Annotated in this window: 74 protein-coding genes and 1 pseudogene (2 of these 75 running past the window's edge); 37 read left to right on the plus strand and 38 right to left on the minus strand. The window is 55.6% G+C overall.

The features are described 5' to 3' along the window. The 29 genes from D9K61_RS25585 to D9K61_RS25715 all read right to left on the minus strand — a co-directional run. A protein-coding gene (locus D9K61_RS25585) for a hypothetical protein (RefSeq protein ID WP_120636021.1) crosses the window boundary here: on the minus strand, positions 1-1257 show its 5' portion. Its footprint begins 1833 nt before the window's first position; the window shows 1257 of its 3090 coding nt (coding positions 1-1257); the start codon lies at positions 1255-1257; the stop codon falls past the left edge of the window. After that, entirely contained in the window at positions 1257-4043 is a 2787-nt protein-coding gene (locus D9K61_RS25590; protein ID WP_120636022.1) for a hypothetical protein, read from the minus strand. Before D9K61_RS25590 ends, D9K61_RS25585 begins: the two co-directional genes overlap by 1 nt. Beyond that, positions 4027-4479 carry a hypothetical protein gene (locus D9K61_RS27120; protein ID WP_162947027.1) on the minus strand — a complete coding sequence of 151 codons (453 nt, stop codon included), beginning with the start codon at positions 4477-4479 and terminating at the stop codon, positions 4027-4029. Before D9K61_RS27120 ends, D9K61_RS25590 begins: the two co-directional genes overlap by 17 nt. 136 nt (positions 4480-4615) lie before the next feature. Beyond that, positions 4616-6688: a hypothetical protein gene (locus D9K61_RS25595; RefSeq protein ID WP_120636023.1), complete on the minus strand. Its 2073-nt coding sequence runs from the start codon at positions 6686-6688 to the stop codon at positions 4616-4618. Beyond that, positions 6688-7320 (minus strand): hypothetical protein, encoded by a 633-nt coding sequence (locus tag D9K61_RS25600; protein ID WP_162947028.1) that lies wholly within the window; start codon positions 7318-7320, stop codon positions 6688-6690. The genes D9K61_RS25595 and D9K61_RS25600 overlap by 1 nt, the downstream gene beginning before the upstream one ends. Before the next feature lie 93 nt (positions 7321-7413). Further along, entirely contained in the window at positions 7414-7776 is a 363-nt protein-coding gene (locus D9K61_RS25605; protein ID WP_162947029.1) for a hypothetical protein, read from the minus strand. Positions 7777-7782: 6 nt separating this feature from the next. After that, positions 7783-8205, minus strand: coding sequence for a hypothetical protein (locus D9K61_RS25610; RefSeq protein WP_120636026.1), 423 nt, complete (start codon positions 8203-8205; stop codon positions 7783-7785). Between the two features lie 12 nt (positions 8206-8217). Then, entirely contained in the window at positions 8218-9192 is a 975-nt protein-coding gene (locus tag D9K61_RS25615; protein WP_120636027.1) for a major capsid protein, read from the minus strand. A gap of 14 nt (positions 9193-9206) precedes the next feature. After that, complete coding sequence (locus tag D9K61_RS25620) at positions 9207-10016, minus strand: hypothetical protein (RefSeq protein WP_120636028.1); 810 nt, start codon at positions 10014-10016, stop codon at positions 9207-9209. 196 nt (positions 10017-10212) lie between these two features. After that, positions 10213-10512 (minus strand): hypothetical protein, encoded by a 300-nt coding sequence (locus D9K61_RS25625; protein ID WP_120636029.1) that lies wholly within the window; start codon positions 10510-10512, stop codon positions 10213-10215. Next, positions 10502-12013, minus strand: a complete 1512-nt coding sequence (locus tag D9K61_RS25630; protein WP_120636030.1) for a portal protein — start codon at positions 12011-12013, stop codon at positions 10502-10504. The genes D9K61_RS25625 and D9K61_RS25630 overlap by 11 nt, the downstream gene beginning before the upstream one ends. Before the next feature lie 132 nt (positions 12014-12145). Continuing rightward, positions 12146-12583 (minus strand): hypothetical protein, encoded by a 438-nt coding sequence (locus D9K61_RS25635; RefSeq protein WP_120636031.1) that lies wholly within the window; start codon positions 12581-12583, stop codon positions 12146-12148. Beyond that, positions 12570-14168 (minus strand): hypothetical protein, encoded by a 1599-nt coding sequence (locus tag D9K61_RS25640; RefSeq protein ID WP_120636032.1) that lies wholly within the window; start codon positions 14166-14168, stop codon positions 12570-12572. Before D9K61_RS25640 ends, D9K61_RS25635 begins: the two co-directional genes overlap by 14 nt. Further along, a complete protein-coding gene (locus tag D9K61_RS25645; RefSeq protein ID WP_120636033.1) occupies positions 14165-14539 on the minus strand; it encodes a hypothetical protein in 375 nt (124 codons plus the stop codon). The genes D9K61_RS25640 and D9K61_RS25645 overlap by 4 nt, the downstream gene beginning before the upstream one ends. Then, positions 14539-14841, minus strand: a complete 303-nt coding sequence (locus tag D9K61_RS25650; protein ID WP_120636034.1) for a hypothetical protein — start codon at positions 14839-14841, stop codon at positions 14539-14541. Before D9K61_RS25650 ends, D9K61_RS25645 begins: the two co-directional genes overlap by 1 nt. Next, complete coding sequence (locus tag D9K61_RS25655) at positions 14841-15401, minus strand: hypothetical protein (RefSeq protein ID WP_162947030.1); 561 nt, start codon at positions 15399-15401, stop codon at positions 14841-14843. The genes D9K61_RS25650 and D9K61_RS25655 overlap by 1 nt, the downstream gene beginning before the upstream one ends. A gap of 104 nt (positions 15402-15505) precedes the next feature. Then, positions 15506-16036, minus strand: coding sequence for a hypothetical protein (locus tag D9K61_RS25660; protein WP_120636036.1), 531 nt, complete (start codon positions 16034-16036; stop codon positions 15506-15508). Beyond that, a complete protein-coding gene (locus tag D9K61_RS25665) occupies positions 16026-16508 on the minus strand; it encodes a helix-turn-helix domain-containing protein (protein ID WP_120636037.1) in 483 nt (160 codons plus the stop codon). The genes D9K61_RS25660 and D9K61_RS25665 overlap by 11 nt, the downstream gene beginning before the upstream one ends. Positions 16509-16586: 78 nt before the next feature. Continuing rightward, positions 16587-16784 (minus strand): hypothetical protein, encoded by a 198-nt coding sequence (locus D9K61_RS25670; protein WP_120636038.1) that lies wholly within the window; start codon positions 16782-16784, stop codon positions 16587-16589. Next, positions 16784-18187, minus strand: a complete 1404-nt coding sequence (locus D9K61_RS25675; RefSeq protein ID WP_120636039.1) for a DnaB-like helicase C-terminal domain-containing protein — start codon at positions 18185-18187, stop codon at positions 16784-16786. The genes D9K61_RS25670 and D9K61_RS25675 overlap by 1 nt, the downstream gene beginning before the upstream one ends. After that, on the minus strand, positions 18184-18540 hold the full coding sequence (locus tag D9K61_RS25680; RefSeq protein ID WP_120636040.1) for a hypothetical protein: 357 nt from the start codon (positions 18538-18540) through the stop codon (positions 18184-18186). The genes D9K61_RS25675 and D9K61_RS25680 overlap by 4 nt, the downstream gene beginning before the upstream one ends. After that, complete coding sequence (locus tag D9K61_RS25685) at positions 18537-19391, minus strand: helix-turn-helix domain-containing protein (RefSeq protein WP_120636041.1); 855 nt, start codon at positions 19389-19391, stop codon at positions 18537-18539. Before D9K61_RS25685 ends, D9K61_RS25680 begins: the two co-directional genes overlap by 4 nt. After that, positions 19388-19597 (minus strand): hypothetical protein, encoded by a 210-nt coding sequence (locus D9K61_RS25690; RefSeq protein ID WP_162947032.1) that lies wholly within the window; start codon positions 19595-19597, stop codon positions 19388-19390. Before D9K61_RS25690 ends, D9K61_RS25685 begins: the two co-directional genes overlap by 4 nt. Beyond that, complete coding sequence (locus D9K61_RS25695) at positions 19563-19904, minus strand: hypothetical protein (protein ID WP_120636043.1); 342 nt, start codon at positions 19902-19904, stop codon at positions 19563-19565. Before D9K61_RS25695 ends, D9K61_RS25690 begins: the two co-directional genes overlap by 35 nt. Next, positions 19904-20464 carry a hypothetical protein gene (locus D9K61_RS25700; protein WP_120636044.1) on the minus strand — a complete coding sequence of 187 codons (561 nt, stop codon included), beginning with the start codon at positions 20462-20464 and terminating at the stop codon, positions 19904-19906. Before D9K61_RS25700 ends, D9K61_RS25695 begins: the two co-directional genes overlap by 1 nt. Next, a complete protein-coding gene (locus D9K61_RS27940; protein ID WP_120636202.1) occupies positions 20464-20775 on the minus strand; it encodes an AP2 domain-containing protein in 312 nt (103 codons plus the stop codon). The genes D9K61_RS25700 and D9K61_RS27940 overlap by 1 nt, the downstream gene beginning before the upstream one ends. Positions 20776-20966: 191 nt before the next feature. Then, complete coding sequence (locus D9K61_RS27125; RefSeq protein ID WP_162947033.1) at positions 20967-21116, minus strand: hypothetical protein; 150 nt, start codon at positions 21114-21116, stop codon at positions 20967-20969. Further along, on the minus strand, positions 21113-21436 hold the full coding sequence (locus tag D9K61_RS25710; RefSeq protein ID WP_120636045.1) for a hypothetical protein: 324 nt from the start codon (positions 21434-21436) through the stop codon (positions 21113-21115). Before D9K61_RS25710 ends, D9K61_RS27125 begins: the two co-directional genes overlap by 4 nt. Further along, complete coding sequence (locus D9K61_RS25715; RefSeq protein WP_120636046.1) at positions 21433-21921, minus strand: hypothetical protein; 489 nt, start codon at positions 21919-21921, stop codon at positions 21433-21435. The genes D9K61_RS25710 and D9K61_RS25715 overlap by 4 nt, the downstream gene beginning before the upstream one ends. 162 nt (positions 21922-22083) lie before the next feature. On the opposite strand from D9K61_RS25715, the gene D9K61_RS25720 reads away from it, so the two are divergent. After that, positions 22084-22647: a hypothetical protein gene (locus D9K61_RS25720; protein WP_120636047.1), complete on the plus strand. Its 564-nt coding sequence runs from the start codon at positions 22084-22086 to the stop codon at positions 22645-22647. Positions 22648-22677: 30 nt separating this feature from the next. On the opposite strand, the gene D9K61_RS25725 is transcribed toward D9K61_RS25720, so the two are convergent. Beyond that, positions 22678-22947: a hypothetical protein gene (locus D9K61_RS25725; protein WP_120636048.1), complete on the minus strand. Its 270-nt coding sequence runs from the start codon at positions 22945-22947 to the stop codon at positions 22678-22680. Positions 22948-23091: 144 nt separating this feature from the next. Between D9K61_RS25725 and D9K61_RS25730 the strand changes: the two genes are divergently transcribed. From D9K61_RS25730 to D9K61_RS25865, 29 genes are all read left to right on the plus strand, one after another. Continuing rightward, positions 23092-23424: a hypothetical protein gene (locus D9K61_RS25730; protein ID WP_120636049.1), complete on the plus strand. Its 333-nt coding sequence runs from the start codon at positions 23092-23094 to the stop codon at positions 23422-23424. 166 nt (positions 23425-23590) lie between these two features. Continuing rightward, a complete protein-coding gene (locus D9K61_RS25735; protein ID WP_162947034.1) occupies positions 23591-24175 on the plus strand; it encodes an autoinducer binding domain-containing protein in 585 nt (194 codons plus the stop codon). Between the two features lie 88 nt (positions 24176-24263). Next, the gene (locus D9K61_RS25740; protein ID WP_120636051.1) at positions 24264-24839 is read left to right on the plus strand and encodes an acyl-homoserine-lactone synthase; all 576 of its coding nucleotides are present in this window, start codon (positions 24264-24266) and stop codon (positions 24837-24839) included. Positions 24840-24966: 127 nt separating this feature from the next. Beyond that, on the plus strand, positions 24967-25275 hold the full coding sequence (locus D9K61_RS25745) for a hypothetical protein (RefSeq protein ID WP_120636052.1): 309 nt from the start codon (positions 24967-24969) through the stop codon (positions 25273-25275). 5 nt (positions 25276-25280) lie between these two features. Next, positions 25281-25634 carry a hypothetical protein gene (locus D9K61_RS27130; RefSeq protein WP_162947035.1) on the plus strand — a complete coding sequence of 118 codons (354 nt, stop codon included), beginning with the start codon at positions 25281-25283 and terminating at the stop codon, positions 25632-25634. Further along, positions 25631-25777, plus strand: coding sequence for a hypothetical protein (locus D9K61_RS27135; RefSeq protein ID WP_162947036.1), 147 nt, complete (start codon positions 25631-25633; stop codon positions 25775-25777). Before D9K61_RS27130 ends, D9K61_RS27135 begins: the two co-directional genes overlap by 4 nt. A gap of 106 nt (positions 25778-25883) precedes the next feature. Beyond that, a complete protein-coding gene (locus D9K61_RS25750; protein ID WP_120636053.1) occupies positions 25884-26438 on the plus strand; it encodes a helix-turn-helix domain-containing protein in 555 nt (184 codons plus the stop codon). Further along, positions 26435-27421: a PD-(D/E)XK nuclease-like domain-containing protein gene (locus D9K61_RS25755; protein WP_120636054.1), complete on the plus strand. Its 987-nt coding sequence runs from the start codon at positions 26435-26437 to the stop codon at positions 27419-27421. The genes D9K61_RS25750 and D9K61_RS25755 overlap by 4 nt, the downstream gene beginning before the upstream one ends. A gap of 17 nt (positions 27422-27438) precedes the next feature. Beyond that, positions 27439-27855: a hypothetical protein gene (locus D9K61_RS25760; RefSeq protein ID WP_120636055.1), complete on the plus strand. Its 417-nt coding sequence runs from the start codon at positions 27439-27441 to the stop codon at positions 27853-27855. Between the two features lie 333 nt (positions 27856-28188). Next, positions 28189-28464 (plus strand): hypothetical protein, encoded by a 276-nt coding sequence (locus tag D9K61_RS25765; protein ID WP_162947037.1) that lies wholly within the window; start codon positions 28189-28191, stop codon positions 28462-28464. Then, a complete protein-coding gene (locus D9K61_RS25770) occupies positions 28457-29299 on the plus strand; it encodes a hypothetical protein (protein ID WP_120636057.1) in 843 nt (280 codons plus the stop codon). The genes D9K61_RS25765 and D9K61_RS25770 overlap by 8 nt, the downstream gene beginning before the upstream one ends. Before the next feature lie 2 nt (positions 29300-29301). Then, entirely contained in the window at positions 29302-29649 is a 348-nt protein-coding gene (locus tag D9K61_RS25775; RefSeq protein ID WP_120636058.1) for a hypothetical protein, read from the plus strand. A 47-nt stretch (positions 29650-29696) separates the two neighbouring features. Continuing rightward, positions 29697-30020, plus strand: coding sequence for a nuclease domain-containing protein (locus D9K61_RS27945; protein WP_371688498.1), 324 nt, complete (start codon positions 29697-29699; stop codon positions 30018-30020). Between the two features lie 22 nt (positions 30021-30042). Further along, positions 30043-30471 carry a hypothetical protein gene (locus D9K61_RS25785; protein WP_120636060.1) on the plus strand — a complete coding sequence of 143 codons (429 nt, stop codon included), beginning with the start codon at positions 30043-30045 and terminating at the stop codon, positions 30469-30471. A gap of 83 nt (positions 30472-30554) precedes the next feature. After that, the gene (locus D9K61_RS25790; protein ID WP_120636061.1) at positions 30555-30824 is read left to right on the plus strand and encodes a hypothetical protein; all 270 of its coding nucleotides are present in this window, start codon (positions 30555-30557) and stop codon (positions 30822-30824) included. 64 nt (positions 30825-30888) lie between these two features. Beyond that, positions 30889-31743, plus strand: coding sequence for a DNA adenine methylase (locus D9K61_RS25795; RefSeq protein WP_120636062.1), 855 nt, complete (start codon positions 30889-30891; stop codon positions 31741-31743). Then, positions 31740-31964 carry a hypothetical protein gene (locus tag D9K61_RS27140; protein WP_162947039.1) on the plus strand — a complete coding sequence of 75 codons (225 nt, stop codon included), beginning with the start codon at positions 31740-31742 and terminating at the stop codon, positions 31962-31964. Before D9K61_RS25795 ends, D9K61_RS27140 begins: the two co-directional genes overlap by 4 nt. After that, positions 31964-33505 (plus strand): DNA cytosine methyltransferase, encoded by a 1542-nt coding sequence (locus D9K61_RS25805; protein WP_216825849.1) that lies wholly within the window; start codon positions 31964-31966, stop codon positions 33503-33505. The genes D9K61_RS27140 and D9K61_RS25805 overlap by 1 nt, the downstream gene beginning before the upstream one ends. Continuing rightward, a complete protein-coding gene (locus tag D9K61_RS25810) occupies positions 33502-33711 on the plus strand; it encodes a hypothetical protein (protein WP_120636063.1) in 210 nt (69 codons plus the stop codon). Before D9K61_RS25805 ends, D9K61_RS25810 begins: the two co-directional genes overlap by 4 nt. Positions 33712-33964: 253 nt before the next feature. After that, the gene (locus tag D9K61_RS27145) at positions 33965-34792 is read left to right on the plus strand and encodes a DUF6745 domain-containing protein (protein ID WP_162947040.1); all 828 of its coding nucleotides are present in this window, start codon (positions 33965-33967) and stop codon (positions 34790-34792) included. 11 nt (positions 34793-34803) lie between these two features. After that, the gene (locus tag D9K61_RS25825) at positions 34804-35151 is read left to right on the plus strand and encodes a hypothetical protein (protein ID WP_120636065.1); all 348 of its coding nucleotides are present in this window, start codon (positions 34804-34806) and stop codon (positions 35149-35151) included. Positions 35152-35262: 111 nt separating this feature from the next. Then, positions 35263-35481, plus strand: a complete 219-nt coding sequence (locus D9K61_RS25830; RefSeq protein WP_120636066.1) for a hypothetical protein — start codon at positions 35263-35265, stop codon at positions 35479-35481. Beyond that, positions 35478-36137 (plus strand): hypothetical protein, encoded by a 660-nt coding sequence (locus D9K61_RS25835; protein WP_120636067.1) that lies wholly within the window; start codon positions 35478-35480, stop codon positions 36135-36137. Before D9K61_RS25830 ends, D9K61_RS25835 begins: the two co-directional genes overlap by 4 nt. Beyond that, positions 36137-36439, plus strand: coding sequence for a hypothetical protein (locus D9K61_RS25840; protein ID WP_120636068.1), 303 nt, complete (start codon positions 36137-36139; stop codon positions 36437-36439). The genes D9K61_RS25835 and D9K61_RS25840 overlap by 1 nt, the downstream gene beginning before the upstream one ends. After that, on the plus strand, positions 36436-36918 hold the full coding sequence (locus D9K61_RS25845) for a hypothetical protein (RefSeq protein WP_120636069.1): 483 nt from the start codon (positions 36436-36438) through the stop codon (positions 36916-36918). The genes D9K61_RS25840 and D9K61_RS25845 overlap by 4 nt, the downstream gene beginning before the upstream one ends. A 172-nt stretch (positions 36919-37090) precedes the next feature. Further along, complete coding sequence (locus D9K61_RS25850) at positions 37091-37402, plus strand: hypothetical protein (RefSeq protein WP_120636070.1); 312 nt, start codon at positions 37091-37093, stop codon at positions 37400-37402. Further along, entirely contained in the window at positions 37399-37584 is a 186-nt protein-coding gene (locus D9K61_RS25855; RefSeq protein WP_120636071.1) for a hypothetical protein, read from the plus strand. Before D9K61_RS25850 ends, D9K61_RS25855 begins: the two co-directional genes overlap by 4 nt. Before the next feature lie 17 nt (positions 37585-37601). Continuing rightward, entirely contained in the window at positions 37602-37841 is a 240-nt protein-coding gene (locus D9K61_RS25860; RefSeq protein ID WP_120636072.1) for a hypothetical protein, read from the plus strand. After that, complete coding sequence (locus tag D9K61_RS25865) at positions 37831-39063, plus strand: hypothetical protein (RefSeq protein ID WP_120636073.1); 1233 nt, start codon at positions 37831-37833, stop codon at positions 39061-39063. Before D9K61_RS25860 ends, D9K61_RS25865 begins: the two co-directional genes overlap by 11 nt. 135 nt (positions 39064-39198) lie before the next feature. Here the strand turns inward: D9K61_RS25865 and D9K61_RS25870 are convergent, their stop codons facing one another. The 3 genes from D9K61_RS25870 to D9K61_RS25880 all read right to left on the minus strand — a co-directional run bounded on the left by D9K61_RS25870 (position 39199) and on the right by D9K61_RS25880 (position 42174). Further along, entirely contained in the window at positions 39199-40320 is a 1122-nt protein-coding gene (locus D9K61_RS25870; RefSeq protein ID WP_120636074.1) for an alanine racemase, read from the minus strand. Next, entirely contained in the window at positions 40317-41564 is a 1248-nt protein-coding gene (locus D9K61_RS25875; protein ID WP_120636075.1) for a D-arabinono-1,4-lactone oxidase, read from the minus strand. The genes D9K61_RS25870 and D9K61_RS25875 overlap by 4 nt, the downstream gene beginning before the upstream one ends. An 88-nt stretch (positions 41565-41652) precedes the next feature. Next, positions 41653-42174 (minus strand): DUF2478 domain-containing protein, encoded by a 522-nt coding sequence (locus D9K61_RS25880; protein WP_120636076.1) that lies wholly within the window; start codon positions 42172-42174, stop codon positions 41653-41655. A gap of 104 nt (positions 42175-42278) precedes the next feature. On the opposite strand from D9K61_RS25880, the gene D9K61_RS25885 reads away from it, so the two are divergent. Continuing rightward, a complete protein-coding gene (locus D9K61_RS25885) occupies positions 42279-42989 on the plus strand; it encodes a hypothetical protein (RefSeq protein WP_371688497.1) in 711 nt (236 codons plus the stop codon). A 21-nt stretch (positions 42990-43010) separates the two neighbouring features. Here D9K61_RS25885 and D9K61_RS25890 read toward each other — a convergent pair. Then, a pseudogene (locus D9K61_RS25890) lies at positions 43011-43355 on the minus strand (c-type cytochrome); the annotation flags it as partial. Between the two features lie 142 nt (positions 43356-43497). Between D9K61_RS25890 and D9K61_RS25895 the strand changes: the two are divergent. Continuing rightward, positions 43498-43935 (plus strand): DMT family transporter, encoded by a 438-nt coding sequence (locus D9K61_RS25895; protein WP_120636077.1) that lies wholly within the window; start codon positions 43498-43500, stop codon positions 43933-43935. Here the strand turns inward: D9K61_RS25895 and D9K61_RS25900 are convergent. The 3 genes from D9K61_RS25900 to D9K61_RS25910 form a co-directional block, all read right to left on the minus strand. Further along, the gene (locus D9K61_RS25900; RefSeq protein ID WP_120636078.1) at positions 43919-44605 is read right to left on the minus strand and encodes an ABC transporter ATP-binding protein; all 687 of its coding nucleotides are present in this window, start codon (positions 44603-44605) and stop codon (positions 43919-43921) included. The two genes, D9K61_RS25895 and D9K61_RS25900, sit on opposite strands and share 17 nt — an antisense overlap. Then, on the minus strand, positions 44598-45893 hold the full coding sequence (locus D9K61_RS25905) for a lipoprotein-releasing ABC transporter permease subunit (RefSeq protein ID WP_120636206.1): 1296 nt from the start codon (positions 45891-45893) through the stop codon (positions 44598-44600). Before D9K61_RS25905 ends, D9K61_RS25900 begins: the two co-directional genes overlap by 8 nt. Positions 45894-45975: 82 nt before the next feature. Beyond that, positions 45976-46413, minus strand: a complete 438-nt coding sequence (locus D9K61_RS25910; protein ID WP_162947042.1) for a hypothetical protein — start codon at positions 46411-46413, stop codon at positions 45976-45978. A gap of 169 nt (positions 46414-46582) precedes the next feature. Between D9K61_RS25910 and D9K61_RS25915 the strand changes: the two genes are divergently transcribed. Beyond that, positions 46583-46942 carry a hypothetical protein gene (locus D9K61_RS25915; RefSeq protein ID WP_120636080.1) on the plus strand — a complete coding sequence of 120 codons (360 nt, stop codon included), beginning with the start codon at positions 46583-46585 and terminating at the stop codon, positions 46940-46942. Between the two features lie 99 nt (positions 46943-47041). On the opposite strand, the gene proS is transcribed toward D9K61_RS25915, so the two are convergent. Next, the gene (gene proS, locus D9K61_RS25920; protein ID WP_120636207.1) at positions 47042-48382 is read right to left on the minus strand and encodes a proline--tRNA ligase; all 1341 of its coding nucleotides are present in this window, start codon (positions 48380-48382) and stop codon (positions 47042-47044) included. 166 nt (positions 48383-48548) lie between these two features. Here proS and D9K61_RS25925 point away from each other — a divergent pair, with 166 nt between their 5' ends. The 4 genes from D9K61_RS25925 to D9K61_RS25940 all read left to right on the plus strand — a co-directional run. Continuing rightward, positions 48549-49913 (plus strand): FAD-dependent oxidoreductase, encoded by a 1365-nt coding sequence (locus tag D9K61_RS25925; RefSeq protein ID WP_120636081.1) that lies wholly within the window; start codon positions 48549-48551, stop codon positions 49911-49913. Continuing rightward, positions 49913-50887 (plus strand): isopenicillin N synthase family oxygenase, encoded by a 975-nt coding sequence (locus D9K61_RS25930; protein WP_120636082.1) that lies wholly within the window; start codon positions 49913-49915, stop codon positions 50885-50887. The genes D9K61_RS25925 and D9K61_RS25930 overlap by 1 nt, the downstream gene beginning before the upstream one ends. 89 nt (positions 50888-50976) lie before the next feature. Next, positions 50977-52050, plus strand: coding sequence for an AI-2E family transporter (locus tag D9K61_RS25935; protein ID WP_120636208.1), 1074 nt, complete (start codon positions 50977-50979; stop codon positions 52048-52050). Further along, positions 52051-52236 carry the 5' portion of a DnaA ATPase domain-containing protein gene (locus D9K61_RS25940; protein WP_120636083.1) on the plus strand. It continues 504 nt past the right edge of the window, so 186 of the gene's 690 nt are visible here — the first part of the coding sequence; it begins with the start codon at positions 52051-52053; its stop codon lies beyond the right edge, outside the window.

Raw genomic sequence — 52236 nt, forward strand, 5'->3', positions numbered from 1 at the left:
GGCGTTTTTGACTTGTAGATCAGCATCGAAGATCCCGACCTTGGTAGCCTCATCCTTGATCTTGTCGAAGATCTCACGACGCAAAGCATCGGCGGCACTTTGGATCTGCGGGATCGGATGTTTATCACCGCGCCGCATCGCCTTGCCGACTTCATCCATAAACTCAGGCGCCGTCAGCTTCCGATCTTTCCCCATCAGGTTGTTGAACCGGGTGGTGACGGGTGCGGTCAATGTTCCAATTGTTCCGGCAGGGCCATCCTTGGCGTACTCCGAGAATGAACGAGACAGCACCGAAAGGGCGGATGCCAGTTCGTTGCGTTCACGATCAAGGATTCGGGCTTCAACCGATGGCCCTCCGATCCTGACGCTTTGTCCGGTATCATTGGCTGCGTATTGCAGCGGGGTCTCAACCAGATCCACCAGCGCCGACCGGACCTCTCGTAACGGGGATAACTGGGCGCGCAGAACCGGATCGCTGCGGACGACACCACGCAGGACGGGAACCCGGTTCACCATCTGGAAAATCTCTTCCCGGCGCAGTGTGAGATCGGCCCGGTTTTCAGCGGCACCAACAGAACGCAGCGCTTCATCGTATTCATGGGTCAGCGTGATCGCATCTTCGACGCGCTTGGAAGCCGCCTTGAATTGGTTGGCAGTCAGCTTCCCGGCCGCTGCCCCAAGCACACCACCGAGGACAAACGACCCACCAATGGCAAAAGCGCTTTCTGTGGCCGTGCGCGTCTCCTGTGTGCCTTGTAGGACGGTCTCATCCAGTGCCGCAGCAAATGCAGCTGATCCCGCCACTGTCAGCCCGGTGCGCGCGATAGAGACACCCTTCGCACCCTTGACCACTGCACCACCTGGGATAAGCGAGGATGGCGATAGTACAGCGGCCCCCATCTGTGAGAGGACACCAAGACCACCCGCCGCATCCAGCACCGCGCGATCATCCCGTTCCCGGTCGATCTGGGCTTTCATCGCGACAACATCTTCCTGATCACGGGCACCAGCAAATCGGCCGGCGTAATCCTCGTATTCGGTGCCCTGGACATCATCCCAGGGCCGATAGTCAGGATCAAAGGGTTTCAGGGGATCGTAGTTGAAACTGGTAGCAGCGGAGACAACAGGGTTTTCCGTCCGAAAGGCTGCCCCAAGAACATCCCCGATCCCGGTTGGTGCTTCCTCAGTTGGGGTAACGCTCATCCCGTCGGGTAGCGCCAAGGGGCCGTAGAACTGCTCGGTATCTTTGAAGGGCATCAGTTGGTCTCCGGTGGTGCACCGCGGTACTTGTCTTTGTTGTTGACGACCTCATCCAGCGCCTGGCCCTCTGTCATACCCTGCGCTCTGAGGTGTTCACGCCACAGACGCAGATTGACGACTTCCGCCTCTTTGTCGCGCGGTTCTGCTTCGAACTCTGCCCGCGCTGTCTCGGGTTCACCTGTCGGCGGATCAAAGAAGAACCGGCCGGGCACCGCTTGCAACTCGTCGTTATCGTCACGAAACATCACGGTGTAAGATGGCTGCTGTTTCGCGGCCACCTCTTCGCGTGTGGTATGATCCGACATCAGCATGATCCGACTGCTGTCCACCCATTTGCGCCCGCTGATCGCATCCGTGATCCGAGAGAAACCCCAGGCATCATTGGCGTCATCATCAAAGGCGAATTCGCTGACCGCTTGTTCAAGCTGTTGGGACATGTAGTCCGGGTTGCGTGCCGAAGATGGATAGAAGTTCTGTGGTGGATACTTCATCAAGCGGCTGCTGCCGCTGATCATGTTGGGGCCATAGACGCGAGACATCTCGGACAACGCCCGGTTCTTGGCGAGACCGGGATCACCTGTGCCAACATAAGCGTCCCGGAACAAACGGTCATATTCCGTCATCATTTCGGCCTGCTGGGCCTCATTACCGAGTTCAGCATCGATGCCTTTGTCCGAGAGATGATCAACCAGATCACCATGATCCAGTTCCTTGGCCGCTGTTTTCGCGGCGTCCGACAGGTTCTTGCGCTTCGCAACCATCTCAGGAGCATTGTTGTCGATGACCCGTTGCGCCGCTTCCTCAGCCCCCATGAACTTGGAATAGAACGAATAGTCGCTCAGTGCGTTGTTGACAGCACCCTTGCCGTCGAACATGTCGATGGCGCCGGACTGACGCTGAATCACCTGGCTAAGGAATTCCATGGAACTAGCGAGCTGCTTTGGATCACCAGATACGGTTGCCCCTCGGATCGCGTCAAACATCGTGCGCGGCAAGAACCCGGTACGTACAGCGATTTCACCCGCCATCGTTTGACCCGCTGGTGAAAGGGGCTGCTCATCCTCAAGCATGGATTTGAACGCGTCGTCCACTCTGTTGCGCTGTTTGCTGTCAAACGGGTTCCATTGGGTGGCACCATCGGCGAGATTGTGAACGGTTTGTTGAACTTCGATCTGGGTTTTCCGCTGCTTCTGCAACTCAGACACCAGCGCGTCCTGGGCGGCGTCTGAGATGTTATGATCCTGCCGAATCTCCTGTTCGGTCAGCGTGTCATCCTGCGCGGCCAAGCGTTCCCGGTATTCAACGGCCGACGCATCTTCGAGACGCTTCTTGATACCATAGGCGTCTCTGAGGCTGGTGGATGCCATAGCCCGAACTTCGGTGTCTTCGATCTGATCGATCTGTACCTGTTGTGCTGCGATATCCGAGGCTTTGACGGTCATCTTCCGCGCCGCCCAATTCTTTGCGTCGGTCGCTGTCATGTTGGCGAGAAACGGGTTCGCCTGGATCACCTTGGCGGGCAGAAACTCAGACAGCTTTGCCGTGGGATCAGCGGTCAACACCTGAACGGCACCGCCTGCCCCAAAGAAATGCGCCATGTATTCGGTAGCTTCATTGACCGGAACCCCGGCGTTATTCAGAACCGCCGCGTTGTTGGCGCGGAAATGCTGGAACACTTCCGACGATGCGCCGGAATCCTTCCGCATCTCAAGAAGTTCGGCCTCGCTGAGACCTGCCGCCCATTGCGCGCCCCCTTGCTTGCGCAGGGTTTTCACGCTCTGCAGCCAGGTCCCTTTGGTGAATTGGTGATGGCCCGTTGCCGACGAGTTCGGGTTTTGCGCCGAGGCCTTCCCCCCGCTTTCAACCTTGACGACCTTGGCTTCGTATCCGTCCGCTGTCAGGGTATCGACAAAGGCGTTGGCATCGATACCCTTCAAACGGCCCTGGGTCGCATTGTACAGTTTCTGGCGTACATCTGGCGAAAGATCGGGGTCTTCCAGCGTGTCTTCCAACTCCTGCCGCAACTCATCAGGGATTTCTGTGTCACCTTTGATTTCGCCGAGAACGCGCATCTGGCGGGAAGCTTTGGCGGCAGCACGTGTGCCCCGCAAAAACGCCTCGGTTTCTTTCGGGGTCTCTGAGATGTACGGGGCGTTGCCACGAAATGAAGACAACTGTTCGATCTCCGCCAACTTGGCATTGGCCGCTTCCTCATCCCCGGCCGAGAACAAATTGATGTAGTCGTCAACAAGCATGTCCCGATGGGTTGCCGTATTACGATCGCTTTCCCGGTACTCGCGATTGGTGGCCTGGCTGAACAGCCCATTGAATCGGCGGCTGGCTTCTGTCTTGGCACTCGCCAGCAGATCCTCCTTGAGAACCCGCGGGATGCTTTCGTCTTCTTCCAGCAGTTTGATGTAGCCGTCGGACGCATCTTTGAAACCAGCGGGGTTGAACTCGTATTTGCGTGCCAGCTCCGTGAAGTTCTCGGACATGTCGACGCTGCGCTGGGACAGATATTTGGAGAAGGCAGCAGCATTATGGATATCAGACTGCCTGCCACCCAACGCGGATTTCTCATCCACCTGCAACTGACCGTTCTCATCCCTGTAAACAGAATCGAGGCCCGCTTCCTTGGCTTCTTTCTCAGCCGCTGGTTTGACGAATTCAGCGCCCAACCGGGCAAGCTCGGATAGTGCGGCGAACCCTTGACCCGCCTTTGCCGGTTCAGCGGCTACGTTTGAAACCGCTCGCTTCCGGATAACCTCAGGTACTCTTGCCATTATTGCCCCCGGATTTGTAAGCGCCGTATTGGGCGAGTGGAACTGCGGCGCCAAGGACGCCAGTCAAAAGCGAGAACCGCCCGGATCGTCTCGCTGATTTCGCCGCTGTTCGGAAGTTAGCGGCACGTTGTGTCCCGTCTGCGCGCTGGATAACTCGGTCCCGATCAGCGTTTCGAACTGACGTGGTTTCCAGCAAGACCGCATTGGGTGAATTACTCGATAATCCGTTTGCTGCACGTGAGGCTCGGACAGTCGACAGGAAACTGTTCAAATCGTCTCGCGCTATCGTATCCCGCTGCAGCGTTTGGGTTTCGGCTAGTTTTGCCTCACTGTCCAAACGCGCGCCTTCCGACATCGCGTTTGCAGATTGAGCAGCACCGGACGCCAAGCTGCTAACCGCTGATGCTGCAACCATAAATCCCGTGAAAGGGTCCATTAGACAACCACCCTATATCCGATCTTTAGGATCTTTAGAAAACCGGGGCGTGTTTGCGTAATCGGGACGCCTTCATACCCCTCTTTGCCAACAAATGTGACCTTTATCTGCTCGCTTCTCCGAGGGGGCGGAACGGTCAGGTCTTCACCGGCACGATAGGCGCCATGTTGAAATCCATCGATCTCGTATGCCGTCKTMTCTTGAMRRWCACAAACATAGCGATCAGACGTTTAACCTCACGGGTTCCCCGCTGAGTGTTGACCGATCTCCGCGACCACGGAACCACCCGTGTCTCAAAGTTCAACCCGATCTGCGCGATGCCTTCGTAATCAGGATAACCGATCACATTGGAATTGGCGTCCACGGGCCTGCCATGGACGTCAATCGGGTAATCTCCGAGATCCCAGTCCTCCATAAACACAGAGGCAGTGTGACCGATCAGATGGGTTGCAAAGGCCGTGACACCTTGGTCAAAGTTCACGCCGGTCTGCCCCTCTGGGAAACCAGCTGATATCTTGACGGCCGCCACGCAATCCATTGGCAGCCCGAACTCGAAACGCTCACGAAATCTGGTGCTTACGCCATTTATCGTTCGATCTACCAGGGCATAGGATTTGCCAAAGCAATGATAGACCGCTTTGAATTTACCGTCTGTATCCCATGGGCGCCATGACAACGAACCGTCATCCCGATCTGTCTGACAAACTGCGACCGTTCCATCTGAGTTGACGACATAGATGTAGTACTCAGGTTGTTCGGAACCTGTCGCCGTGGCACCGAGAAACACAGGACTGTTGACCAGATGGGAGTGATACTTGGTTAGCGGCTGAACGCGCCATGACTTATACGTATCCCCCGACAATACGGCCGCAAAAACCTGCTGCCCGACTGCATCCACGAAAACACATCCATCATCCACCGTCGCGGGAGAAACCGAGGCACAACCAATATTGGAAAAAGAAATTGGACGGATGTTTCCGGGAGTTATCCCAGATCCGTCACGCGTCTGATGGTAGTAGATACCCTTGGTGGTCAAGAACAACAGGTCTTCGGCAGACACGATGTATTTCAGTGTCCCGCCACGATCAGAACCAACTGTTTCGACGAAACCATCACTATCCTCTACGCCCATCTTGAAATCATTGATCGCATTGGAAACCGATACCGCAAACGCCTGAGGGGCGCCGGGAAACCCGCCAAGGATCGTCCTTCGAACGTGTCGTGACGCATGTCCCGCATAGCCATGAACGGGGGATTGCATCTGCATGTCCCAGAGCTGTGTGGTTGCAGGTAAAGGCGAGGCCACAACAAGTGTGATGACAGAAGCCGCGTTTGGAGCAACCAGCTTTGTATTGTTAACCGCCTGAAAGCCGTCATACGCAGACGTCGCCATCACTTGAAGTGTCTGACCATTGATGGCCGTGACAATTCCCTTCCCTCCAAGTGTTTCGTGCTCGACAACATCACCGACTTTGAAATTCAGTGTGGAGTTGACGACGATATTATAGCTTGGGGGGAGGATCGTTCTGACAAACGCATTCATCACGGTGCTACTGACACGGGTACCCAGTACGATTTCGCGGTCCTGATACCGAATTGACAAGCCCTGATGTGCGTCCGTCCAAATCCCCCATGATGCGGTGACAGTAATTGCACCAGACCGCGCGCTTGGTTGAATTGTGACGCCTTCGTAGTAAGGCCAATACGGTTGTTTTAGTTCGCCAGACAGCCCCGCTGCAAACGCCATTTGCCCAAAAGTCCAGGCGCCGTTCTGCAGGATCAAGGCTTGAATGGGGAACCTCTGAGATCCGATCAAGATGGTCGAGGTATCCGGATCAGCAAGGACCCAGAACTCGATACTCTCGAAAGCGTACACACCAAATTTCCCCGGTGCGGCCACCCAATTCAGAACCCCGGTGTAAGCGAGGTTCCCGGCCTGATCATATAGCAGAAGGCCGGTTGGAATGATCTGCAGATCATAAACACGACCCTGCCCCAGATCGACCTCGACACCTTCCTTTGCTGCTGATGCGCTGACTTGGATCGTGCCGGGGCGGGAAACAATTTGTCCGGTTGTCGTGGTGATAGTGTTCTTCATTTCCTTGCAAGATCGTTCAACCAACGGGGTGTCATCCCGCTCCACCGCTTCCTCACGGATCGAACCGAAGCTGAAATCCCGCTGCCAGATCGTTTCCTTACGTCGCGCCATTAGGACCGGCTCCGCATTACACGGGTCGATCGTGTTCGACGGGCGGTTGTGATACGGCCCCTACCCTTATTGAACACGCGGCTTTTCGACCGGTTCCGAGACCCTTTGACACCAGCCTTCATCAACAAAAAGTCAGCGTCCTGGTCCTTGGCCGAAGCCTCTCCAAATTCCTCTTCAACGTCTTTGATCACGGCCTCACATTTGCGCTGGATGCCTATGGCGAACTTGCCGGACCAGGTGTATTCAAGACCTTCCTTGATCCCTTCGACCTCGACGGTGCGAGAACTCGCGTTGATCAGAAGTGTACCGGCCTGTGCGTCAACTTCCCAAGGCTCGTGAATGTCGGAACATGCGATCTCATCAAGGAAAACTTCGGTGATGTGGAGGATGTCAGAACCAATGACAAAGCTGTCAGAATACCCGAAATCGCCTTCGGATCGGCCGGTCAAGGTTCTGCGAACTTTCCCAAAGGGGTAGCTGCCGTTCCCCTCTTCAAAGGCGACACGAACGATTTCATCATAGTTGGCTTCAAGTGCGCGCCAAAGCCCGCTTCCTTCACCTTCGGTGACATCCGAATGCCCGGTGCGCAGCAGTGCCGCATTAAAGATGGTGGTTTTGGTACGAACTGTCATGTCGGGAAGATCGCGCTTGAACCCGATTTCCCGCAATGCACAAACGAAAAATGGGCCCCGTAGGGCCCACTTCCTGACTAACAACCGAGGGGGTCACTCGTCTTCGTCATCCACAATCATTTCTGCAGCTTTTTCTCGCAGGTCGCGAACAAAGGCGACGGCCGCAGCGCGCGCCATCTTTTTGCGCGGGGGCTTCCCGTGGGACGTCATCTCGGCGACAAGCTCGGACGGGGTCATATCCTCGGGCTCTTTGGCACCCTTGATCTCGACCTCGACCTTTTTCTCATCGGACTTGATCCGGTAAAGGCCCTTGCTGTTTACCAAAGCTTCCTTGGCCGTGGCCCCTGGCACATCAACCGGACCACGTTTAAGCGCCGCCGCATATTCCTTTTGATGGAAATCGACGTCGGCAAAGGACTTCGGTTTTGCAACCGGAATAATCGTAAAAATCTTCATCTGCATTTACCCCGTCGCGATAGTGGACCAGCAGCCCACTGTGATTGAAGGCGTGGTGCCTGCTGTGAACATCTTGATCCGGGATTTCTCGTATTTGATCCCGTTGACCTCGGTGGTCCAGTGGATGTCATATTCATCACCCACCTTGGTATCCGGTGCCGTCGACTGACGGACTTCGGCAGCGCCCAGGCTCAAGATCGCGGCGACTTCGCGGGTAGCGAAATCATCGTTAGAGACTTCGACCACCACGGTATAGGCCTCGTTGTTTGCGGTCTTCTTGACCGCTTCAACGTTGACCTTTGTCAGGTACATCGTGCGTTGAGCCGCCCGTTCTGTGATGGTGGCCAGTACTGTTTCCGCAGTAATGGCAGCCGACCCAAGGGCACGATGTTCAAGCCGCTTGTCGAATGGATAAAACTTGTTCGTCATCGTCGTATCTCCTTATGCCACAATCGGCGCGTCGGTGATCGAGGACAGGCGGATCGCCGAATAGAAGTCCTCAATGGTGATCCCGCAGTCCCACTCGAAGAGATCGCGCTTGAAAACGCCCCGGTCAGTATCAACCGGCTCGAATTCAGGCTCCGAGGTTTGGATGCCGCATACCCCGTCTTCACGGAACGACACCACATAAAGCGAAGTGGTAACCGCTGCACCGCCACCATGGGCGACTTCGTTGTACGGCAAGAATTGCGAGTCCTTGGAGACCTCGTAGCCGGTCAGGAACGGCAGGTCACCGAACCGGAGAACACGACGCCCAAGCTGACTGTCGTAGTCATCGGTCACGCGATTGTTGGTCAGGTTAGGGTCACGGGCTGCGGCTTTGAATTTTGTCCGCATCCGGCGTGAAATCGCGATATGCGTGGGGCTCGCTACCAAATCCACTGCCTTGTCGACGTTACTCAGGGACAGAGCGCCACCACCAGATGCCACCGAGTTCGCGATCAGGCGAGAGTCATCGGTGGAGCCGTCGACATTACCAGCATCGTCGGCTTTCAGTCGAACCTTCATACCACTGAACACGGTTGGATCTGCGCTGTTGCTTCCGTTGATGAAAGTATCCGTCCAGACACGGGAACCCTTCTTCATCTGCCCCAGCATGTACGTTGCCCGTTTACGCTCGCCATACCGCTTCAACTTGATGCGGTCGAACTCAATCAGACCCGAGATCGGATAGCAGGCGTCTTGGAATTCTTCCTGGCTACCATGCGAGATCTCCGGTTCAGAGTTCAAGGCACGGAAACCAACGACGGGTTCCGAGGTTTCGCGGTCAAACACGTTCAAGCCTTTTTCCGCAGGTTTGAACGAGATGGTGGAAAGAACATCCGATTCCTTTGCGAATTGCTCGATCATCGCGGATGCAACGGGGTCAGAGTGGCCTTTGGCAAACTCGACCAGGTTAAGAAGTTCGTCGGCCATAAAGCCCTCCTAAGTTACGCGCTTTTTGTGCGCCCTTTGAGACCCGAGACGAGACGATCTGTCGTGTTCATCTCGGACCAATCTTGTTTGGTGTTCGACGGGGTTATTGGTGGCCCCGCTTTTTTCAGAAGTGCCTCGATGCCGCGCAGACCATCTGCGCTGGTAACGCTGTCCATGATGGCGGTGACCTGTTTGGGTTCGAGGCGTGCGTCCAGCGTGCGCTTGACCGTTGAAAACCGGGAGCTGGCGTCGGGGCCGAGCTTTGCGGTTTCTTCGTCGGCGGTATTCATCGCATCCATCACCGAACGCAGCTCACGGTTCGCAAGGATCGAAGCAATATCACCCATCAACGCGGGATCGGCGCCATGTTTCAGCATCGCCGCTTGCAGTGCGGGAAGATCGGGATCGTCGGCGTCGATCATTGACTTCACATCGAATTCAACGTCGTTGCCGTCTTCATCCTTGGTCTTCATCGTTTCCGGGTCGAAGCCCTCGGGAAACGCGTGGCCTTCGGGGATTTCGAACGCGTATCCACTGGCCTCTTTCGGCATCGCCTCGGTGCGTTCGTCCGCCTGTGCCTTAAACGACGCAAGTTCGTCATAGTTGGCCTTGAACCCGTCGGTATCCCATTTGCCATCCTCACCTTTGAAGGTGTCAGGCAGAATGCCGGAATAGTCGATTTCTGTGTCGCCACCATCGCCACCATCTCCGCCATCACCAGCATCTGCTGCGGACAGCGAGCGGCGCAGGCCCGGATTTTGACGGGCGTATTCCGCCCATGCGGGATCATAGGGATCAATCGGACGCTTTAACTTGTCATTCACTTTCTTCTACCTTTCGATTTCAAATATGAAGCAAGGGAGATCCTGTTCTTTTGCTGGCCTGCGCGCCGAACCCTCTCAAGGCGCAGCGTCTCAGCATTGGCGTTCCGAACAGACTTTGGTCCGTGTTTTACGCCTCGCGGCGTCGGTCTACTTGTCTCACCTTTGGGCATCGTATTTTCCTGCAGAGAAAGGCTGGTCAGCCATGAGATACCAACCTTCTGATTTCGAGTACAAAATTCCGCACCGCGTTCATTTCCCGCAATGCACCGTCTGACGAACCATTCGGAACGCCAGCGTAAAGGACGGATTTTTCCAGCAATTTCAGAACCCTAAGTCCTTGTTCGGTCGTGAAAGTTTCGATGATGTCGGCATGCAATTGCTCGGCACCATCAGGGTTTTCTTCGCGCATCCAGTTCAAATGCGTGGCGAGATACGACTGGACCGGAGCTTCGTCGCGCATATCCCTGAGAAACTTGGTCTTCGCGTTATTGCTCATTGGGGGCCTGCTGCGGCTGCATCGCTTGAATCATCTCGGTGATCTCTTCTTTCGACCGGAACTCGACGATCTCGTCTTTCAGCTTTTCCTTGATGTTCCGGTAGGTTTTGGGCCCGTCGACAAGGATGGCAGCTTGCTCCGGACCTAGACGTTCGTTCACCATTCCAACGATGCTGTCGGCGGTGGTGACGTCCTGTAGCGCCTGGGAACGTTCGAGAGGTGAGATTGGGCGCGCGATGACGGTTCGGTCATCCAGCAGTGGAAGTTTGACACCATCGAGTGACCCACCGGCCTGACGTTCGAGATATTCTACCCGACGCAACAGACCGACACCAAATTCCCGCCATGTCTTCGCAGCTGGTCGCGCCATCCGGCGAACCTGCTTATTTTCTTGCCCCACATATTGGGAGGCGGACGGCGGTGTTTTGCCCCGCTGCTCGATTTCGCGATAGAAGCCCTCCCGGATCTTCTGTTCGATGCGTTCCTCTGAAAAGAACCCGTAGTCCAGATTTCCGAAGTCCAGCGGTCGCACATTTTCGGCGCTACCAGGCATAGAGGGATAACCAAGTCCAGGATCGATCCCCTCCGACAGATCAAGGATACCGTCATGGGGATAAACAAAGGCGGGATCGAGTGTCCGATCCATACCCTCAAGGTTCATCCGGACCAGCTCATCCAGGCCCCGAAGGGTCGGCAACATCCGGCGCCCTGGACCGCGACCCCATGCAGATTTCGCATAGGGATTGTACCGACCAACGATAAGAGGTTGTGACCCCTCTTCGCCGAGATCTTCATCCATTCCGATGGCCTTGCCATCGACGCGGATCTCCTGCCGCCATTTCGGGTTCTCGACGTCCTCATAATTCCGCCAGAACCCCCAGATCACTTTGGCTTGACCACTCTTACCGTTCTTGATTTTCTCGCTAAGAGCCCGCGGGAAATCGGCATCCGGGAAAAGCTGTTTCAAATCCCTGAGATGATAGGACTGCCGACGGAACCTATCTTCGAGCCCGCGCGGGCCGACTGTCAGAAATAACTCGGGAAGAGGAACAGCCTCACAAACGATTGGTGAAATCAGAGATGGCCGATCCATCCACATCGCGATGTTGCCGACAACCGCATCCTGAAACGCGGTAGGCCCCTCGTCATAGTAATTGGACGAACGCAAAGCCTTGGCCAGCTTTTTTTCGAGCATTCCAAGCTGCTCTTCCGCGGCATCCTTCTGATCTTCATCAACTGCGTTACCGGCCTCAAAAGCCGTCCACGGTGAATTCTCGGGCGTCATCGTCGAGAACAGTTCACCATAGAATTCTTCGGCTACCGTCGCGGCAGCCTCGGTGAAAATCTCTTCGGGATCATCGGAGTATTTGGTGCGGTCATCCCATTCCTGTTCCCGCCCGTTGAAACAGAACTTGTAGATCTCGCGGCCGTCTTCCTCGACTTGCTGACGCCGATGGGCGCGGGCCACAGAAAACCGCTGCTTGAACTCGTCGTCCGCCATTACAAACGGCGTCCGTTGGCGATGGAAACACGGGGCGAACGCAAGTTGCGAAATAGGTTGGTCTGGGTTTGCAGGCCCTCTTGGGTCGCCCTGATGTTTTCGGTGCGCGCGCGTTCACGCTGCGCTTTCTGCTCAGGGGTTTCCTCTACCTTCTGTGGTTTCGGCCGCTTCATTGAGGATCTCCGTTCCTTCGATGCGGAGAAGATCGCGGAACAGCCCGTCAGGTCGCAATGCACTGGAACGGAGGCGCAGCATGTGTTTGACAAAGTTTACACAGGTCATCGGGCCGAGAAACGCAGTTGATGACGCTGGGTGCGCGGGACCAAACTTGACCACCGTGTAGTGGGTGAGAAGGAAATCAAGATAAGCCTGGACTTCATCGTAATGATAGATCGAGGCGGCATTTACCCCGTGGCGCTGCAAATCAAGATGCAACCAGGTGTCGTTCGAATATCCGGCCAAGGAAACATGGCAGAACCGACGGGACCAAAACCGTTTTCCGGGATGAAAGACAACATGCCAGATCAGGCTTTGGTCGAACGGGTACGGGTACGGGTTATTGTCTTGCACGAGGGCCTCGTTTTAACGAATACCGTTTGCGCTCGATCCGCTTGGGCTTCGGTTTATCCCCGCTGGGGTTGAGAACAACGAACCCAAGGCCCGCACCCAGACACGCATATTGAAGGGCGTCGTGATAATCGGCGAAGGTATTCTTATAGGGTTCGTCGTGATGGGCGTTCTTGCCCTTGATTTTCGCGTAGTGGTAGCCGCTGACAAACCCGGATTTCAGCGTGATACACGAGGAATCAACGAGTAAGCCGGGCCCACCATCAACCATCGTATCCAGCGCCGACTGCACCGCGTTCAGCCGCAATGAAATCGCGTTGTTGCCGGGGGCTGCCGCCACGCTCATGCCGTTTGAGTTAAAGATCTGGTAGGGTGTGCGGTCGGTGCCCTGCCCCTTGCTGTCACCCGAGGGATCACCCCAGAACTGAATGCCGGGGCTGTCTTTACCCATCCACTCGGGGAAGTGCTTGAACAGTCGTTTCTTGAAGAGCGGCGCGTAGGTGGTCGCCGCCTGATTGATCACCCCGTATTCGTGGAGAACATAGACGGCCCCCCGCAGAACCTGGATCACAACCATTGCCGGGTTCCGTGCGAAGTCGAGACCAACGATCAGAGGAAGACCAGGGATCGGCTTGATCTTTTCCTTGGCGACATGGATCTCCGGTCTAAAGCTTTCGAACACGGGCTTGCCCGACCGATAGAAGCCGACACGGTTCATCACATAGGTGTCGACATAGGATTTGGCTTTACCCTTGATCAGCTCCGAATAGGTCTCGGTCAGCCATTTCGTGTTTTCCGCGCAATCGGTTGGATCCAGGCCCATTTCCACCCGGTTCTCCGGGGTGTTTTCTTTGTACCCGACGACCTTACGTTCCTTGATCACCTCGATTAGACCCGGTGGTTGCACAAAGAATTTCCAGTTATCAGGTCTCGCGTATTCGGCGCGCTGGTCATCGTCAAAATCTTCGGGCAGCGGGACATCGCCCCGCATGTAGGGGATCCAGTGCCCCTCTGGCGGCGCGTTCAAATCACAGATCACGCCCTTCCATGTGGGTCCACCGTCCAGCTTCGGAGGATAACGCCCTTGCATGGCGCGACCATGGGCGGCGTCAAAGATGGTTTTGTCCGTGAACTGGGCCTCATTGAACCAGACCCCCGTACATTCCAGCGAAAGAAGCTTGCGGACATCCTCTTCCTGATCCAGCGCCAAGAAGATGAATTCGGCGTCGACAATTGTGCCGTCTGGTTTATCCCAGCGGATATGATGGTTCGGCGGGTTTGTCATCTTGAGTTCGCCGAACACACCCTGGGCGACATCTTCGAACCAGTATTTGAAGGTCTTGATCGTCGTTTCTTTGAGATCGTTGTAGGTGTTTCTGACGATGATCCACCGGGTACGTCGGACCCCTGCTGCGTCCGGGGCTTGTTCCAGTGATATCTTCCACATCTTGTGGCAACATGCCGTCGAGGTTCCCGACCCCACCGGACCCTGGATCACGGACACCGGAGATCGGTCCCAGAAAAACGATTTGATCACCTTGCCGTCGGGAACGTACTTGAAGGATTTGGGTTTGACCGGCGCGTTCATTCGTCATCCCCGCGGTTCAAAACGTGGCAGACATCGCAGAACAGTGTCGCAAGCATGTAGGCTCTGACCTCTGTGTTTTTCAAACTGATCGGAACCCCGCACTCATGCATGACAAAATCAACGATATGGCTGCACTCGTGAACGATCAGGCCCAGATTTGCTGTCGACGGAATAAACAGGGCGTAACGTGCTACCCCGTTCTTATCGTAACACCTACCAGCGGTCCCAAAAGTCGCCCGATCCCAATCGGTCTTGATGCCCCAGCGTTTTCGGTAGAAGCGATCCATGCGATCGATATCGTCAAAAATCGGCACCTCGGCCCCGAACGGATGAACCCAAACTATTGCGTCCGGTTTAATCGATTTACCCATTAGGTCGGATCTCCATCTGGCCCATCGCCTGGCATCACTTCAAAAAAATTTGTTCCAACGGCAACGATGCAGCTGAGCCCGTTGGCATGGGTGACAAGCACCGTGAATGAGCCGGTTTCTTGGTTCGCCCATATCTCCATCACCGACTTCGCGCCCCGCGCCTTCTGCAAGCCACCAAACCGGAGTTCTTCGGAATAGCTATCCCGCAGCTTCCCGATCACATGTTCACGTTCGGCACAGTTCTGAGCCAACACCGGATTAGCCACCAAGATGAAACCAAGCGTGATGATAAGATATCTCATCAGATCACCTCGATCCCGCCGCCGCTGAACTTCACCTTCCCAGCTGCCCCAAGTCGGGCAACAGCTTTGGACACCCGCATCTCAGGCCATCTGATCTCTTTCGCGATCTGCCTCTCCGTCCTGACCCCGCATTTCAGAAAATCCAGAAGGAAGGCGTCGTCATCGTAATTCCGCTTAGCATTCTCCGCCGCGCGCAACGCCACCCTCGCCTGATCCGCCTTTTGTTTTGAAGCACCCGCGGTCGAATTTTTTTTCCCGAGAACAACACTCTCAAACACCGTCAGCTTTCGATCCGCCGCATCGGGCTTGTGTGACTTTCCCACAACCTCGGTTTTACCGACGCCATCAGCACCAAGTTCCCGAAGCACCAATCCCCGTATCCATTCGCTCCGGTTATCAGCAACAGCATCAACACGACCCAAAGTTCCCTCAGGCAGTTTCAGCAAAAATTTTTCAGGATACTTCAAGGGGACCTCCGGTATATACTGGAACGCCGGAAATCCCTGATCGGGTATATACCGGTTTTGGAGTAGAGCGTGAGGAGTTGCATGGATGACCACACACACGCGGCGATTTTTGGGGGCGGGTCTGGGTCGAGGCCATGCATAAGGGGGTGGGGGTGTCGCCCTTGCTATGGTGCGCTGACCCCCCTTGTTTGCACATGTTACTCGACATCATGAGTACCACCATCGCCTGAAACCCCTTGTTCTATTGGGCTTGCGCCATCATCGGCGGGGGATTGGGTATCCTCTGGGGTCACATCGACAGGCTCATCATCGTCATAGTCGAACCCACCGAATGAATGCTGGTGGTGCATGCGGCCCTCGACCCTTTTCACGGCTGCGATACCGTCAACTCCTGCAATCCACTTATTCAGGTCCGCTTTGACATGATCTGAGTTAGAGGACTGAGCGAGATTGACGTTTCGGACGTATGCTTGAGCTGCTGCGTTGTCTCTTATGGCCTTAACCACTTGATTATAAACGCGTCTGATGTGTGGCTTGTTAAAAGTGCGTGCGAAGTTGTCTGGTCTTATGCCTTCGCGCTTCGCGGCGAGGTGTAGAGACATGCCTTCGTATGCCATGGCTTCGAGAGCTTTGACGGATTGCGGATGTAGTCCGATATCGTGGAATGAGATGTCAGCGGGGGGAAGGGCTTCGCCCTCTTCCTGCTCTGCTGGTGTGTTATCGGTCATACTTGTGCCTTGCTTGGTTCGGTTGATAGGGGTTTGATTTGCGGCCCTCTATCGCCCTGATGCTGGCCTTGGGCAGCGCGCAGGGCTTGTGGTCTTCCTCCAGACCCAGGCATTCCATCCAGAGCATCATCATCGGGTAGCTTGGGAAACGGTGGAAGCTTTCCAGCTTATTGACGTATCCCTCTGCCACGCCCATGGCGGCGTTGAGGTCATCTTGGTTCATGCCGAGCCGCTTGCGCAGCGTCACAAGCCGGTCCACCAAGTTTTTGTAGCTCTTGAAGGCGTCGGCGCCGAATTGGCCGAAGTGCGGCCGGTCGCACGGCTCTGGTACTGGACCAAGGTTCTCAAGGGGAACGGTGATCGAATTGTCGCAGCTGGCCTTCATGCAACGCAGGCGCAGACAGATACCTTCTGTCCCGTCTACCTTCCATCCGGCCTTCTTCGCTTCTTTGATCCAATGGTCCGCCAACATGGTCTTAAATTACGCGCGGATCGGGTGCTAATCATGTTCTAGGAATGTTCACGCATGCAAAAGGGGCCTTGCGGCCCCCTACTGTCTGGCTTTGCGCCTTAGCATGTACTGCTTCAAGTTCTTGATCTGCTCGAACAGGGCGGGACCATGGCCGGGGGCGTCCCGCATCCCCATAACGGTGTCCCGTTCCTCATTGGCGACACAATCGATCTCTGCCTTTGTGGTACACGCACGCAGCCTGGCCTTGATACGGGTGGCTTCGCCGACAACGTTCATCAGAACCCCGCATCCATCTGACTATCCGGCACATCCCTGAACACGTTGGTGGCAAGATCACACTCTACGGTGATCGTCTTGCGTTCCCCCATGCGCGCCTTGGCGATGATGATCTCGGCCTTATCCCGCCAGGTCTCCAAATCGTGTCCCCAATCGCCTAGTTCATCCTCGTTCTTGGGTCTCTGACGGGTCAAATAGTATTCTGGGCGGAACACGAACATCACGTTGTCCGGTGCGTTCTCAAGATCACCTGATCCACGCAAATCAGCCAGCCTGGGCCGCGCGTTGTGGTAGTTGTCCTCTTTGCCGAGGGCCCGGTCGATCTGAGCCAACGCCAAGACGTGCACATCCAGTTGCTTGGCGACCTGCTTCAAGGCATTGGCGACCTCGGCAAGCCGTACATGCTGGCTTTCACCCTTGGCGCGGACCAGCTGGATGTAGTCGACAACCAACAACTTGAAGCCCTTGAACTGCCCGTTTGGTTTCATCTTGCGTTGCAGCTTCTTCCCCTCGGACAGGATCGCAGAGATATCGCGGACACGTTCCGAAAAGATTTCGAGCGGCAGGCTTTCCAGTTGATTCGCGGCGTCGACCACCTTGCGGAACTGGTTCTCGCTCATCATCCGGTCATAGGCTTGATACGGGATCTGGGAAATCGAGCTATTCATGCGATTGGCAAGATCAGTTTCAGGCATTTCCAGCGATACGAACCCAACCCCATAGCCCGCTCTTGCTGCCGCCATGGTGATCGACAAGGCCAGGGCCGTCTTCCCCATGGATGTCGCACCGCCGAGGATCGTATATCTCTTGGGCACAAGCGACATCGCCTCATCCAGCGACTCGATGCCAGTGGGAACACCAACCATCTCACCGTTGTTGATATCGATCATCTGTTGCAGAGCTTGCGTCTGGGCTTTGAGAAACGACATAGTCCGTGGCTCATCCGAATGATCTTCCCGCTCATGCAGGAACAACTCCAGTTCCGCTGCTGCCGCGTCCGGTTCACCACCCCCAGCGACTTCATCCCCGATCTGCTTCAACCGGTTGGTCATCTCGCGTTTGTCGTACATATTGCGGATCATGTCCGCGTAATCACGGATCGCGAAGGAAGCTATCGCCGCCCCTGACATCTTGGCGAAATATGTGGATCCGCCCAGCTGCTTCACACCGTCATCATCGGCGAAATCGGATTTCATTTGGACCGGCGAAACCAGATGATCTTTCTCGATCCGTGCAGCCGCCAACTTGTAGATCCTGGCATGAACCGGGTCATAGAAATGGTTGGCGGTCAGCATCGATGAGATTTGATCGTACAACCCGTTGTCGTTGAGCAGGGCCCCCAACAGCTGCTGTTCTGCTTCGACTGAATGCAAGGGGGAGGACGCGACTTGCTGATGCATCATGCCGGCACCCCTTTTGCCTCAACAAACTCCGTCAAAGCGCCTTCCAGAATCTCCATGCCTCTCGGCTTTCGGATGCAGTACCGCGTTATTTTCGGTGCAGCGTAATTTTCACCTGTCTCAGGATTTTGGAAGATTTCTCCGATGTTCTCATCATACCATTCGGGAATGGAGGCATAGAGTTCGCTAACCCAAATTTCGTTGTAACAAATCTGGCCACGGGTCCCGCCTTCGCCATCATCTTGAGACAGTTTGAACTCTACCTTGATCACACGGCCGATTAGAGTTTTCGGGCACCCATTGCCGTCATGTTCGATCCAATCAGTCCACCCATCCGCGTTGAATTTCCAGTTCATGCCGGCACCTTTCCGAGTTTTTTCAACCAATACTGAGCCGTTGCGTTTGGTTTCCCATCGACCAACATCGAAGGCGGGCAGCGGCCATCCAGAAGGATGTTCTGCGCGTTCATGTTGAGATCATCGAAGTTGTAGATTTCAGCTGCGCCAAGAAACTCATCCCAGCGACCGTCATTCAGCCAACCCTGAGGATATTTTGGGCTCGGCCGAAACTCCCCTGGCTTCGGATTGACCAGCCATTCCGCGTATTTTTTGGCAGCCGCGATTATCCGATCAGGTGTTTCTCGCTTGATCGCCTTGGCCCAAGCTTTGCGCGCAGCATCTTTTCCTGCTTTCTTCGGAAATGCCGACCAAAACTCATCGAATTGATCGGCTGATTGTTCGAGTTGAACTTCCGGCTCTTCATTTGCTGAGAAAAGATCGGACTCACACGTATTGGGTGGTTCTAGGGTGGTTCTAGGGTGGTTTGGGTGCACCTCCTGCACCCCATGGGGTGAATCTCCTGCACGTGTGAGGTGCACCTCCTGCACGGGTGCACCTCCTGCACCCGTCTCTTCACGGGTACTTGGGAGGGCTAAAAGCACCCCGATATTGAGCTTGTATTCGAACGTGTATCCGTTCTTGCAGGGCTTCTTTCCGACCCGAACCAATAGCCCGGAAGCCTCGAATTCGGTCATCGCGTTCTGCACTGATCGCTTCGACAACTCGGTATCAGCTGCGATGTGCACCTTACTGGTCCAAATCCCACTGCCGTCATCACTGGCCCGGTCCGCGAGATAGACCAAGACCGCCTTCTTTGTAGCCGATCCAACCCGACGTTTCTGCGCAATTGTTACGCATTCGTTGCTCATCGCCTGTACCTCTCGTAAATCGCGGAAAGCTCACCGGCTTCCCTTAGAATTCTGATCTCTCGCCTGACGTGATCGACGTTGAAGCCCTTGATCACGGCGATATCCTCGACCCCGTAGCCCTGCCCCAGCATCTTCCTGACGGCGTGTTGCCACATGCTGTTTTGCTGCGCCCTACACATCACGGCACAAGCTCTTGCGTTGCTCATCGGTCATGGCCTCCAAGCCGTTTTGTCCGAGAAAATACTGCCCGCGCGTCGTCCAGATCGCGGCCCCAGGCTCAAGGAACGTGATGATGTATCCAGAGGGTGTGCAAACCAGCGCGTAGCGAGGTAAACCGTTGGAAAGCTTCATGAAGTAAAGGTCGACAAAGTCTTCCTTGCGGATACGTGCCACAAACCGAACGATGCTTTCATCACCCGACAAAACACTGTGTTTGATCCCACGGATAAGGACGCCCGGACACACACCGGGGCATCTCTCCAAGGCCCGCTGCATCGCGTGAGAGGGAAACATCAGAACAGCCCCCCTGTTGGTTTCGCCTGAAACCCCCTGACTTGGGTCGCACACGCCCAATCCCAGGTCGCCGCCGCATCTGCGGCGTCCAGATCCGGCACATCCCAACCCAACAGACGACAACGCGCCTCGATCTCTTCTTTGATCGCCAGTTTGGCTTTGGCTGGTTTAAGGTGCGGGAAATCTCGGGAGGTTTTCGCCTTCCCCATGAAGTGACGTCGAACGGTCGCTGGATAGACCGGGATCATATTCACACGTCGGTTTCCTGCACACCCCTGCACGCATCCGAAGAGCTTGATTAAGAAGGAACTGGCGTTTTTGCCGCCAATAGCCGCTTCAACTACCAGAAGGTCGGGCTCATGAGACTGGATCAAACCTTGCGTCATTATCAACGCGTTGTTCAGCCGTTTGCTTTCGAGCTTGAATTTGTCAGCCTGAGACATACCCCCACGAACATAGGGGGTATCGCCAAGACTGATTGACCAGCATTTCGGGTTCTCTCCCGCTCGTCCAACTGCAATGCCGGTATTTGTAGCCAGATCCAGAGCAACTATCTGCATCACTCGGACCTCGCGAATTGACCATGAAGCTGATGAGCAGCCTGTACGTACGCCGCGTGAGCTTCTTCAGGGCTGTCAAACACTCCCAGGTGTTTGCGCTTTCCGCGAACGCAAATTGCGGCTCGCCAATTCCTCCTCTGGCGACTATAGGAAACCCCTTTAAGGCCAGAGAGGTTATCTGCGTGTGCTCCGGTGTTGCGGGCGTTCTGTGATTTGTCTGCGGTTCTGAGATTGGATCTACGATTATTCAGGCCGTCACCGTCTCGATGGTCTACTCCCTGAAACGGTTCGCCCATCAGCACACGATGCATAAGTTCCAGTCGACAGATTTTCTCTTCCGGAACCCAAACACTCCGGCCGGCATACACTTTTGGCCCGCGAACAATGGCGCACCAGTTCTTACCCTGAACAAGATGAAGATCAGCCAAATCGACAACAGCCTCGTACCCCCTTGTGAGGGGTACGATCACCTTGTTACCGGAGACTATTACGGAACGGATCTTCACGACGCCGCGTTCCACGGCTGACGCAGACCCGGAAGACGTGGTTTATGACCCTCATCCTCCGCCCGCTTCTTCATCAGACGGCCGATCTTGGCCTCTGAATCCGGTGACACCTTCCCGGCGTTGAAGGCTTTGACGATCACCTTCATGCTGGATCGTAGGTTGAGGTGAAGATATCCGGTTTGCAGGGATAAATTTCCCCTTTGATACCTTGGATTATCCAATCACCGGTCTTCGCCTCGTGAACACCCTCAAGCGTCCCGATCAAAAGACTATCGCCGCAACTAACGACCTCGCCTTCACGCAACTCATCAATCGCACGACGTTTGTCAGTGACCTCACGAACAACCGCAGGAAACCATGCCGGACAAGTGCCCTTGATAACGGTTCCATTGGGAAGCGGATTGCCGACCAATTTTCCGTCAAACATGGCCGCTTCAATTTCAACAGGCTTTTTGCGATATTTCATGCCGCGTCACCCCCGCCGAAATCGATGGGGTGAACGATGTCGCTGTCACCCATGTTCTCGTCGACGGCCGCGTTGAAATCCTCGGTCTCTTCGTCCTGGACCATGGGTTCCGGGTTTTCGACTGGTTCGTCTTCGACCTCGGCCTCATCCTGCGGGCCTTCCAGATCCATTTCGCCAGTACCTTGACCGGCGACATGATTTTCCAGCATTGGCAGGATCAGTTTCAGCGAACGAACCTTGTCCATCGCCTTCTGCTGGCCGTTCTTCTTGTCCAGATCCTTGATGATGGTTTTGCCCCAGCCGACGGCGGTGTTGTTCAACCCCGTTTCGTCCAGAAACTCTTTGGTTTCAGCGGCGCTCTCGGACGCATCAGACGAACGTTCCCGCTCGCTGTGGATCATTCGCTCGATCTCGCTGATCAGCTGGTCATGTTCGACCTCGGGCCCGTCATAGGCCTCTCTTACCTGCTTACCTTCCTCTGCCATGATGGCCTCCTATGTGGATGGTTGGGATGGGGCGCCTACAACGCAGACAAAGCCCGCGCCCCATAGGCCCGGAAACCAGGTCGAAGACCCGTCGTCCGCGTAATCGGTTGAAATTCGGGCTGATCGCGTACACGTTGAACGTGTTTGATCAGGAGATTTGAGATGTTGAGATTGGCTTTGGTGGCAGCTGTTTGCGTCGTTCCGGTGACTGCGAACGCACAAACACAAGTCGGTGCTGCTTCCGTTCTGAGAACGGACAACGACTACATATCGATGAAAGCAGTGGAATTTGATTCTTGTGGCGCACTGCTGGATATGCCGTCTTTTTCGCTCTCCTGTCACTTCGAGTTCGGTCACGATGGCGTTCGCATGGTGCCGTTGAAGGAGGCTAGATTTCAGCTGTTCGATACGCAGTGTCTTGACGAGGCCATTAGCTCTTCGGACGATGTAGTCCGAGTTAAGTTCCGGTTTGACGGATATGTTGGAATGTCTGCTGATTTCATCTCGGCGGATCGGCTTTCCGAAAGCGATGCTCTTGGAGAAGCGAACCCCGAAAACAGCCTGTACGTTGATGACATCCAAACAATTGAAACCATTAAGCAATGGCTTTCGGTTACTCACTATACTGAGATTTCGATTCAGGGCGATGGGCGCGATCCGATCACCTATGTGTTCAACACTTACGGATTTGACAGGGCGCTGGATGTCGCCAGACAATGCAAATGACCGAGAAACCTCTCCGCGATCACCCATAGATCACCCTGACGCCGCCAGAGATCCCTCTTCACATCCCGAGGCAGGTTGAGCCGCCAGAGCGTCGTCAAATCCTTCGACCAACCTTCTGAGGCGGTTGTGACTGAACTCTTTTCCATTCAGGAACCGCCCCAAAGCAGATGGGCAGTTGAACAACTCTTTGCTCAGTTGGGTTTTCTTCTTGCCTGTTGCTTCCAAAACTTCGGGAAGAGCTTCGTTTGCTGCCTTCCGAATCACATCCTCAGATGCTGGAACATCGAACTTTCGCCACATAAACAGTCCTCACTTTGGACTGTGATAGTTTTTTAACTATTACCAATCAATAGTTTTCGAACTACTGTTCAGTGCAAAATGAACCCCTAGGGCGTCTATTTATTTGATATTGCTCACAAATAGTTTTTCGACTAATTTTCGACTATGACCACGCGAACAAAAAAAGTAGATCCCGAAACACTTCACCAGTGGGATGTGATCGAAACCAAGCGCCAACAACTAAACGCGGATAAGAAAGAACTCTCGCTTCTCGCGGGACGCCAGGACTCGTATTACTACCAGTCGCACAAGTTTAAGCGACCGATTCCGTTAGAAGCTCTTGTTGCGTGGTCGGAAGCCTTGAACATCCCAAGCGGAATGTTGTTCCTCGACGGCGAGGAAGATCCGAAGGCTAAGATTATGAACTTGGTCGAGCAGGCCGACAAATCGAAGCTTCCTCAGGCGGTTCGGATACTAGAAGCTTTTCTAATATCGTAAGCGCCTCTACTACCCCATCATCCCCACGTTCATTCTGTATTTTTTCGACCACACTAAATAGCCGCGTCTTCGAATCCATCCCGCTGCCCTTGTAGTTTAATATCTATTTCATAACTATCAAATGCACCCCTAGGGGGTCCTAATTTGATATCAATGGAAAATGAATATGACAAGTACATTACAACTTTTGGGAGATGAGCTGACCAAGATTGGCTTCGAACGATATGCAATTGGCACTGGATTTCATACAGGTGAATTGGATTTCACCTCCACATTTGATGATCAATGGCAAAAATTCTATTTTGTTAATAATTTTCAGAAACTTGACCCGTTACCATATTGCGCATTGGCTGGTGAAACACCGCTCAGGTGGAGCGATATCCACAAACGAATGAAGAAAAATCCGGTTATGAACGCGGCGCGAGACTTTGGCCTAAAGCAAGGGTTTGGGTTGTCCTGCGGTGGTTATGTAGTCAGCGCTTACCACGATGGTGAAGTTAGCGATTCAGATCTTAGTTTCGTACAATCATCAATGGCGCGGATCGTGCAAAGATCAGAAGTGGTTATCGAACCTCTCACGAAATCACAGCAGGGTCTTGTTGACTTGTTGGGTGTGGGGCTGCCAATGGCGCAGATTGCAGAGATCCTTGGTGTCACTCCTGACGGACTAAAGACAGCGAAACGACGTTTGTTCAAAAAATACCAAGTCAACTCCGACGCTCAGTTACTTCGGGTACTACGCAATCAATAGCCCAGTCAGGCACAGCCGAGACCTGAGCATTCCGAACTGATAGCGCGACGTCTACAACTCCTTAGGGACACCCTTAAGGAGCATTTGCATGCAATCAATAGCTGTGGATTTTTCAAACATCCATCAGGCAGGAAATGCCTGGAATGAATACTGGCAACTCAGGAAGGATGAGTTTGTCGACAAAAAGGGATGGGAACTTCCCCATACCGATACCCTTGAGTTCGATTGGTACGACAGACCAGGTGCACAATGGATTATCGTTATGGAAGACGGCCATTGCGTCGGCGGATCTCGCCTCCTGCGTACCGACGCACCCAGCTATGGGCAAGAAAGCTACATGCTTAAGGACGCCCAGGATGGCCTAATTAGTGGAATACCCGTTGAAATGATCCCCGCGGACTTGCCCAGAGATCATCGGATATACGAAGCCACCCGGTTCTTTGTTCGGCGCGACCTCAGCCCCAAAAAGGCAATGAAGGTTCAGAGGGAAATTGTCTGCAAGACGGCAACTACTGCTCGATCATTGGGTGGTGAGCAGCTTGTGGCGCTCATGCCGTGCAAAATCTATCGGATATTCCGTCGCTTTGGCTTTGAAGTCGTTGAACACGACGTGATCGCCGATATTGACGGCATTCCTCACACTGTAGGCTGGCTGAAACTTTGATAGTTTCTCAACTATTTTTTCTCTTGCCAAAATAGTTTTCAAACTATAACGATGTCTCCATAGCCCAACACCGGGCGCCCCGCCGAAGACGCGAAAGCAGATCGCGGGGCACACACAGGAGGCAACAATGATCACAGCAAACGACATCACCAGCCGATGCCCGGTCTCGGAGCGTCCTTTCTACGTGGTCTTTCGCCGTGGCAGCGATCACGAAACGGGCGCACCTTTCTGGTCCGGTGGATCGTTGGCTAACGACCAATCAGAAGCCCTGTTCAAGGCAAACGAGCCTCCGGTCTATCCTGACGCCGCCTATGATTGCTTCGTTCTTGCGACGACATTTGATGAGGCGGTAGCCCTCAATCGGTTAGGCCAGCGTTTCACAGACGCCGAGGTTGCGATCTACCGCAGCCCCTATCCAGCAATGGCGGCGGAGTGATCGACATGTTCCGCACAGTTTTTTCTTCCGACCCAAAGGCAACACCAGCCAGCGCCACTCACGGCAAATCACATCGGTCGGAATCCCCCGCGCATCCCGTAACCAGTGTTCGGTTTAACGAGTACGGGCGCGCGTCAGAGGGCGCTTCCTTTCCTCCCCACGCAGGGAAGCGCCCTCAAACCCTTAACCGAGCGTTCGAGCGACTGAATGCCCCGCAGATGCGCAGGGACAGCCTCTACGATGCGCTGCCCCCAGTCTGGCTGATGCTGATCGCAGCGGCCACTTGCCTGATCACGCTACTGGCGGCGGATACGCTCTACTCTTCATTTTTCCTTTGGATGACAGGAGTTTCGCTATGATCGATTTCATTCCCAGCGTTGAAGACATGGACGATACACCGAGCAATGGCACGGATGTCGTTCGTGATAGCGCGACGTGGGCGATGGCGCTGATCGTCTGGCTGATCGTACTGCCTAAGCTTCTTTCCTTCGTACCCATCTGAATGCCTCTCGCAGGGGTCCGTACTCCCTGCGTCCAACTGGCGGACGGCTTTCAACCTCGATTGAGGCTGTCCGCCCCTTTTCTACAGCGCAAACAAGAAGGCCATCATGTCTCAACAGGAATTTCTAAGAGCACCTCAAGTTGCAGAAATACTAGGTATCGGCGTTAGCACTGTTTGGCGGCACGCAAAGCAAGGGAAATTGCCACGATCCACAAAGATTGGGGGCTCTCGCCGTTGGGCGAAGGCTGATTTACAAAGAGCATATCCAAACCTTTCCTTTCATGTTGCGAGCCAAGAACCAGCACCCACAGCAAAAATCGTGGTGACGAACCCAGTTGCAGCGGCAGTACTGGATCGTATGGACGCGAATTCAGTCGTGGAGTTTAACCCGGACAGACTGCCGCGAAGTGGGGTCTATTTCCTAATACTGAATGGTCACGTTGTTTATGTCGGGCAGTCTCGAAACATCGTTCAGCGGATAAACACGCATCGAGCCGATAAAGCCTTTGATAAAGTTCAAGTTTTCCCCTGCGAACCCTACGAACTCAATGACTATGAAGGCTTTTTTATTAGGCTTCTGCGCCCGCCATTGAACGGTGATCCCAGCAAAACACCAGCAAGCAAGTTGTGGGATCGTTTCTACCACATGGAGAATCTATGAGCCTGACAATCACCGATATCCCAGACGGCCAAACCGTGCCTGGCCCCGGTGCGTACCGGATGAGCATGGATTGGTATCACAGCCAAGGTGTTTGCCCCGGCCCGTCGGTATCGTCGACGGGAATTCGCAAGGCGGCACTCGAAAGCCCGCACGCGTTCTGGAAGGCCTTTGACGGGAACCCGAACCGCTACCCCAAGAAAGACCATACCGACAGCCTGATCCTTGGAAAGGCCGCTCACTCATTGGTTCTGGGCGATGAGGTTTTTGACGAGAATTTCATCTACATCCCCAAGGATGCACCACGTCGCCCAACAGCCACGCAGATCAAAGCGTTTGAGAAGAATGGATTTTGGTCGGAGGCAGCGGAAGAAGGTGCTGAGTTTTGGGAGGCCTTTGACGCGAAAGCTGCAGGCCGTCTCTTGCTCAAAGAGGAACTGGTCGAGCGCATTTTCTTTATGGCGGAAAACCTGAACGCCAATCCGCTTGCCATTGAAATTTTGAAATCCGATTTGGTTGAGGTCTCGCTGGTCTGGCAGGACGAAATCACAGGGTTATGGCTGAAAAGCCGGGTCGATTGCATCCCGACAAATGGCTACGACTTCGGCGATTTGAAGACCTTCGCGCCCAAGGGTAAGAACCTGCGCCTGGCCGCACAACGATCGATCACAGACTTTGGCTATCCCTTGCAGATGGCAATGGGCCTTATGGGTGCCGAGCATGTGTTCCATACCACCGCAGAGAAATGCGGATTGGTCATGTGTCAGACCTCGGAACCATACGATGTGATCCCCACAATCGTTGAGACCGACACGCTGTATTGGTCGCGTGTCCTGATCCGTGATGGTCTCAACAAGATCAAGCACGGCCTCGATACCGGAGATTGGCCCGGCGCTGGGGCCGAGATCCTGACCTACGAATTCCCCCCATCAATGACCGAACGCCTGTCCGAAATGCAGGCCAACGGCGAAATGCCAAACCTTTGAACCGAGAGGAAACACCGATGAACAATTCCACCATTCTATTTCTGGTCAATGACGATATCCGCGCAATTGCTTGTGAATATGAGGAAAACGGGCCGATCACTGTTTTCAAGACGTTCGACCAGACCATCAAGGTTGACGATCTTGTCGCGGTTCAGACTGACACACGGCACGGGATGACTGTTGTGAAGGTCAAAAATGTCGACATCGACATTGATTTTGACAACTCCCCCAAGATCAAGTGGGCGGTCCAGCGCATTGATGCCGCTGCCTTCGACGGTGTTTTGGCCAAGGAAGGCGAAATCATCGCGGCCGTCCAAACCGCCGAGAAAAAGCGCAAACGGGCTGAGCTGCGGAAGTCTCTGCTGGCCGATCATGAAGATGAAATCAACACCCTCGCACTCGTCAATCACAAGGATGAGGGCGTCACCGAATAACCGTGACCTAGTGCCTAAGCCCCATAGGAGCGGTTGAGCAAACATTGCATGCGCAATGTTTGGAACTTGAGAGAACTTCTCTCTGCGTTCGGGGATTAGGGGGCAATAGCGCGTGGGGCCGTTGGGCGAAGTGCGTGTCTCCTAATCCCGAAACAAATCAAAGGATTACCCGGATGGACTGTCGAAAGTGTGGAGCGAAACGAATTACCAGGCGGCGCGCTGGTGTCTTCGTCTGTCGCCACTGCGGAGTTCAGCCCGGCCCGATGGGTTTGGATCGTGGCGGCGTCCCGCTGATCGACCCTTCCGAAGAAGATGAAAACACAGAGGTGAACAATGACTGACTTGGACTATTCCCCCTTGCCCGCCCACATGCAGGACGGGTTTCGCCTTTACATCGAAAAGGGCATTCCGATGGGCTCTTTTGGCAGGGCATTTCTGTCGAATGACTTGATGGGTGCTTTTAACCGCGCCGACGAAACCAACCGCGCAAGCATGTTCGATCTTTGTGTTTGGCTGCACAATCGAGCTCCGATTGGCTGCCATGGTTCGCCTGAGCGAGTCGACGAATGGATTCAGGCTGGTGGCCTGGAAGGTATCAACAATGACTGATCTTTCCAAAACCATTGCGCCAAAGAGTGATCAGCTGAACGCAGATGATCTGATCGCAGGGCCTAAGACGGTCACTGTCACCCGTGTACAGGGTCAAGAAGGCTCAGATCAACCGGTCTCAGTTTACTTTGAGGGTGACAACAACAAGCCTTATAAGCCCTGCCTCTCTATGCGCCGTGTTCTAGTACAGGTTTGGGGGGCAGATGGTACTGCATACCCCGGTAGATCTATGACGCTGTACAATGACCCGGAGGTCAAATTCGGCGGCATCAAAGTCGGCGGTATTCGCATCAGCCACATGAGCCACATTGATCGCGCTCAGTCTCTGATGCTGACGACGACACGAGCCAGGCGCAACGAGTACGTAGTTAAGCCACTCGCTGGCAGCAAGAACGAAGAGATTCTATTGCGGGCTCGCGAGGCAGCCGATGAAGGCAAAGACGCGTTCACCCAGTTTTGGAACAGCGATGAGGGTAAACGGCACCGTGATTTCTTGCGGAACCACTTGGCCGACCTGAAAGAGCGATCAGAACAGGCCGATGCTGCGTCTCAGAACCTTGCCCAACGCTTGCAGCAACAGAACGAGGCGGGGGAACCGTCTGAGCAGGAACCCGGTGATCCAATCGATAGCGAAATCCTTCCCGCAGAGGAAGACAGCCAGGATGAACCAGACGCGGACCCATCTGCGTTTGAGTTCGCCGAGGGTGTCACCGCTGCCAACAACGACAAGACGGCGGCTGACTGCCCCTATGGCGATGATCAGATCGAACAGAAGGCGCATTGGATGGCCGGGTTCAAACAGCAATGGGCCCTGAACTCGGAGGCCGAGGGATGAGCATGAGCAGTTTTCTAAAACCAAAAGAGGCCCGTGAGACGTTTGCTTGCCCGTTGGCACGCACATTCGACAAGAAGGCGGGCCCGAACTGTGACGCCGACAAATGCATCATGTGGCGCTGGCTGCCCCTTCCGGCAAGTGATCCCCGTTTCCTGGGTGCGATCAAGCGGGAAGAGGCGATGTTGGCTCAGGAAAAGGCCAAGGAAACCGGCGACAAAGCAAAGCCGCAACACCTGTACCACAAGAAGGCCGTCGCCAACGTGATGAACGATCCTGAGGCGTATGGGGTGCCCGCGAAGCCTGAGCTGGGTTGGTGTGGCCTGGGCGGTAAGCCGGAGGTCGGCTCATGAACCAGTTCAACCCGAACTTGCTGATCAAGGTCAGGTCAGATGACTTGATGCAGGAATGTGAAAAAATGCCTTGTGAGTTGCGCATAGCGGGCTTCATAGGCCTGAAGTGTGAGTCGCCCGAAACTGTTGTCGGGTGCCACATTGAGGGATCTATAGGCAAGGGCACTTCGACCAAAGTCAGTGACGTTTTCGTTGCTGCGGGATGCCGTCTTTGTCACGACCTTTTGGCCTGCGTTGACCCTCGCGGACACATAATCCGAGACAGTTATCCATCAGCGTTTTGGCACCAGGTCATGCGCGCCAATCAGGCGACGATCTCTCGATGGATAAGCGCAGGCCTGATCGTGATCCCCGACAGCGAATTGATTTGATTTCACAACGGAGAACCATCTGATGAAAAACGTCATTGCAACCATTCTCATTCTTACCGCAAGCGCTGCCGCCGCTGATCCATTCTCCGGTTCGGCCGCTGTTCCAGACGCACCGGCAATCGTTCCCGATGTTGTCAAAGAGAAACATCCGAGCTTGCCGTTTCCGCTCTCTGTCCAGCGGGAACAGGATCTCGAACAGCAGCGCGCACAATTTGCCGACGGGATCAAAGACAACACCATCCGCGCTGATCTCGCCTTGGCTCTGTCCACCCTCCAAATGGATTTCACCCAGCCGAACTATCTGGCCGGGGGTTTGGCCTTCCGAGACGGGTCCACCGTCGGGGCTATCGGTTGGAACCACCGCATCAACAACCGCGCGAGCATGGGCCTGATGATTGGGTCCAACGGCAGCGATGTTGTTGTCGGGATTAATGGCGGCTTCGGCTTCTGAGGAACGAGAATTGAACGCCCTGCATGGTGCCGGGCGCCGCTTCCCGTTGGTGAGTGACGGGGAGCGGAAACAGGAGATACGAAATGCCTAAGAACACAGTCAAAGAACACTTCGAAGAGTGCAAATCGGTTTCGGATGTCATCGATAATGCCAACGCTCTGTTGACCAAGTGCCAGGCCGAACTGATGGTTGCGCGCGACCTGCTGGACGGCTTGAAGGAGTACCAACACCCCAAGCTTACAATGTCGGTTCCATACAGACTGCGTGCAAAGAACGACGAAAACCTCCCCCCAAAGGCTCTGATTGATCGCGAAATCGACCGGATTAATGCGCTTCTGGGCGACAGGGCATGACCCAGCAAACCAAGATCGAATGGGCTGAACACAACGGCTTCCCCGCTGCGCTGATGGGTGACGCATGAACCAGCCGACACGCCCGGTCCTAAGATACCATGGCGGCAAATGGCGCTTGGCCCCATGGATCATCTCGCACTTCCCGGAACACCGCTGTTACGTTGAGCCATTCGGGGGCGGGGCATCAGTGCTGTTGCGAAAAGACCGCTCCTATTCAGAGGTCTACAACGATCTTAGCGCCGATGTGGTCAATCTATTTCGGGTGCTGCGATCTGACGATGCTCAACGCCTGGTCGAAGCCGTGAAGTTGACGCCGTTTTCTCGCGATGAGTTCGCAGAGACTTATCAGGAAACTGATGATCCGATCGAGATGGCCCGTCGCCTGGTTGCTAGATCTGCAATGGGCTTCGGTTCTGGTTTGGCAGTCAATCGGCAATCAACGGGGTTCCGTGCCGATAGCAAAAAATCAGGAACAACACCAGCAATCGATTGGGCTGGCTTCCCGACAGCGCTCGTTCAGGTGGTCGACCGCATGCGGGGCGTGATCATCGAGAACAAACCGGCTGTTGATGTAATACAAAAACACGATGGGGCTGACACCCTGTTCTATGTTGACCCGCCTTATGTGCACGACACCAGGTCGAGCCAGCGCAGTTCCGAGACCCTGCACCATCGCTATGCCCACGAAATGACTGACGACGCTCATTTAGAGCTGCTGTCAATTCTCCAATCAGCAACCGGCCGTGTTCTCATTTCCGGTTACGCTCACCCAATCTATGAGGGCGCATTATCCGATTGGCATCGCGTCGAATGTGAAGCACTGGCTGACGGTGCCCGAAAGCGCACTGAGGTTCTGTGGCTAAACTTTGACCCAGATCACCGGCCAATTGGCGGCTTGTTCGAAGGCGTCTCATCATGACCCGCCTGTCCTGCTGCATCCCCTTCTGCGCCCGCACTACAGCTGAGCCGTATGACGAATGGATCTGCGGCAAGCACTGGTCGACCACATCAAAGCGTCTGCGCCGGATCTGGTTCAAGCGGAAACGCCGCTGGAACAAAGGCGACCGATCACAGGGACGCCACCTCACCCGCATCTGGGACAAGCTCAAGAACCAAGCCATGGAAGGGGCGATGTACTGATGATCGGCATGACCGTCTGCAGCGGCATAGGGGCACCAGAACGCGCAGCCCCATGGATCGACTGGCGCTACCAGTCCGAGATCGAGCCGTTCCCATGTGCAGTTCTCAAAGAGCACTTCCCCGACGCTGTCAACCTCGGGGACATGACTAAATTCAAGGGATGGCCGGATGCAAACATCGATGTTCTCTGCGGAGGAACCCCCTGTCAGTCGTTCTCGATCGCTGGCCTTCGAAAAGGCCTTGCTGACCCAAGGGGGAACCTCGCCCTCACATATCTTGCCATTGCTGAACGATATCGCCCCCGGTGGCTGGTCTGGGAAAACGTCCCCGGCGTTCTATCCGCGCTTTCCCACGAGGCTCCCGATCAAAGTCCACCGGACATCGACCTGGACAGTGACGACGGACCCAGAGACGGGGAAGAGATCGTGGTCACTGACGAATACACAAGTGTCGAAAGCCATGCGCTTTGGTGTTTCATGGCCGGGGCGGCAGAACTCAACTATCATGGCGGGTTCATCCATCTTGACGCTCAATACATCCAAACACCGGGTTTCGCACGCGCTGTCCCTCAGCGACGCGACCGTCTGTTCTTTGTCGGATATCTTGGAGATTGGCGCCGTGCCGCAGCGGTTCTATTTGACCGCGAAAGCCTGTGCGGGCATCCTCCGCCGCGCCGAGAAGCGGGGAAAAACGTTGCCCCCACAGTTAGCGCACGCCCTTCAGCAGGTGGTGGACTCGGAACAGACTTTGACTGTGGCGGTGGACTAGTACCTGAGACGGCCCGATCACTACGGGCGCAACCACAGCTCAGCCACAGAGAAGATCAGGACACACTGATCACATCTCACGACGCCGCGCCCTGTCTAACCGCAAGAGAACGTAAGGGCGCGCTGCCCGAGGCCGACTTTTCCGCAGTTGTCGCCCACACCTTGAAAGCTGAAGGTTTCGATGCCAGTGAGGATGGGACGGGCCGCGGGACGCCGATTGTGCCGGTTGCCTTCGATTGCAAGGGCACGGAAGTACAGGTCTCAGAGGACGGGTCACACCCACCTTTGCGATCAATGGGACACCACAACAGCCACCAAAGCGCCGGCGGTCATGCTGCAGTGGCTTTCGACACAACTCAGGTGACCAGCCCCGGCAATTTCAGCAACCCCAAGCCGGGTGATCCGTGTCACCCGCCGGCGGCGGGAGCGCATCCGCCGGCGGTTGCTTTTGACATGCGTGGCCGTGAGGGAGGAGCGATGCCTGAAGGCCCGCACGACACCGCCAGTGTCCGCGCTGCCTCAGGAGGGTCAAGTCGTAGTTATGTCGCCGTTCCCTGGGCTGTCCGTCGCCTGACCCCCACAGAATGTGAGCGCCTAATGGGCTTTCCCGACGATTGGACGGCTATCCCTTGGCGCAACAGACCTGCCGAAAAATGCCCTGATGGCCCCCGTTACAAGGCCCTCGGGAACTCATGGGCCGTCAATAGCGGTCAGTACATCTTCGAGCGGATCAGAATGGTTGAAGAGTTGTTTGCCAGTCAGGATTCAGGATGACCGACCTAACCCACCCGCAAGAAACAACCCGCACCAAGACGTTGCTTCAGGGAACCTCAGCGGCCGGTCGCAATAGGGCAATTGCAACGATCGAGGCGTTCGAGCGGAAACTTGCGGCAATCGAAACCGATGCAGACCGCAATCCTCACGCCACCTACGACGAGGACGCCCAGGTCACTCAGATGTCAGGCGGGCTGATCCCATGAACCGCCACCATTCCCGCCACTGGCTGCCTAAAGGAAGCCGTCGACAGCACCGCAGAACCATGTGGATGTTCAAAGCGCTGCAGATCGTTGCAGTCGCAGTTACCGCCGTAATCGTATGGGAGATTTTTAGATGATTACCACCCTGACAAACCAACAAGTTTCAGATCTATCAAAATGGCGAGACATGTGGCTTGATATTGGCCTCTCCACTTCGCCTATAGATGAAGAGAGGGCAAAAGCCGCCGTCTGCAGGATGTATGAATGCGCAGATCTAACACCTCCATCTGTATTCATCTTTCTAGACAACCCGCAACAGGGCGCAATCGCCGCTGCGATGTTGAAAGATACGAAATTTGGGGATCAGGTCAGGGCTCAGGTCGGGGATCAGGTCTGGGATCAGGTCTGGGCTCAGGTCTGGGCTCAGGTCGGGGCTCAGGTCAGGGCTCAGGTCGGGGATCAGGTCTGGGACGCAGTATTCGGCTCACACGACGCCTCATGGCTGTCATTTCATCACTATTTCAATTCTCATTTTGATCTGTCCGAAAAGGCCGTGGGGCTATTTGAGGTTGCTCAGGAGTGCGGTTGGGTTTGGCCCTTTGAAGGATGTGCCGTCATCACCAATCGACCCGAAGTTATTCAACTTAACGACGAAAAGCTGTTGCACTGTGAAGACGGTCCGGCAATTCGGTATCGTGACGGATTTTCCGTTCATGCATGGCGTGGGGTTCGAGTGCCTGGAAACTGGATTGAGGACCACGCCTCAATTGATGCATCTGAGATCCTGTCTTGCGAGAACGTCGAACAGCGGGCTGCGGGTGTGGCGATCCTTGGCATGGAGCGCATGCTTGATAGCCTTGATCACCGCATACTGGACAGTGACCCCGATCCGATGCACGGCGATTTGTTTGAAGTCCGCATTCCAGACCTGCCAGAACCCGGTCGTTTCCTGAAAGCCGAGTGCCCTCGTAACGGAACCATTTTCGAGGGCGTCCCAAACGAAATCGGCACCGTGCTTGAAGCGCAGGCTTGGCGCGTCGGAATACCCGCATCTGAGTTCATCTACCCCACTGTCAGAACCTAAGGAGAAACATCATGACAGCCTTTGCACAGGGCGAGATTTACGCTCGCTACATTGACCAGCTTCCAGAAGGACTGGTGCCCTTTACCGAAAAGGACGAGACCGGCGCGTGGATCATTAGCCACAGCGAAAGCGGCCACCATCACGTGATTGACGCACCGGGGGTCACAGTGATGGAGCGGACCACTGACGTGCCCGAGGGGATGCGTATCCTTTACGCCATTGTCGATGAGCCAACGAGCCTAAAGCAGAACGCGGCAAACGCGCACGAAGCACACGACATGACTCCAGGCATCTATGAGATGCGTATCAGCCGGGAATTCGACCCATTCCTTCAGCAGGCCCGCCGTGTGGCCGACTGATTTCTCTTTCTGGGCCTCGGCAACGGGGTCCAGCGACGGAACGCAGGACGGTCTGGGTGGCATGTACGTTATTGGCCCTCGTGGCCGTAGTGATTGTTAGGAGTGTTTGAGATGAGACGAGAGCCAGAAAATCCGGCAGCATTCCCGGTGGACGTGGCGCATTACGGGCGTTTGATTGATCGAGGCATGACCTTGCGCGATTACTTAGCAGCACAGGTTCTAACGGGACTTTGCGCAAACAACGCATGGGACCAAAACGGTTGGACTGATCGGGCGCGTGCTGCATACGAAGCCGCTGACGCCATGCTCAAAGCACGGGGTGAGTCATGACCGATATCAGTAGAGACGCCGTTGAGCGGGTAATTGCGCAACTCAATGGTCATAGAGTTTCCAGCATAGAGAAAGGATTTCACGCCTCTTCGCTTTACGCGCAATCATCCATTGATATGCTCGATGCCCTCCTATCCCGTGTCGAAGAGTTGGAGGCTCGCCCCGCTCCACATGCCAGCCGGGAAGCGAATTCCCAGCCATGGTGCAAAGATTGCGACGAAAACGTAATGCTCTGCGACCTTGGCCGATGCTTGGCATGCGGTTCAGCCGATTTGATCCACGTGACCACCCCCGCACCCAGCGCACAGCCCGATCCCTACCCGGAGACGGAGAAACTTCGCGGCATGATTGGTGACCTTCTTCGCCTTGTGGTCCAGCCGCATCTGCATAGCAGACGGAGGGATGAGATAGTTAAACGCACCACTGCGGAACTTGGGTTGCCAGACGATATGGCCCAGCCTGAGCCCGACCCGGTGAAGGCGGCAGCGCGGGTGTTGTTAAACGATGATATTGCTCTAAGGAAAATGGCCGCAGCGATGCACGATGGCCCGTTAATGGCTGATGACCACTGGTTTAGTGCATCCACCCCAGCAGGCGCTTGGTGCCTTGATATGGCTCGCGCCGCCCTGCGTTCCCTGTCGGAAGGAGGGGGGTGATGCGGATGCACGCTGAAACTTTAGATCGATATCGGGACGCAATCATGCAGGTTGTCCACGGAAACAACCAAGCACTTCTTTTAGAAGACCGCATGAGCGACGAGCAAAAGGCTGGGACATCCCTTTTGATGGCTGCAGCATCGGTTTCATTCGCGGCTGCACTTGTGGCAAAAACCAAACCCCGATTGCGAAATGCACCTATGGACGCTCAGATTGAGGATTTGCTGAATCTATTGCGCGACACGCTCATCCAAATTAAGCCCAATCTCAAAGCGGTACAGCCAGAGGACACCCCATCATGACCACGCACGACACAAAAGCGCCCGAGCGGACACCTAAGGGTATTGAGTACTGGAAAGAATACGCCCTGAACCGTGAGGCTGAACGTGATGAGTGGAAGAAGGCATTCGGTCACATCTTATCTAGTGTTCCGCTGCCTGATGTCTTGCGAGCGTCTGCAACCGTTCAGGATACTATTGACTATTTGAGATCCGCCCTCGCCGAACGTGACGCACTGCAAGCCCGTCTGGATGCAGCTCGGAGGGTCAAGCCGCTGGTGTGGCGTAAAACAAATGAGCGATGTGTGTCAGCGGACGCGCCCGGATTTGCTGGTTATACGGTCTTCACAAGAGACGACGGATTGTTTTCTCTTAGAATGTCGTGGTCTCTGATGGCAACTGACGGGGTATTTGACACACAAGAAGAGGCCAAAGCAGCCGCTCAAGCCGACTACGAACGCCGCATCCTGTCCGCGCTGGCCGACCAACCGGAGGGGGAGTAGATGTGCTTAAACAGGAAGTCTTTTAGTCGCGGCGCAGATGACGTCTTTCTCCTTCGGCCACTACGCAGAGCCTTCGAGGTGTTTTTGTACCGATGCTACCGTTGCGACGGTCAGCTAAGCACCTTTCGATCAAAGATATTTGATAGCCGCACTTGCGACAAGGAGCCACCCCATGACTAATACATTGGTAGAGCGGGACGGCAACCCGGATGCCTGGAAAGGCGAACACCTGATCAAGTCGCTGCCTAAGCGACTAGAGCCAGCGCGCGCGAAGATGCGCCCCCCACCTTCCCGCGGCCCACGTCGCCACCCACCAGAAGCAGTAACAGAGCGCCGAAAGAAGGTCACCAAACTGATTAAGAACGGGATGACCGCCAGCGAGATAGGCAGAGTGGTGAAGGTTCCATCATCCACAGTCTACAAGGACGCTAAGGTTCTTGGTCTCAAGTGTCGGAGTGCGAAAAAGGAAGGTGATTGGTCATGACCTATGAACACTATCTGCTGATATGGCTCTACATTTTTGGTGCAGCAGGATTTGGAACTGCAACGATCAGAACGACAACGAATATATCCGTTTTCGACTTCCTGATGATCGTAGCCTGGCCGATCACAATGCCGCTCTACATGATGCTTCGTCTTGTTTTCAATGAAATATTCGGCCGGTGAGAAAAGGCACCTGAACCATGTCCCCGCTCTACGTCAAAGAAGAAACCATAGCGAAGATGCTAGGCCACAACGTCACGTGGCTTCGCTCTAACGCTGTGGCTTTGGAACGGCAGTATGGGTTACCGCCGATTGATCCGGCTGTCGGGATGCGGCACGTTGAAGCTGTTGAGGAATGGGCGCGCGAAAGAAACATCAGAAAATCTGAGCGTCCAGAGCGGTTGTCGGAAACCAACCAAGAGGACCTAAATGCTTTTTGATAAATCTCTGTGGGATGATTCAGATCCCACCTATGCGCCGTGCATCAAGCACCGCAAAGACCGAGGATCATACTTCTGGCGCCCTCCGAAAAAATACCTGGACGCCGGTTATGCGATCAAGACCTACAAGCTGGAAGGCACAGCGGGCGACGGCCGGGATATGGAACGCGCCCGCCACTGCCGTCTTCTCACCCGTGAAATGCTGGATTGGTTTGAAGGGGAAACAAACGGTCGCAAGCCTGGAACATGGGGCTGGCTAATCGGACGGTACGTCAGCGACGAATACAGTTCGATCCAAGAGGTCCAGCCATCCACCCGCAAGAAGTACAAGGAATGGATGAAGCGGATCGAGAACGCGATAGGTGAAGTTCTCATCGATCAAACCGACTTCGAGCGCATGATGGGCTGGCGCAAGAACATGCAGGGCAACGGTCGCTCTGTCGACTACATCAGCCGCTGGTTCACGCACTTCATGATTGTTGTATCGCACGGGATCAAAGCGGGTGACCCAGATACGCAGAGCCATTGCGTCAGGATCAAGACGATCCGGGGCGAGATGCGCATCCAATCACCGGCAGCCCGTAGCCAGGCTATAACATGGGATCAGGTTGAGACCGTTGTCGCCGAGGCTGACAAGCGCGGCTGGCCCCAACTTGCCCTGTCCGTTCTGCTTCGCTTCGAGTTCATGCTTCGGGGTGTTGACGTGTATGGGGAATGGGAACCGGCCGAGGGTGGTAGAGGTGGCGTCCTGTTCGAACACAAAGGCACCGTCAAGCGCTGGGTCAAAGGCCTGACATGGGAGATGATAGCATCGGATGTATCCAGCTTTGAGAAGGTGATCAGCAAAACCGCGAAGTCCTTGCCAGAGCCCTACACCTTCGATCTGAATGATGTCCCTGATATCCGTCGGCGCTTGCTGTCGATCCCAGAGGCCGAGCGCGTTGGTCCGGTGATCAAGATGGATGACGGGCTGCCCCCACGTAGCGAGAAACTGACCAAACAGTTCAAGGCAATCGTTCGGGATCATCCCGATCTATCTGACGAGCTGCGTTTGTCGGACAACCGTTCAGGCGGGATCACCGAAAGCAAGGATCTGGTGGAACCGATGACGCTGCGGGATGCCGCTCAGCACAAGATGGTTTCAACCACCGACCGCTATGTCAGGGCAAGATCAGCGGCCGCAAACAAAGTTGTCAGCTTGCGCCAAAAGAACCGTCAATAGCGCAATGATGAATACCACGAGCTTGAAACAAAACTATATTTGGGAAACTGTAACTCCCTCGCGGAGACGCACGCCTGGTTCGATTCCAGGGTCGCCCACCATCTTCCAAAGATGAGTGACGATAGCAACCAGCCTTTAATTTGGCAGGCAGGGCCATTCATGGACAACCTGTTTGTCCCGGACCGCAAGCAGTGTGCCGAACTGGTTCAACACAGCCTCGCTTTGGCGGGGTCGAAGCAGGGCGATGTCGCCGGGTTGAGCGGATGTCGACATTGGACCGGTCCAGACCTCTTGATTGGTTGAGCGTCCGAAGACCGAAGAATAGGCGAACCCGTCGGGATAGACCGGATCGGCCATGTAATATCCACCAAAGATCGCGATATCGGTTTTCCGACGCGGCAGAAAATCAAGCCCTGGCAAGGCGTTGCCAGGCATGACCTTGAGAATCGGCGTTGCCAGATAAGCCGCAGGTCCGAAATTCTGTGTCGAGGCATGGTCGAAATCTGACGGCTTTACCAGAACTGAGCCAAAGGCGATCTCATTGGCGGACCCTGCCGCCTTGTAAGACTGAAAAGTCAGGCTGCCACCTGTATTCAGGCAAAGCTGAGAATTGGTCTCTGGAAGGGCGTCAGTAGCGCGACGATAGGCTTCAGCGCAGGATCGGCTGGCGCGGGATTTGAGAATTCCGGGCAACTTGGGCAAATGGGCCTCATACCCCATCAATCCGCTGAGCCGGGCATGGGGGTGGGCGGTGACAGCCCGCGCGGCCTCGGCGACTTGGAGGGTTTTCATCCCGCCTCGGTGCAGGCCAATATCCACTTCGAACGAAATCCGCAGCAGGGATTTGCTGTCCTCTGCAAGGACCAAATACTCCTGCAGGCGCTCCGGAGTGTCGATCAGCCACTGCACCCGGTCGGCAGCATCGGTGCATGCCGCCAGAATACGCGCGGCGGAACTGACCGGAAGCGGTTTGCCAATCAGATGGTCGGTTCCGGGTTCTGCCTTGAGCAACGCTGTCAGCATCGGCTCGGAAAACGTCATCAAACCAGACGTGGGGATCAGACGCCTGATATGGTCCAGCAGCGGCAGGCAAGGCAGCGATTTGGCCACCAGACGCCAATTGAGGTCGGGATCCGCCGCCGCCAATGCTGTGGCGCAATTGGCCTCGAGACGATCCAGATCGACAACTGTCACCGGCTGGTCAACGCCGTGGCGGCGCAGCGTGTCAGACAGTTGGGCTAGATACGGATCGCTCATGGTTGAAACAGCCGGGACAACGCGGGGGTTAGAAACTTCCCGGTTGGGTCCAATTGCTCTCGCACCGCACAGAACCGGTCGAAATCCGGGTAAAGCCTGGACAAGTCAGAGTATGTCAAACTGTGCATCTTTCCCCAATGTGGTCGCCCCCCAGCTTCGACAAATAGCGGTTCGAGCGCGTCGAAATACCGGCTGTGATCTTCATGCGCATCGGTGTGAATTGCCACTGAAATGCGCCGCCCACCCTGAAACGGTGACAAACAGGCCGTATCGCCAGCGGTTTGGCGAACTTCGACGGGGAAATAGATATCCTTGTGGTCCCTCTCGAGTCGGCGAAACACTTCGACCAGCACATCGCTCGCCACGTCAGGGGGCAGGTGATATTCCATCTCTTTGAAACGCACGTGCCGGTCACTGCACAGGACACGCCAGCTTTCACCGACATAATCTTCTTCGGACTGGGCAAGTATCAACAATTTCAAAAACATCGCACGAAGGCGCGGACTGAGGCGCCCGGCATTTCGGGCCAGTTTCAGCACTTTGATCGCAATCATGTCCAAATCGCGCGGTGCCTTGGTTTCTGGTGCGTCACTCAGCGCATGACGGATTTCGACAGTCGCGCCGGTGAAGGGAATGTAGAAAAACTCAAAGTTGCGGTTTTCGTCCCAGTTTTGGTGCATCATGTCCAGACTGTCTTGCAGCCCGGCCAGTCGCACCTGACGGCGCAGGTTGTATTTGGGCACAACTTTGATGCACGCCTCGGTCAACACCCCAAGCAACCCGAGAGTGACTTGGGCCATGTCCAGCGGGATATCTGCCGTGGTCAGGACGTCCCCCCCGGCTCCGACCAGCTTTGCAGCGGTAAGTTCAGCGGCGATGCTTGGCAGCTCCTGTCCGGTTCCATGGGTTGCGGTGGAGGCAGCACCCGCCAATGACTGGGCGTTGATGTCGCCCAGATTACGAAATGCAAAACCATGTTGCGCCAGCGCTAGCGAGAGATCTCGAAGACGCGCATTGGCGTTCACCCAAACCTGCCCGTCCTCGACAGACCCGACTGTGGGCATTTGCAGTTCCGACAGATCAAGAATGCGGTCTGCGCCCGCCACGATGGGCGTGAAGGAATGCCCTGCCCCGACAACCCGCAGATTTTGCGACTCAGAGACAGTGCTTTGCAACGCCGTCAGTGTCGCAGGCCGCGTCAGTTTTATGCTGGCAGTTTGATTGCCTGCCCAATTGGTCCACATAAAGCTTGTCCTCCCATCGCCGAGGATTGCAGCCCAAGCGGCGCGGAACAAGTCAGCATATCAGGACGTTACGTGACGTGATGGTCCCTTAAGCGGCCGCCTCTCGCAGAGCGGTGACGCGGTTTAGCCAATTTGCGATGGCTTGCACATCCGGGACAAGCTGTTCAGCCTCACCGCCAGTGAATTCGTGAAACTTTTCAGTATTCAATCCGTTCACGCCAACCAGAACCGGGACGTCTTGCGCCAAGGCCTCGGCGATCACAGGACGAAACCCGCGCCCGTCTGCTTCGTGCTTGCCGAATTTATTGATGATCAGCAGCTGCGGGGCATCTTTCAACGAAGCGGTCACATATCCTACGGCTTGTTCCAGCGCAGCCGGATCCAGACGGCACCCTCGGGACTGGGTTCCCAAAGATTGCGAGATTCGAATGGTTTCGCCGTCCGGCAGAACGCGGACATCCATGTCGCATTTGCTGTCGTCAGCACATTCCGTGTTGGTTTGAACCACCCCTGCCAAATGCGCGCCGTTGGCCAGCAAATGTTCGGCCACGGCACTTAGCAGTCGATCCGTCGCGCCGCGATCCGTAGTTGTGACATAGGCAAGATACATTCAGAAACCCCAGTTCCTTCAAGACTGCTGATCCAGATAGCACGCCGACCGGCACCCCGCCACTTTTCTTTGCAATGTGCGTATGAAAACGGCTTGCGGAAAGGATGCAGCATATTAGGCTTATCACCATGGTTCTGCGCGGTTTTGTTTTTGCCCTTTTGTGTCTTGCGTCTTGCGGTCGTCCCCTGACGGATCTGGAGCGCGATTTTGCCAGCACTGTTCAAGGCGAAACGCTTGATTTGGACCGTGTGCGCCTGGTCAACGGTGCGCCAGTTACGCAGATCACCTATTTTCGCGAAGCGCGCCCGCGCCTGGCCTGCCGTGAACGCATTTTGCCGCCAATAAACGAAGGCACCGTCACCGGCAAGCCCGCAGCCATTGCCCTGTTCAACAAGGTTTACTTTGCACGAGATTGGTTTCTTGAAGACTACATGTCAGACTATCCTGACGAGGTGAATCTGATCGCAGCGATGTTGTTGGCCCATGAATTGACCCATGTCTGGCAATGGCAGAACCGCAAAACAACTGGATATCACCCGCTCCGCGCAGCGGCCGAACATGGCGGGCGGAAAGACCCCTATCTTTTCGATCTCAATACCTCGCCGAATTTCCTATCTTACGGGTACGAACAGCAAGGCGCCATCGTGGAAGAATACGTGTGCTGCCGCGCGCTCGATCCTCAAGCGGAGCGCACCCGAAGATTGCACGGAATGCTGGGAGAGCATTTTGACCTTTCCCCCTTGCCCCGAAAGGGGCGCGAGCGCGACGTGGTTATCCCCTGGAGCGAGGCCAAGGTTCAGGGAATCTGCCGCTGAACGCTCAACCCTTCTGAAGAGTCTCAGATACGCGACTAGGTCGACAATCGGCTGACTGGTCAGGATCGGTTGGCCTTCATGCGTTTTGATGGCCGTATCCCGCCCCTCGAAATAAGGACCGTAGACCGGCATTGGGCTGCCGTGGCTAACCAGAGGGTCGCGCCCATCGATCCGGGCGGCAACGCGCGCTGTTGGAAAAATGCCATCCTCGCCGGCCAGTGCTTTCAGATTTGTTGGCTGAACCAACAGCACTCCGGCCATCGGTCCCTGCCCCGTCGCGCCGATCCCATGACAGGTCGCGCAATAGTGCATATACAGCTCTTCGCCTGTTTCAACATCCTGCGCCCAGACCCCCTGAGACGCCATCGCAACAAGCCCGAATACTACAGCCCCAATTCTCATATTGATCATCGCATCCTCGTGCCAAGTTTGGCATTTGCAGGCTTGTCCAGAGGCCGTCTTGGCGCAATGATCCAAATCAACAAAACCGATGCAAAGGGTCCGGGTCATGACACAATACGCCACCATCATGCTGGCCGCCGGAATTGGCGTTCCGATCCTTGCTGCGCTCAACGCGGCGCTGGGAAAACTGATTGGATCGCCAACAACCGCCGCAGTCATCTTGTTTGCCATCGCGTTTTTGGCATCCGCTTTGGTGATGGCGCTGTTTCCCGGGTTTGACGCCCTTTCAAAGGTTACTCAAGCGCCCAAACATCTGTTGCTGGGCGGCGTGCTGATCGCATTCTATGTCCTGTCGATCACCCATGTTGCCCCGCATTTCGGCGTTGGAAACGCAGTGTTCTTTGTTCTTGTGGGACAACTGATCAGCACCGCCGCAATTGACCATTTCGGCCTGTTTGGCGCTCAGGTCACACCACTGTCATGGATGCGTGCGGGTGGTATCACTGTCATGGTGGTGGGCGTGGCCATTACTCAACTGGCCTGAGCACCCCACCGTCCAGACGGACCATTCGGTCCATGCGTGCAGCAAGCTCCAGATTGTGCGTGGCGATCAGGGCCGACAGGCCTTCGTCGCGCACAAGCGACATCAGCGTATCAAATACTTGATCAGCCGTATCCGGGTCCAGATTGCCAGTGGGCTCATCCGCAAGCATGACACTTGGTTTGTTGGCCAAAGCCCGACAGAAGGCCACGCGTTGTTGTTCGCCGCCAGACAAAGCCGCCGGGCGGTGATCTGCACGGGCCGCGACACCCACACGCTCTAATAAGTTCATTGCCCTGTCCTGCGCGGCTTTCTCGGACTGCCCGTTGGCAAGTTGCGGCAGGGTGATGTTTTCCAGTGCAGTGAATTCGGGCAACAGATGATGGAACTGGTACACAAATCCAACGTCCTGTCGCCTCAAAGATGTTCGGGTCCGGTCCCCTTTACCCGACACGTCCTGCCCGCCGATTTCGACGGTTCCATCGTCTGGCTTGTCCAGAAGACCCGCGATATGAAGCAGCGTTGACTTGCCCGCGCCCGAGGGCGCTACCATTGCCACAGCCTCGCCCGCGCGCAATTCCAGATCGACCCCGCGCAACACCTGAACCTCGCCGGGGGTGCCCTTGAGGTAGGTTTTGGTCAGGCCGCTCAACCGCATCGTCAAATCATTCATAGCGCAGTGCCTCAACCGGGTTCAGCCGCGCCGCGCGGCGGGCGGGGAAATAGGTGACGATGAAGGACAAGCCAAGCGATAGCCCCACGGCCTTGAGCACATCGTTCAAGTGCAGCTCGGCCGGTAACGCATAAATGCCCCGAATGGACGGATCCCAAACCCCGCCGCCCATGACTGCATTCACGAAGGAAAAGATCGGGTCGATATAGATCGCAAAAAGACATCCCAGAACGACACCCATCGCGGTTCCTATGATGCCCGTAAAGGCACCGCAGATGAAAAAGACACGCAGGATCGAGCCTTCACTTAGACCGATGGTGCGCAGGATGCCGATGTCGCGACCTTTGTTCTTAACCAACATAATCAGACCCGAAACAATGTTCATTGCGGCTATCAGAACAAGGATCGACAAGATGATGAACATCACGTTGTCTTCGACCTCAAGCGCACGCAGAAACCCACCCGAGGCATCCTGCCATGTCCATATCTGACTGCGCTCGCCCGCTGCTTCCAGGATCGGGATCAGGATCGGTCCCAGATCTTCGGGTTTGTCGACCATCACCTCGATTTCATCAGCGACCCCGTCGCGATTGAAAAAACCCTGTGCTTGTGAAAACGGCATGTAGACGCGGGTGCGGTCAATGTCATAGCGCCCGGCAGAAAACACATAAACCACGCGGTAGGCATTGACCCGGGGCGAGGTGCCAAATGCGGTCTTCACGCCATTGGGCGAGGTCAGTTTGACCGTATCCCCGACAGTCGCGCCGATACTACGGGCCACGCCCGAACCGATGGCGATGACATCCTCACCGGTTTGAAACAGGGACAATTCACCGGCGGATTGTTCGCTTTGCGCGACGCCCGGAAGATCCTGCAGATCATCAGGGTGGATGCCAAAAACCTCGACCCCGCTGCTGCGGTCACGGCTGGTGATCAGAACCTGGCCTTTGACCAACGGTGCAGCGCGCACCACGCCCGGTACCTGAGCAATGCTTGCGGCCCTGTCCTCGTAATCAACCATGGTGCGATCCACTCGCCCCTGCGAATCGATCTCACCAGAAGAAAAAATGGTGACATGTGCATTGGCCCCAAGGATCGTCCCGACAAACTCCGCCCGAAATCCGGACCGAACAGCCAAGGTCGCAATCAGTGCAAATACCGCCAGTGTTATCCCGATAAGCGAAATCCAGGTCATCACACTGACGCCGCCTTCGGCCTTGCGGGCACGCAGATAGCGCCAGGCGATTTTCCATTCAAAAGGCGCAAAGGGCGGGGGTGTTTTGGCCATGCCTGCTCCGGTTTTTGTGTCGCGGCGACACTTTCGGCATTTCGCCAGATGGTCAAGCCGGTTGTGGGCCGACACCTGCCCGTCAGCCCGTTAAGGCCGAAGTTTGCTGTAGCGCAACCGTGGCCGTGGCCCGATCGCAGATTCCACAGGTTTCCAGCTCTGAGGAGACTTGCCCACGTAAAGCCAGTTGCGCATCTGGCGCGGTGTTCTCCTTGAGCGTCGCCTCGTCAAGATCGTTCGGAATCACATGAAACGAGGCAACCTGGTCCGGTCGAACAAACCGCGCGAAGGACATCGCCTGGAGCCGGAGCAAGGGGAAGTCTCTTGAGTAGACGATTGTGGCAAAACTCAACAAACCCTGATCCTTCCTAGCCTTCCCCCCATTTATCACCAAACACCACGCCGTCGAATTTACTGCTGAAAGACGCTGGAACGAATCATTTCCGGCCGTTTGCGACACCATGTTCGAAAAAAGTAGTTTGCCACACCAATGATTTATACCTGTGGTTGTGACGCTCATCACAGACAGGGGTTCATTGTTTCATTTATGAAGTCAATGCGGGCGTTACGTGAGTCACTGAACTCAAAATGCCACATTTCGCAGGCAATTTTATTTCGCTTTTTGCTTATTTTGAGAAACTTTGTCACCCTGATTTGGGGGAACACATTTTAAAGAGCGGGGGTCGCTCATGTATATTCAAACGAACACGGAAGGGTCGGGCCCGATTTTGGCCCGCAAGGTATCAACAGATCTGGATTGCGAAACCGCAGCACTACTGCGAGCAGCGATCCGTCCAATTTTCTCCAGCGCCGCAAGCTGGGGCAACCTGTCAGACATCCTGAAAGACAAAGGCTACCACCTGGCATTTCGACAGGGTCGGTTGTGCATCACGGATCTTGCAACGGGTTCGCGGGTTTGCGGGCTGCGGTTTCTTGGGTTCGAGCTAAAGGATCTGATCAGCCGACTGGGCCGTCCAATCGTTGTCGCGCGCGGCAATCAGGCGGATGGTGATGTACTGGCCGCACGGCCAACATCTGCCCAGACCTGAACACCCAATCACAAACCGGCTAGACAGCGTCAGCTGCGTATGCCCTGCCGTCCACAGGACGGCAGGTGCCTATTCACCTTGATGCCCAAGGACCTCGAGTCAGGCGATGTTCTGATAAATCTCGGCGATCTTGGTAACGGCTGCCTCGGGGCTGAGCTCTTCGCTTTCGCCTGTGCGGCGGTTGGTCAGTTCGACAACGCCATTCTTCAGGCCACGTGGCCCGACGGTGATGCGCCATGGCAAACCGATCAGGTCCATCGTGGCGAACTTGCCGCCTGCCCTCTCTTTGCGATCATCATAGAGAGGGTCCAGCCCCAGCGCGGTCATCGCCTTGTAGAGACTGTCACACGCCGCGTCAGCCTCATCATCACCCTGCTTCAGGTTGACGATGCCGCAATGGAACGGTGTCACCCCTTCAGGCCAGATGATGCCCTTGTCGTCATGGCTCGCTTCGATAATCGCACCCACGAGACGGCTGACACCAATACCGTGGCTGCCCATATGAACCGGCACAGGCTTGCCATCAGGGCCCTGAACGGTCGCGCCCATTGCTTCGGAGTACTTGGTGCCGAAATAGAAAATCTGGCCGACCTCGATTCCGCGCGCCACGCGGCGACGATCTTCAGGGACCTGATTGAACAGCGCCTCATCATGGGTTTCGTCCGTGCGGGCGTATTTCGAGGTGAACTCTTCCAGGATCGACCGGCATTGCGCGTGATCGTCATAGTCTATCTGGCGGTCGCCGAAGGTCAGATCGGTCACGGCGCTATCATAGAAGACCTCGGATTCACCCGTATCTGCCAGCACCAGGAATTCATGGGTGTTATCACCGCCGATGGGGCCGGAATCGGCGCGCATCGGGATCGCCTGCAGACCCATGCGTTCATAGGTGCGCAGGTAGGTCACCAGATGGCGGTTATAGGCGTGCAGCGCGTCCTCTTTGTTGAGGTCGAAATTATAGCCGTCCTTCATATAGAACTCGCGGCCGCGCATCACGCCAAAACGCGGGCGGATTTCGTCACGGAACTTCCACTGGATCTGATAGAGCGTCAGAGGCAGGTCTTTGTAGCTGCTGACGTGGCCTCGGAAGATGTCGGTCACCAGTTCTTCCGCCGTGGGTGTGAACAGCATGTCCCGGTCATGCCGGTCCTTCATCCGCAGCATCTCCTGACCGTAATCATCATAGCGCCCGGATTCCCGCCACAGATCCGCCGATTGGATGACGGGCATCTGGATCGCGATATGGCCAGCGCGCGCCTGTTCTTCGTGCACAATGTTTTCCAGCTTGCGCAGTACTTTGAAGCCCAGTGGCAGCCAGGAATAAATACCGGCCGAAGCCTGCTTGATCATGCCCGCGCGCAGCATCAGCCGATGGCTGACGATCTGGGCCTCGGAGGGGTTTTCCTTGAGAACGGGCAGAAAGTAACGGCTGAGGCGCATTGTTTGACCTTTGAAGGAAAATTCGACTTCAAAGGTGATTATGCCAAAGCCCCGCCGGGGGCAATCATGCATTAATGAATTTGCGACCTCGGGTCGGTCGGTTTTTGATTGACCCGCCGATCAGGAATTTCAAATGTGACGGAACCGCAAACTTCAAGAGGCGTCGATGCAGACCATTCAGGAACCCGCCCGTCAGATCCCTGTTGTCCACAAAACAGATATTTTAGTCGTAGGGTCTGGCCCCGCAGGTCTGGCCGCCGCGCTGGCTGCGGCACGCACCGGGGCCGAGGTCTCGCTGGTCGACCGCTTCGGTTGCATGGGTGGCAACATCACAGCTGTGGGCGTCGAAGGGTTTGCCTGGTATCGTCATGAGCAAACGGTCGAGGCTGGTGGCATCGGCATGGAGTTCGAAACCCGCGCCAAGGACATGGGCGCAGCCGTGCCAGAGAGCCAATCGCTCAGCTACGAGTTGGACAGTGAAGGGTTCAAACTGGTTGCCGACAAGCTGGTCGAGGAAGCGGGTGTTCACCCCATGCTGCATCGCCAGTTCGTTGCCCCCATCATGGAGGGCGACAGGATTGCTGGCATCATCACCGAATCCAAGGCCGGGCGCGAGGCGATCCTAGCCCGTCTCGTCATCGACGCCACCGGGGATGCGGATGTCGCCCATCGCGCCGGAGCACCTACGCGCAAGACAGCGCGGGAAGATATGATGGCGGCGTCGGTCATGTTCCATCTGGCGGGCGTCGACAAACATGCCTTTATGGACGGGGTCAAATCTGATCCGCAGACCTACAAGGATTGGGGCGGCGGCGGTGAGTGGAACATCGAAACCAGCGGCAAAGAGGACGACATGTTCTCGCCTTTCGTGCACAAACCGTTTCAGCAGGCAATTGATCAGGGCCTTATCCCGCCGCATCTGAACACCATCGCGGGCACATGGGGTGCGATGCACGACACCGGCGAGTTGACCTATATGAACCTCATCCATTTGGCCGAGATCGATGGCACCGGCCCCGACAGCCTGACCCGAGGCGAGATAGAAGGCCGGCGGCAATCCATGTTGGCGATCAAAGCGCTGCGCCGCTTCATGCCGGGTTGCGAAAATGCACGGCTGCGAAACTTTGGAATGACCATCGGCATCCGGGATACCCGCAAGATCGATGCGGTCTACAACATGACCGAAGATGACGCGCGTCATCAGGGGCGGTTCGAAGACTCAATCGGAATCTACCCCGAATTCATTGATGGATATGGCATCCTGATCCTGCCAACCACAGGTCGGTACATGCAGATCCCCTATCGTTCGATGCTGCCAAAAGGTGTGAAAGGTCTGTTGGTCGCAGGCCGTTCGCACGGATCGGACAAGGTGGCACATGCCGCGACCCGGAATATGGCCTGTTGCGCCGTTATGGGTCAGGGCGCGGGGATTGCAGCGGCGCTTGCGCTTCGAAGCAATCAGGATTTGCATGACATGAACCTCGCGCCAGTCCATGCAGAGCTGGATCGTCAGGGCGTGAGGGTTCACTGATGGACAAAATTCCAACGATAGACATATCGCCGCTGTGGGACAAAACCAACGCGGGTTATGACGAGATCGTTCGACAGATTCTAGACGCCTGCACCGGGATCGGTTTCTTGTCGATTACGGGAACAGGCGTGGCGCAAGAAAAAGTCGATCAGGTGCGGCAGGTGACACGCACGATTTTCGATGTCGATGAGGCACAAAAGTGGGATCAGGCCATTACCCGTGACAACTACCGCGGCTATATCCCGATGGGTTTATTCTCACCCAATGATGGCTCGGGTCAGACGGACAGATATGAAGGTTACAAGCTGCATTACGACGTAGCTGAGGATGCCGAGATTCGTCAGGACTGCACCCTTTACGGGCCCAATATCTGGCCCGAGAACCTGCCCGACGCGCGGGGCGTTATTCTGGACTATTGGGCTCAGCTCGATCAGGTCGCAGATCGCCTGTTGGCGGCGTTGGAGGTGGGTTTGGATCTGCCCCCCAACATACTGCGCCATGCGTTTCGGGACCCGATGACCAACATGACCCTGCTGCACTACCCGCCGCAGGCCCCGGACGACGGCGGCTATGGGATTCATCCGCATAAGGACACCGATGCCTTGACGATCATCGCCCCCGACCCCGTTGGCGGCCTTGAGGTCCAAACCCGCGATGGCGGCTGGATCACGCCTGACTGCCCTCCGGGTGGTTTCGTGGTCAATATCGGGGACATGCTCGAACTCTGGTCCGGTGGTCGTTTGAAATCCACGCCACATCGTGTCGTGAACAAATCAGGCAGAGAGCGTTACTCGTTCCCTTACTTCGCGGTCCCACGGCACGACGTCATTGTTGCGCCACTTCTGCCCACCTTGCCCGGGTTTGACCGACCATCTGTGCATTGCGGCCATTGGTCAGCCGAAATCTGGCGCACCAACTGGCCGGATCAGACCGCGGCCGACGATACCCCGGAACTGGGAACGTTGCACGATTAACGACCCGAAACGGCAGATCTATGAAGCGCTTGCATCGAAGGCCCTCATACGCCAAGAACGCAAGGAAAGGTCGCAACAAGGGGACCCACATGGCTTTGCCGGTAAAGGATCAGCTAAGATACTGGGGCGTCGTTGCCGTGGTTATCGTGCTGCTGCTCTGGGCGCTTGGGGACGTCCTTTTGCCCTTCGTTATTGGCGGCGCGATCGCCTATTTTCTGGATCCGGTTGCAGACCGGCTGGAAAGACTGGGCCTGTCGCGCATGGCCGCGACCGCAATCATCACAGTCGTCGGGGTTTTGGGGTTTGTCCTGATGATCCTGATGGTGGTTCCCGCCCTGATCACGCAGTTGTTGGATCTGATCGATGTGTTGCCCAACCTGTTCAAGGAACTGCGCGGGTTCATCGAAAAACAGTTCCCGGCCCTTCTGGATCAGGACTCGAACACGCATCAGATGCTGATCTCGTTCGGCGAAATGCTGAAATCTAAAACCGGGGATGTGCTGCAGACCGTCCTCAGCTCTCTGGGATCCGCGCTGAACATCGTTGTTCTCTTGGTCATCGTGCCCGTTGTCGCCGTTTACTTACTGCTGGACTGGGATCGGATGATCGCCCGGATCGCCGAGCTGTTGCCACGCGACCACGCGCCGACCATCAAACGTTTGGCGGGCGAGATCGATGCTGTTCTTGCGTCTTTTGTACGCGGGATGGGGACGGTTTGTCTGATCCTTGGCACATACTACGCAGTCGCCCTGATGCTGGTGGGTCTGCAATTCGGCCTGATCGTTGGGTTCATTGCCGGTCTGGTCACCTTTATTCCCTATCTCGGGGCGCTGATTGGCGGAAGTTTGGCAATTGGTTTGGCACTGTTTCAGTTTTGGGGAGATTGGACCCATATCGGATTGGTCGCTGGAATATTTGCACTGGGCCAGGTGACCGAAGGCAATTTCCTGACGCCCAAACTGGTCGGCAGTTCGGTCGGGTTGCACCCTGTTTGGCTGCTACTTGCGCTGTCGGTGTTTGGCGCATTGTTTGGCTTTGTCGGAATGCTGATCGCGGTTCCGGTTGCTGCCGCGTTGGGCGTGCTGGCGCGGTTCGCAACGTCCCTGTATCTGGACAGCCGCCTGTACACGGGTTTGCATGGCCAGGATCAGGAAGACGAATAAATGGCTCGGCAATTGAGCTTTGATCTACCGGCAAAGACTGCGCTGGGCCGAGAGGATTTCTTTGTCTCACCAGCCAATGCGTTGGCAGTGGCAATGATATCGGCCACGTCCTGGCCGGGAAACAAGCTGGTTCTGAGCGGCCCGGCGGGCGCTGGCAAGACGCATCTGGCACATGTCTGGGCGGCC

This window comes from Ruegeria sp. EL01, from assembly GCF_900313035.1.
GTDB lineage: Bacteria > Pseudomonadota > Alphaproteobacteria > Rhodobacterales > Rhodobacteraceae > Ruegeria.

What these genes read in the sequence shown, in the direction of transcription:
- D9K61_RS25840 (WP_120636068.1), top strand. Translation starts at nt 36,137, where the DNA reads ATGCGGATGCACGCTGAAACTTTAGATCGATATCGGGACGCAATCATG.
- D9K61_RS25875 (WP_120636075.1), bottom strand. Translation starts at nt 41,564, where the DNA reads ATGTGGACCAATTGGGCAGGCAATCAAACTGCCAGCATAAAACTGACG.
- D9K61_RS25590 (WP_120636022.1), bottom strand. Translation starts at nt 4,043, where the DNA reads ATGGCAAGAGTACCTGAGGTTATCCGGAAGCGAGCGGTTTCAAACGTA.
- D9K61_RS25785 (WP_120636060.1), top strand. Translation starts at nt 30,043, where the DNA reads ATGAAAAACGTCATTGCAACCATTCTCATTCTTACCGCAAGCGCTGCC.
- D9K61_RS27120 (WP_162947027.1), bottom strand. Translation starts at nt 4,479, where the DNA reads ATGGACCCTTTCACGGGATTTATGGTTGCAGCATCAGCGGTTAGCAGC.
- D9K61_RS25645 (WP_120636033.1), bottom strand. Translation starts at nt 14,539, where the DNA reads ATGGGTAAATCGATTAAACCGGACGCAATAGTTTGGGTTCATCCGTTC.
- D9K61_RS25735 (WP_162947034.1), top strand. Translation starts at nt 23,591, where the DNA reads ATGACAAGTACATTACAACTTTTGGGAGATGAGCTGACCAAGATTGGC.
- D9K61_RS25805 (WP_216825849.1), top strand. Translation starts at nt 31,964, where the DNA reads ATGATCGGCATGACCGTCTGCAGCGGCATAGGGGCACCAGAACGCGCA.
- D9K61_RS25830 (WP_120636066.1), top strand. Translation starts at nt 35,263, where the DNA reads ATGAGACGAGAGCCAGAAAATCCGGCAGCATTCCCGGTGGACGTGGCG.
- D9K61_RS25880 (WP_120636076.1), bottom strand. Translation starts at nt 42,174, where the DNA reads ATGTATCTTGCCTATGTCACAACTACGGATCGCGGCGCGACGGATCGA.
- D9K61_RS25605 (WP_162947029.1), bottom strand. Translation starts at nt 7,776, where the DNA reads ATGAAGATTTTTACGATTATTCCGGTTGCAAAACCGAAGTCCTTTGCC.
- D9K61_RS25850 (WP_120636070.1), top strand. Translation starts at nt 37,091, where the DNA reads ATGACTAATACATTGGTAGAGCGGGACGGCAACCCGGATGCCTGGAAA.
- D9K61_RS25700 (WP_120636044.1), bottom strand. Translation starts at nt 20,464, where the DNA reads ATGCAGATAGTTGCTCTGGATCTGGCTACAAATACCGGCATTGCAGTT.
- D9K61_RS25660 (WP_120636036.1), bottom strand. Translation starts at nt 16,036, where the DNA reads ATGACCGATAACACACCAGCAGAGCAGGAAGAGGGCGAAGCCCTTCCC.
- D9K61_RS25865 (WP_120636073.1), top strand. Translation starts at nt 37,831, where the DNA reads ATGCTTTTTGATAAATCTCTGTGGGATGATTCAGATCCCACCTATGCG.
- D9K61_RS25675 (WP_120636039.1), bottom strand. Translation starts at nt 18,187, where the DNA reads ATGATGCATCAGCAAGTCGCGTCCTCCCCCTTGCATTCAGTCGAAGCA.
- D9K61_RS25715 (WP_120636046.1), bottom strand. Translation starts at nt 21,921, where the DNA reads ATGGCAGAGGAAGGTAAGCAGGTAAGAGAGGCCTATGACGGGCCCGAG.
- D9K61_RS27135 (WP_162947036.1), top strand. Translation starts at nt 25,631, where the DNA reads ATGATCGATTTCATTCCCAGCGTTGAAGACATGGACGATACACCGAGC.
- D9K61_RS27940 (WP_120636202.1), bottom strand. Translation starts at nt 20,775, where the DNA reads ATGCATCGTGTGCTGATGGGCGAACCGTTTCAGGGAGTAGACCATCGA.
- D9K61_RS25720 (WP_120636047.1), top strand. Translation starts at nt 22,084, where the DNA reads ATGTTGAGATTGGCTTTGGTGGCAGCTGTTTGCGTCGTTCCGGTGACT.
- D9K61_RS25825 (WP_120636065.1), top strand. Translation starts at nt 34,804, where the DNA reads ATGACAGCCTTTGCACAGGGCGAGATTTACGCTCGCTACATTGACCAG.
- D9K61_RS25650 (WP_120636034.1), bottom strand. Translation starts at nt 14,841, where the DNA reads ATGAGATATCTTATCATCACGCTTGGTTTCATCTTGGTGGCTAATCCG.
- D9K61_RS25900 (WP_120636078.1), bottom strand. Translation starts at nt 44,605, where the DNA reads ATGAATGATTTGACGATGCGGTTGAGCGGCCTGACCAAAACCTACCTC.
- D9K61_RS25755 (WP_120636054.1), top strand. Translation starts at nt 26,435, where the DNA reads ATGAGCCTGACAATCACCGATATCCCAGACGGCCAAACCGTGCCTGGC.
- D9K61_RS25855 (WP_120636071.1), top strand. Translation starts at nt 37,399, where the DNA reads ATGACCTATGAACACTATCTGCTGATATGGCTCTACATTTTTGGTGCA.
- D9K61_RS25600 (WP_162947028.1), bottom strand. Translation starts at nt 7,320, where the DNA reads ATGACAGTTCGTACCAAAACCACCATCTTTAATGCGGCACTGCTGCGC.
- D9K61_RS25860 (WP_120636072.1), top strand. Translation starts at nt 37,602, where the DNA reads ATGTCCCCGCTCTACGTCAAAGAAGAAACCATAGCGAAGATGCTAGGC.
- D9K61_RS25770 (WP_120636057.1), top strand. Translation starts at nt 28,457, where the DNA reads ATGACTGATCTTTCCAAAACCATTGCGCCAAAGAGTGATCAGCTGAAC.
- D9K61_RS25670 (WP_120636038.1), bottom strand. Translation starts at nt 16,784, where the DNA reads ATGAACGTTGTCGGCGAAGCCACCCGTATCAAGGCCAGGCTGCGTGCG.
- D9K61_RS25745 (WP_120636052.1), top strand. Translation starts at nt 24,967, where the DNA reads ATGATCACAGCAAACGACATCACCAGCCGATGCCCGGTCTCGGAGCGT.
- D9K61_RS25610 (WP_120636026.1), bottom strand. Translation starts at nt 8,205, where the DNA reads ATGACGAACAAGTTTTATCCATTCGACAAGCGGCTTGAACATCGTGCC.
- D9K61_RS25615 (WP_120636027.1), bottom strand. Translation starts at nt 9,192, where the DNA reads ATGGCCGACGAACTTCTTAACCTGGTCGAGTTTGCCAAAGGCCACTCT.
- D9K61_RS25630 (WP_120636030.1), bottom strand. Translation starts at nt 12,013, where the DNA reads ATGGCGGACGACGAGTTCAAGCAGCGGTTTTCTGTGGCCCGCGCCCAT.
- D9K61_RS27145 (WP_162947040.1), top strand. Translation starts at nt 33,965, where the DNA reads ATGTATGAATGCGCAGATCTAACACCTCCATCTGTATTCATCTTTCTA.
- D9K61_RS25895 (WP_120636077.1), top strand. Translation starts at nt 43,498, where the DNA reads ATGACACAATACGCCACCATCATGCTGGCCGCCGGAATTGGCGTTCCG.
- D9K61_RS25765 (WP_162947037.1), top strand. Translation starts at nt 28,189, where the DNA reads ATGACTGACTTGGACTATTCCCCCTTGCCCGCCCACATGCAGGACGGG.
- D9K61_RS25810 (WP_120636063.1), top strand. Translation starts at nt 33,502, where the DNA reads ATGACCGACCTAACCCACCCGCAAGAAACAACCCGCACCAAGACGTTG.
- D9K61_RS25790 (WP_120636061.1), top strand. Translation starts at nt 30,555, where the DNA reads ATGCCTAAGAACACAGTCAAAGAACACTTCGAAGAGTGCAAATCGGTT.
- D9K61_RS25710 (WP_120636045.1), bottom strand. Translation starts at nt 21,436, where the DNA reads ATGAAATATCGCAAAAAGCCTGTTGAAATTGAAGCGGCCATGTTTGAC.
- proS (WP_120636207.1), bottom strand. Translation starts at nt 48,382, where the DNA reads ATGCGCCTCAGCCGTTACTTTCTGCCCGTTCTCAAGGAAAACCCCTCC.
- D9K61_RS27945 (WP_371688498.1), top strand. Translation starts at nt 29,697, where the DNA reads ATGCAGGAATGTGAAAAAATGCCTTGTGAGTTGCGCATAGCGGGCTTC.
- D9K61_RS25740 (WP_120636051.1), top strand. Translation starts at nt 24,264, where the DNA reads ATGCAATCAATAGCTGTGGATTTTTCAAACATCCATCAGGCAGGAAAT.
- D9K61_RS25905 (WP_120636206.1), bottom strand. Translation starts at nt 45,893, where the DNA reads ATGGCCAAAACACCCCCGCCCTTTGCGCCTTTTGAATGGAAAATCGCC.
- D9K61_RS25690 (WP_162947032.1), bottom strand. Translation starts at nt 19,597, where the DNA reads ATGAGCAACGCAAGAGCTTGTGCCGTGATGTGTAGGGCGCAGCAAAAC.
- D9K61_RS27130 (WP_162947035.1), top strand. Translation starts at nt 25,281, where the DNA reads ATGTTCCGCACAGTTTTTTCTTCCGACCCAAAGGCAACACCAGCCAGC.
- D9K61_RS25680 (WP_120636040.1), bottom strand. Translation starts at nt 18,540, where the DNA reads ATGAACTGGAAATTCAACGCGGATGGGTGGACTGATTGGATCGAACAT.
- D9K61_RS27125 (WP_162947033.1), bottom strand. Translation starts at nt 21,116, where the DNA reads ATGAAGGTGATCGTCAAAGCCTTCAACGCCGGGAAGGTGTCACCGGAT.
- D9K61_RS25695 (WP_120636043.1), bottom strand. Translation starts at nt 19,904, where the DNA reads ATGTTTCCCTCTCACGCGATGCAGCGGGCCTTGGAGAGATGCCCCGGT.
- D9K61_RS25910 (WP_162947042.1), bottom strand. Translation starts at nt 46,413, where the DNA reads ATGAGCGTCACAACCACAGGTATAAATCATTGGTGTGGCAAACTACTT.
- D9K61_RS27140 (WP_162947039.1), top strand. Translation starts at nt 31,740, where the DNA reads ATGACCCGCCTGTCCTGCTGCATCCCCTTCTGCGCCCGCACTACAGCT.
- D9K61_RS25665 (WP_120636037.1), bottom strand. Translation starts at nt 16,508, where the DNA reads ATGTTGGCGGACCATTGGATCAAAGAAGCGAAGAAGGCCGGATGGAAG.
- D9K61_RS25685 (WP_120636041.1), bottom strand. Translation starts at nt 19,391, where the DNA reads ATGAGCAACGAATGCGTAACAATTGCGCAGAAACGTCGGGTTGGATCG.
- D9K61_RS25885 (WP_371688497.1), top strand. Translation starts at nt 42,279, where the DNA reads ATGCAGCATATTAGGCTTATCACCATGGTTCTGCGCGGTTTTGTTTTT.
- D9K61_RS25725 (WP_120636048.1), bottom strand. Translation starts at nt 22,947, where the DNA reads ATGTGGCGAAAGTTCGATGTTCCAGCATCTGAGGATGTGATTCGGAAG.
- D9K61_RS25835 (WP_120636067.1), top strand. Translation starts at nt 35,478, where the DNA reads ATGACCGATATCAGTAGAGACGCCGTTGAGCGGGTAATTGCGCAACTC.
- D9K61_RS25925 (WP_120636081.1), top strand. Translation starts at nt 48,549, where the DNA reads ATGCAGACCATTCAGGAACCCGCCCGTCAGATCCCTGTTGTCCACAAA.
- D9K61_RS25845 (WP_120636069.1), top strand. Translation starts at nt 36,436, where the DNA reads ATGACCACGCACGACACAAAAGCGCCCGAGCGGACACCTAAGGGTATT.
- D9K61_RS25915 (WP_120636080.1), top strand. Translation starts at nt 46,583, where the DNA reads ATGTATATTCAAACGAACACGGAAGGGTCGGGCCCGATTTTGGCCCGC.
- D9K61_RS25760 (WP_120636055.1), top strand. Translation starts at nt 27,439, where the DNA reads ATGAACAATTCCACCATTCTATTTCTGGTCAATGACGATATCCGCGCA.
- D9K61_RS25750 (WP_120636053.1), top strand. Translation starts at nt 25,884, where the DNA reads ATGTCTCAACAGGAATTTCTAAGAGCACCTCAAGTTGCAGAAATACTA.
- D9K61_RS25640 (WP_120636032.1), bottom strand. Translation starts at nt 14,168, where the DNA reads ATGAACGCGCCGGTCAAACCCAAATCCTTCAAGTACGTTCCCGACGGC.
- D9K61_RS25625 (WP_120636029.1), bottom strand. Translation starts at nt 10,512, where the DNA reads ATGAGCAATAACGCGAAGACCAAGTTTCTCAGGGATATGCGCGACGAA.
- D9K61_RS25730 (WP_120636049.1), top strand. Translation starts at nt 23,092, where the DNA reads ATGACCACGCGAACAAAAAAAGTAGATCCCGAAACACTTCACCAGTGG.
- D9K61_RS25795 (WP_120636062.1), top strand. Translation starts at nt 30,889, where the DNA reads ATGAACCAGCCGACACGCCCGGTCCTAAGATACCATGGCGGCAAATGG.
- D9K61_RS25870 (WP_120636074.1), bottom strand. Translation starts at nt 40,320, where the DNA reads ATGAGCGATCCGTATCTAGCCCAACTGTCTGACACGCTGCGCCGCCAC.
- D9K61_RS25935 (WP_120636208.1), top strand. Translation starts at nt 50,977, where the DNA reads ATGGCTTTGCCGGTAAAGGATCAGCTAAGATACTGGGGCGTCGTTGCC.
- D9K61_RS25930 (WP_120636082.1), top strand. Translation starts at nt 49,913, where the DNA reads ATGGACAAAATTCCAACGATAGACATATCGCCGCTGTGGGACAAAACC.
- D9K61_RS25775 (WP_120636058.1), top strand. Translation starts at nt 29,302, where the DNA reads ATGAGCAGTTTTCTAAAACCAAAAGAGGCCCGTGAGACGTTTGCTTGC.